General features: G+C 56.0%; 52 protein-coding genes and 1 tRNA gene (2 of these 53 running past the window's edge). 31 read left to right on the top strand and 22 right to left on the bottom strand.

Features of this window, described 5'->3' with window-relative positions:
- From hemW to AUC45_RS02125, 3 genes are all read left to right on the top strand, one after another.
- A protein-coding gene (gene hemW / locus AUC45_RS02135) for a radical SAM family heme chaperone HemW (protein ID WP_067598928.1) crosses the window boundary here: on the top strand, window positions 1-860 show its 3' portion. It extends 292 nt beyond the left edge of the window; only the last 860 of its 1,152 coding nucleotides appear in the window; its start codon lies off the left edge, out of view; its stop codon occupies window positions 858-860.
- Window positions 857-1,768 (top strand): tyrosine recombinase XerC, encoded by a 912-nt coding sequence (locus AUC45_RS02130; RefSeq protein WP_067597472.1) that lies wholly within the window; start codon window positions 857-859, stop codon window positions 1,766-1,768. Before hemW ends, AUC45_RS02130 begins: the two co-directional genes overlap by 4 nt.
- Before the next feature lie 175 nt (window positions 1,769-1,943).
- Window positions 1,944-2,231: a GIY-YIG nuclease family protein gene (locus AUC45_RS02125; protein WP_067597469.1), complete on the top strand. Its 288-nt coding sequence runs from the start codon at window positions 1,944-1,946 to the stop codon at window positions 2,229-2,231.
- A 491-nt stretch (window positions 2,232-2,722) separates the two neighbouring features.
- Here AUC45_RS02125 and gshB read toward each other — a convergent pair whose 3' ends face one another.
- The 3 genes from gshB to rsmI all read right to left on the bottom strand — a co-directional run bounded on the left by gshB (window position 2,723) and on the right by rsmI (window position 4,992).
- Entirely contained in the window at window positions 2,723-3,673 is a 951-nt protein-coding gene (gene gshB, locus AUC45_RS02115) for a glutathione synthase (protein ID WP_067597463.1), read from the bottom strand.
- Window positions 3,674-3,787: 114 nt separating this feature from the next.
- Complete coding sequence (locus AUC45_RS02110) at window positions 3,788-4,147, bottom strand: YraN family protein (protein WP_067597460.1); 360 nt, start codon at window positions 4,145-4,147, stop codon at window positions 3,788-3,790.
- The gene (rsmI, locus tag AUC45_RS02105; protein WP_067598925.1) at window positions 4,144-4,992 is read right to left on the bottom strand and encodes a 16S rRNA (cytidine(1402)-2'-O)-methyltransferase; all 849 of its coding nucleotides are present in this window, start codon (window positions 4,990-4,992) and stop codon (window positions 4,144-4,146) included. Before rsmI ends, AUC45_RS02110 begins: the two co-directional genes overlap by 4 nt.
- 64 nt (window positions 4,993-5,056) lie before the next feature.
- On the opposite strand from rsmI, the gene AUC45_RS02100 reads away from it, so the two are divergent.
- The 6 genes from AUC45_RS02100 to AUC45_RS02075 all read left to right on the top strand — a co-directional run bounded on the left by AUC45_RS02100 (window position 5,057) and on the right by AUC45_RS02075 (window position 11,514).
- Window positions 5,057-6,256, top strand: coding sequence for a penicillin-binding protein activator (locus AUC45_RS02100; protein ID WP_067598922.1), 1,200 nt, complete (start codon window positions 5,057-5,059; stop codon window positions 6,254-6,256).
- 78 nt (window positions 6,257-6,334) lie between these two features.
- A complete protein-coding gene (gene parE, locus AUC45_RS02095) occupies window positions 6,335-8,323 on the top strand; it encodes a DNA topoisomerase IV subunit B (RefSeq protein ID WP_067597457.1) in 1,989 nt (662 codons plus the stop codon).
- Window positions 8,320-8,853: a hypothetical protein gene (locus AUC45_RS02090; protein WP_067597454.1), complete on the top strand. Its 534-nt coding sequence runs from the start codon at window positions 8,320-8,322 to the stop codon at window positions 8,851-8,853. The genes parE and AUC45_RS02090 overlap by 4 nt, the downstream gene beginning before the upstream one ends.
- Window positions 8,850-9,215, top strand: coding sequence for a hypothetical protein (locus AUC45_RS02085; RefSeq protein ID WP_067597451.1), 366 nt, complete (start codon window positions 8,850-8,852; stop codon window positions 9,213-9,215). The genes AUC45_RS02090 and AUC45_RS02085 overlap by 4 nt, the downstream gene beginning before the upstream one ends.
- A gap of 25 nt (window positions 9,216-9,240) precedes the next feature.
- On the top strand, window positions 9,241-10,575 hold the full coding sequence (locus AUC45_RS02080) for a serine hydrolase (RefSeq protein WP_067597448.1): 1,335 nt from the start codon (window positions 9,241-9,243) through the stop codon (window positions 10,573-10,575).
- Window positions 10,576-10,659: 84 nt separating this feature from the next.
- Window positions 10,660-11,514: a MoxR family ATPase gene (locus tag AUC45_RS02075; RefSeq protein WP_067597446.1), complete on the top strand. Its 855-nt coding sequence runs from the start codon at window positions 10,660-10,662 to the stop codon at window positions 11,512-11,514.
- A gap of 6 nt (window positions 11,515-11,520) precedes the next feature.
- Here the strand turns inward: AUC45_RS02075 and AUC45_RS02070 are convergent, their stop codons facing one another.
- Window positions 11,521-12,942 carry a methyl-accepting chemotaxis protein gene (locus AUC45_RS02070; RefSeq protein WP_067597443.1) on the bottom strand — a complete coding sequence of 474 codons (1,422 nt, stop codon included), beginning with the start codon at window positions 12,940-12,942 and terminating at the stop codon, window positions 11,521-11,523.
- A gap of 122 nt (window positions 12,943-13,064) precedes the next feature.
- On the opposite strand from AUC45_RS02070, the gene AUC45_RS02065 reads away from it, so the two are divergent.
- The gene (locus tag AUC45_RS02065) at window positions 13,065-14,249 is read left to right on the top strand and encodes a VWA domain-containing protein (RefSeq protein WP_067598919.1); all 1,185 of its coding nucleotides are present in this window, start codon (window positions 13,065-13,067) and stop codon (window positions 14,247-14,249) included.
- 24 nt (window positions 14,250-14,273) lie between these two features.
- Here AUC45_RS02065 and AUC45_RS02060 read toward each other — a convergent pair whose 3' ends face one another.
- Together AUC45_RS02060 and AUC45_RS02055 are read right to left on the bottom strand one after the other, a co-directional pair.
- Window positions 14,274-14,744 (bottom strand): nuclear transport factor 2 family protein, encoded by a 471-nt coding sequence (locus AUC45_RS02060; RefSeq protein WP_067597439.1) that lies wholly within the window; start codon window positions 14,742-14,744, stop codon window positions 14,274-14,276.
- A gap of 23 nt (window positions 14,745-14,767) precedes the next feature.
- Window positions 14,768-15,970 (bottom strand): exo-beta-N-acetylmuramidase NamZ domain-containing protein, encoded by a 1,203-nt coding sequence (locus tag AUC45_RS02055; protein ID WP_067598916.1) that lies wholly within the window; start codon window positions 15,968-15,970, stop codon window positions 14,768-14,770.
- 92 nt (window positions 15,971-16,062) lie between these two features.
- Between AUC45_RS02055 and AUC45_RS02050 the strand changes: the two genes are divergently transcribed.
- Window positions 16,063-16,554 carry a TspO/MBR family protein gene (locus tag AUC45_RS02050; RefSeq protein WP_067597436.1) on the top strand — a complete coding sequence of 164 codons (492 nt, stop codon included), beginning with the start codon at window positions 16,063-16,065 and terminating at the stop codon, window positions 16,552-16,554.
- Here the strand turns inward: AUC45_RS02050 and AUC45_RS02045 are convergent.
- Window positions 16,551-17,066, bottom strand: coding sequence for a hypothetical protein (locus AUC45_RS02045; RefSeq protein ID WP_067597433.1), 516 nt, complete (start codon window positions 17,064-17,066; stop codon window positions 16,551-16,553). The two genes, AUC45_RS02050 and AUC45_RS02045, sit on opposite strands and share 4 nt — an antisense overlap.
- Before the next feature lie 78 nt (window positions 17,067-17,144).
- Between AUC45_RS02045 and tyrS the strand changes: the two genes are divergently transcribed.
- From tyrS to cysK, 4 genes are all read left to right on the top strand, one after another.
- The gene (tyrS, locus tag AUC45_RS02040; RefSeq protein WP_067597430.1) at window positions 17,145-18,377 is read left to right on the top strand and encodes a tyrosine--tRNA ligase; all 1,233 of its coding nucleotides are present in this window, start codon (window positions 17,145-17,147) and stop codon (window positions 18,375-18,377) included.
- A 127-nt stretch (window positions 18,378-18,504) separates the two neighbouring features.
- Entirely contained in the window at window positions 18,505-18,843 is a 339-nt protein-coding gene (locus AUC45_RS15825) for a PilZ domain-containing protein (RefSeq protein ID WP_067597427.1), read from the top strand.
- A gap of 134 nt (window positions 18,844-18,977) precedes the next feature.
- The gene (locus tag AUC45_RS02030) at window positions 18,978-20,195 is read left to right on the top strand and encodes an MFS transporter (RefSeq protein ID WP_233998527.1); all 1,218 of its coding nucleotides are present in this window, start codon (window positions 18,978-18,980) and stop codon (window positions 20,193-20,195) included.
- Between the two features lies 1 nt (window position 20,196).
- Window positions 20,197-21,117: a cysteine synthase A gene (gene cysK, locus AUC45_RS02025; protein WP_067597420.1), complete on the top strand. Its 921-nt coding sequence runs from the start codon at window positions 20,197-20,199 to the stop codon at window positions 21,115-21,117.
- Window positions 21,118-21,173: 56 nt separating this feature from the next.
- Here cysK and AUC45_RS02020 read toward each other — a convergent pair whose 3' ends face one another.
- The 5 genes from AUC45_RS02020 to AUC45_RS02000 all read right to left on the bottom strand — a co-directional run bounded on the left by AUC45_RS02020 (window position 21,174) and on the right by AUC45_RS02000 (window position 27,617).
- The gene (locus AUC45_RS02020) at window positions 21,174-23,438 is read right to left on the bottom strand and encodes a penicillin acylase family protein (RefSeq protein ID WP_067597417.1); all 2,265 of its coding nucleotides are present in this window, start codon (window positions 23,436-23,438) and stop codon (window positions 21,174-21,176) included.
- 286 nt (window positions 23,439-23,724) lie between these two features.
- Window positions 23,725-25,530: an acyl-CoA dehydrogenase C-terminal domain-containing protein gene (locus tag AUC45_RS02015; protein WP_067597414.1), complete on the bottom strand. Its 1,806-nt coding sequence runs from the start codon at window positions 25,528-25,530 to the stop codon at window positions 23,725-23,727.
- A gap of 53 nt (window positions 25,531-25,583) precedes the next feature.
- Window positions 25,584-26,051, bottom strand: coding sequence for a MerR family DNA-binding transcriptional regulator (locus tag AUC45_RS02010; RefSeq protein WP_067597411.1), 468 nt, complete (start codon window positions 26,049-26,051; stop codon window positions 25,584-25,586).
- 31 nt (window positions 26,052-26,082) lie between these two features.
- Window positions 26,083-26,484: a phosphoribosyl-AMP cyclohydrolase gene (gene hisI / locus AUC45_RS02005; protein ID WP_067597408.1), complete on the bottom strand. Its 402-nt coding sequence runs from the start codon at window positions 26,482-26,484 to the stop codon at window positions 26,083-26,085.
- Window positions 26,485-26,930: 446 nt separating this feature from the next.
- Complete coding sequence (locus AUC45_RS02000; RefSeq protein WP_067597405.1) at window positions 26,931-27,617, bottom strand: ComF family protein; 687 nt, start codon at window positions 27,615-27,617, stop codon at window positions 26,931-26,933.
- Between the two features lie 56 nt (window positions 27,618-27,673).
- Here AUC45_RS02000 and AUC45_RS01995 point away from each other — a divergent pair, with 56 nt between their 5' ends.
- Window positions 27,674-28,429 (top strand): hypothetical protein, encoded by a 756-nt coding sequence (locus AUC45_RS01995; RefSeq protein WP_067597402.1) that lies wholly within the window; start codon window positions 27,674-27,676, stop codon window positions 28,427-28,429.
- A gap of 17 nt (window positions 28,430-28,446) precedes the next feature.
- Here the strand turns inward: AUC45_RS01995 and ppdK are convergent, their stop codons facing one another.
- From ppdK to AUC45_RS01980, 3 genes are all read right to left on the bottom strand, one after another.
- Window positions 28,447-31,119: a pyruvate, phosphate dikinase gene (ppdK, locus tag AUC45_RS01990; protein ID WP_067597399.1), complete on the bottom strand. Its 2,673-nt coding sequence runs from the start codon at window positions 31,117-31,119 to the stop codon at window positions 28,447-28,449.
- A gap of 126 nt (window positions 31,120-31,245) precedes the next feature.
- Entirely contained in the window at window positions 31,246-33,327 is a 2,082-nt protein-coding gene (gene glyS / locus AUC45_RS01985; RefSeq protein ID WP_067597396.1) for a glycine--tRNA ligase subunit beta, read from the bottom strand.
- On the bottom strand, window positions 33,327-34,256 hold the full coding sequence (locus AUC45_RS01980) for a glycine--tRNA ligase subunit alpha (protein ID WP_067597393.1): 930 nt from the start codon (window positions 34,254-34,256) through the stop codon (window positions 33,327-33,329). The genes glyS and AUC45_RS01980 overlap by 1 nt, the downstream gene beginning before the upstream one ends.
- A 161-nt stretch (window positions 34,257-34,417) precedes the next feature.
- Between AUC45_RS01980 and AUC45_RS01975 the strand changes: the two genes are divergently transcribed.
- The 9 genes from AUC45_RS01975 (at window position 34,418) to AUC45_RS01945 (ending at window position 43,027) form a co-directional block, all read left to right on the top strand.
- Entirely contained in the window at window positions 34,418-35,356 is a 939-nt protein-coding gene (locus tag AUC45_RS01975) for a TraB/GumN family protein (RefSeq protein ID WP_067597391.1), read from the top strand.
- 18 nt (window positions 35,357-35,374) lie between these two features.
- Window positions 35,375-36,274: a TraB/GumN family protein gene (locus AUC45_RS01970; RefSeq protein ID WP_067597388.1), complete on the top strand. Its 900-nt coding sequence runs from the start codon at window positions 35,375-35,377 to the stop codon at window positions 36,272-36,274.
- A gap of 145 nt (window positions 36,275-36,419) precedes the next feature.
- Window positions 36,420-37,106: a 50S ribosomal protein L25/general stress protein Ctc gene (locus tag AUC45_RS01965; RefSeq protein WP_067597386.1), complete on the top strand. Its 687-nt coding sequence runs from the start codon at window positions 36,420-36,422 to the stop codon at window positions 37,104-37,106.
- Window positions 37,107-37,194: 88 nt separating this feature from the next.
- Window positions 37,195-37,764, top strand: coding sequence for an aminoacyl-tRNA hydrolase (gene pth / locus AUC45_RS01960; RefSeq protein ID WP_067597383.1), 570 nt, complete (start codon window positions 37,195-37,197; stop codon window positions 37,762-37,764).
- Between the two features lie 206 nt (window positions 37,765-37,970).
- Window positions 37,971-38,114 (top strand): hypothetical protein, encoded by a 144-nt coding sequence (locus AUC45_RS15660; protein ID WP_156423715.1) that lies wholly within the window; start codon window positions 37,971-37,973, stop codon window positions 38,112-38,114.
- 156 nt (window positions 38,115-38,270) lie between these two features.
- Window positions 38,271-38,393, top strand: coding sequence for a hypothetical protein (locus AUC45_RS16070; RefSeq protein ID WP_255356277.1), 123 nt, complete (start codon window positions 38,271-38,273; stop codon window positions 38,391-38,393).
- Window positions 38,394-38,624: 231 nt separating this feature from the next.
- The gene (gene ychF / locus AUC45_RS01955; protein WP_067597380.1) at window positions 38,625-39,725 is read left to right on the top strand and encodes a redox-regulated ATPase YchF; all 1,101 of its coding nucleotides are present in this window, start codon (window positions 38,625-38,627) and stop codon (window positions 39,723-39,725) included.
- 267 nt (window positions 39,726-39,992) lie between these two features.
- Entirely contained in the window at window positions 39,993-42,392 is a 2,400-nt protein-coding gene (locus AUC45_RS01950) for a PAS domain-containing protein (protein WP_067597377.1), read from the top strand.
- Between the two features lie 107 nt (window positions 42,393-42,499).
- On the top strand, window positions 42,500-43,027 hold the full coding sequence (locus tag AUC45_RS01945) for a response regulator (protein ID WP_082700915.1): 528 nt from the start codon (window positions 42,500-42,502) through the stop codon (window positions 43,025-43,027).
- A gap of 12 nt (window positions 43,028-43,039) precedes the next feature.
- Here AUC45_RS01945 and mutL read toward each other — a convergent pair whose 3' ends face one another.
- Window positions 43,040-44,887, bottom strand: a complete 1,848-nt coding sequence (gene mutL / locus AUC45_RS01940; protein WP_067597372.1) for a DNA mismatch repair endonuclease MutL — start codon at window positions 44,885-44,887, stop codon at window positions 43,040-43,042.
- A 189-nt stretch (window positions 44,888-45,076) separates the two neighbouring features.
- Between mutL and AUC45_RS01935 the strand changes: the two genes are divergently transcribed.
- From AUC45_RS01935 to AUC45_RS01910, 6 genes are all read left to right on the top strand, one after another.
- Window positions 45,077-46,120 carry a rod shape-determining protein gene (locus AUC45_RS01935; protein ID WP_067597369.1) on the top strand — a complete coding sequence of 348 codons (1,044 nt, stop codon included), beginning with the start codon at window positions 45,077-45,079 and terminating at the stop codon, window positions 46,118-46,120.
- A 64-nt stretch (window positions 46,121-46,184) separates the two neighbouring features.
- Complete coding sequence (mreC, locus tag AUC45_RS01930; RefSeq protein ID WP_082700914.1) at window positions 46,185-47,144, top strand: rod shape-determining protein MreC; 960 nt, start codon at window positions 46,185-46,187, stop codon at window positions 47,142-47,144.
- Between the two features lie 35 nt (window positions 47,145-47,179).
- Window positions 47,180-47,698: a rod shape-determining protein MreD gene (mreD, locus tag AUC45_RS01925; RefSeq protein ID WP_233998498.1), complete on the top strand. Its 519-nt coding sequence runs from the start codon at window positions 47,180-47,182 to the stop codon at window positions 47,696-47,698.
- Window positions 47,695-49,869 (top strand): penicillin-binding protein 2, encoded by a 2,175-nt coding sequence (gene mrdA / locus AUC45_RS01920; protein WP_233998497.1) that lies wholly within the window; start codon window positions 47,695-47,697, stop codon window positions 49,867-49,869. Before mreD ends, mrdA begins: the two co-directional genes overlap by 4 nt.
- Window positions 49,866-50,990: a rod shape-determining protein RodA gene (gene rodA, locus AUC45_RS01915; RefSeq protein WP_067597363.1), complete on the top strand. Its 1,125-nt coding sequence runs from the start codon at window positions 49,866-49,868 to the stop codon at window positions 50,988-50,990. The genes mrdA and rodA overlap by 4 nt, the downstream gene beginning before the upstream one ends.
- A 95-nt stretch (window positions 50,991-51,085) precedes the next feature.
- Window positions 51,086-51,161, top strand: a tRNA-Lys gene (locus AUC45_RS01910).
- Between the two features lie 147 nt (window positions 51,162-51,308).
- On the opposite strand, the gene AUC45_RS01905 is transcribed toward AUC45_RS01910, so the two are convergent.
- The 6 genes from AUC45_RS01905 to AUC45_RS01880 form a co-directional block, all read right to left on the bottom strand.
- Window positions 51,309-52,793, bottom strand: a complete 1,485-nt coding sequence (locus AUC45_RS01905) for a DASS family sodium-coupled anion symporter (RefSeq protein WP_067597360.1) — start codon at window positions 52,791-52,793, stop codon at window positions 51,309-51,311.
- A gap of 211 nt (window positions 52,794-53,004) precedes the next feature.
- Window positions 53,005-54,240, bottom strand: coding sequence for a kynureninase (kynU, locus tag AUC45_RS01900; protein ID WP_067597357.1), 1,236 nt, complete (start codon window positions 54,238-54,240; stop codon window positions 53,005-53,007).
- Window positions 54,237-54,875: an arylformamidase gene (kynB, locus tag AUC45_RS01895; RefSeq protein WP_067597354.1), complete on the bottom strand. Its 639-nt coding sequence runs from the start codon at window positions 54,873-54,875 to the stop codon at window positions 54,237-54,239. Before kynB ends, kynU begins: the two co-directional genes overlap by 4 nt.
- Complete coding sequence (locus AUC45_RS01890; RefSeq protein ID WP_233998496.1) at window positions 54,872-55,792, bottom strand: tryptophan 2,3-dioxygenase; 921 nt, start codon at window positions 55,790-55,792, stop codon at window positions 54,872-54,874. Before AUC45_RS01890 ends, kynB begins: the two co-directional genes overlap by 4 nt.
- Complete coding sequence (gene phhA, locus AUC45_RS01885; RefSeq protein WP_067597351.1) at window positions 55,789-56,658, bottom strand: phenylalanine 4-monooxygenase; 870 nt, start codon at window positions 56,656-56,658, stop codon at window positions 55,789-55,791. Before phhA ends, AUC45_RS01890 begins: the two co-directional genes overlap by 4 nt.
- 75 nt (window positions 56,659-56,733) lie before the next feature.
- On the bottom strand, window positions 56,734-57,671 hold the 3' portion of the coding sequence (locus AUC45_RS01880) for an L-serine ammonia-lyase (protein WP_067597348.1). Its footprint extends 442 nt past the window's final position; only the last 938 of its 1,380 coding nucleotides appear in the window; its start codon lies off the right edge, out of view; the stop codon is at window positions 56,734-56,736.

Raw genomic sequence — 57,671 nt, 5'->3', positions numbered from 1 at the left:
CCTCAGTGGAAGCCGCCAGTTTTGCATCTCTAAGCGGTGCTGGGATTAATCGCGTGTCGTTGGGGGTGCAGTCACTGGATGACGCGACACTGCAATGGCTCGGGCGATTGCATGGCTCGGATGAGGCTTTGGCTGCGCTTGATACCGCTCAGCAGAACTTTGGCAGGGTCAGCTTTGACCTAATCTACGCCCTTCCCGATCAAACACCGGCAGAGTGGCGGGATGAGCTCGCCCGCGCGCTGCGCTTTGGCACGGGCCATCTTTCGCTCTATCAACTCACGATCGAGCCTTCGACCCGGTTCGAAACCGATGTTCGGCGAGGTGTTTTTACGCCTCTTGATCCCGACCTGGCGGCGGATTTGTTCGCAGTGACGCAAGAACTGACCGCGGCGGCGGGTCTCCCTGCTTATGAAACCAGCAATCACGCGCGGCCCGGAGAGGAAAGCCGCCACAACCTCACCTATTGGCGATATCAGGATTATTCGGGCATCGGACCCGGAGCGCATGGCAGACGCGGCGGCGCTGCGACCGTGCGGCACAAGAAGCCGGAAAACTATCTTCGCGCCGTCTCTGAGCGCGGTCATGGCATCAATGAACAGCGACATCTTGACCCGCGCGAGCAGGCGTCTGAAGCTCTTTTGATGGGTTTGCGCCTCGCCGAAGGGATTGATCTTGGTGCGATGGCATCGCGGTTTGGATTGACGAAATCCCAGCTGATCAATCCTGCGAAGGCTGACCATTACGAAAGCCTCGGCCTTGTCTGGCACGAGGGCGATCGTATGGGTGTGACGCAAGACGGCAGCCCACTTCTTGATGGCTTGCTTGGCGAGCTTGTCGCAAACGAGCTGGTGACTTCGTGAGCGTGCCGGAAATACTCGAAGTCTGGCAGCATCACTTGACCCATTCGCTGCGCCGTTCCCCACACACCGTGCGAGCCTACGCCAATGCCGCGCGCAATCTGATTGCGCATTGCGGATCCGAGAGCCTGCAGGACGTCGCCAGGGTCGAATCGTCACAATTGCGCGGGTTTCTGGCCTCCCGCCGCGCAGGTGGTCTCGCCAATTCCAGCGCTGCGCGCGAGCTTTCTGCCGTCAAAGCCTTTATTGCTTTTGCCCGTGCAGAGACTGGCGATCCTGACCCTTCTGCTCCACGAATGCGAGGGCCGCGCCTCAAGAAAGGCCTCCCCCGCCCCGTCACCCCTGATGAGGCAGTGAATCTGGCAGAACTGGTCGAGGGGTCTGCCTGCGAAGACTGGATCGGCGCACGCGACCGGGCCGTGCTGCTACTCATGTACGGATCAGGGTTGCGGATTGCGGAGACGCTGTCGCTGCTTGGCCGAGATGCGCCTTTGGGAGAGACACTTTCGGTTACTGGTAAGGGCGGCAAACAGCGCATTGTCCCCGTCTTGCCGGTGACACGACAAGCGGTGGCTGATTATGTCGAAGCATGCCCCCTACCCCTCGATCCTGACGAGGCCTTGTTCCGGGGCGCAAAAGGCGGCCCCTTGTCGCCCGGAATGGTTCAAAAAGCGATGGCGCGCGCAAGGGTTGCTTTGGGCCTCCCCGATACCGCCACGCCGCATGCTCTGCGTCATTCATTCGCAACGCATTTGCTGGGAGCAGGCGCGGACTTGCGGAGCCTTCAGGAATTGCTCGGCCACGCTTCGCTCGGCTCGACCCAAATTTACACCAAGGTCGATGCCGCGAGCATGTTGGAGACCTATCGCGATGCGCATCCGCGGGCTTGCAAGCGCGCGAAGAAGGTATGAATTCAGGTGCAAATCGGTCCTCGATTCTGTTCGTAAAATCAGCGCTTTCAAGCACCCTTAAGGCCGCGTTCTAGGGTGACAAAACAGCAGCGATAACTCACGCCTCTCCAACTTTTAACCGTCGTCATCCCAGCGAAAGCTGGGATCGCGATCAACAAAGTGCTTACCCTATCACATGGGCGGGTGGGTCTACATCATGAGCAATCGCGTGCGCGGAGTGCTTTACATTGGTGTAACTGCCGATCTGCCTGCTCGTATGATGCAGCACCGAAACGGCAAAGGTTCGAAATTCTGTCGGCGCTATGGTCTCGACTGGCTTGTCTATGTCGAAGAGTGCAGCACAATCGATGCAGCCATCGCTCGTGAGAAGGCCATGAAGGCTTGGAAGCGACAATGGAAAATTGAGCTAATTGAAGCTCGAAATCCTAGTTGGGATGATTTGTTTGGGCGGATCTTAGGCTGAGAGCGATCCCAGCTTTCGCTGGGATGACGATTTGACGAACCCATTGCATCATTGCGAATGTAGCGAAGCAATCCAGAGCGTTGAGCGCCTTTAATCTCAATTGCCGAGTCGCTTTGCTCTTCGCAATGACGAAATTTGTGGCCTATTTCTTAGCAGCGTCCGTCAGCGACACGTTTTGAAAGCTCATTCAAACTCCCTCAAGTCTTGGCTTATTGTACGCTTTCTTTTCCTAACCACATACTCAATTGCAGGAATTATAGCGAAGGGATAATAAGCGATAAAAATAAAAAACAAGCCGTGACCTTCGCCGACAAAAAAATTGACTGAAATTATGTAATACCACTCAATAATTCCGTAGTCGAGAAAGCTAGAAAAAGTTGATGATAGAATTAGGCTCGGCAAAAAAATAAAAAGATAGACTATGTACCTCATGGAATATGGCCTCCGAGCAGCCCCTCAATTCGTAGGATATTCTAGAAAAGTAGGATATTCTAGAAAATACGCCCCTCAATAGCGTCCCAGATCATTCCGGCGACATCGCTTCCGTCAAACTCCGAAATCGCCACAATGCCTGTTGGCGATGTGACGTTGATTTCGGTCAGCCATTTGCCGCCGATTACATCGATGCCGACGAAGGTCAGGCCAAGTCGCTTGAGTTCTGGCCCCATGGCGTCACAGATTTCTTGTTCGCGCTCAGTCAGACCTGTCGCCTCGGCGCTGCCGCCCATCGCGAGATTGCTGCGAAACTCGCCTTCGCCCGGAATGCGGTTGATGGCTCCAGCGACCTCGCCATCGACCAGCACGATGCGTTTGTCGCCTGTCGCCACTTCGGGAAGGAAGGGTTGCAGCATGTGCGGTTCGGGCCAGGTCTGATTGAACACTTCGAATAAAGCGGTGAGGTTTTCGCCGTTTTCAGGGATGCGGAATATTGCTTTTCCGCCATTGCCATGGATCGGCTTCATCACAATCGCACCGTGCTCATCCATAAATCGGCGCGCTTCTTCGGCAGAGCGGGTGACGAGCGTTGGCGGCATGAATTGCCGGTAATTCAACACCATCACCTTTTCAGGCGCATTGCGAACATTGGCAGGGTCGTTGACCACCAGCGTCTCACCCTGAATACGCTCAAGCAGGTGCGTCGCGGTGATATAGCCCATATGGAAGGGCGGATCCTGCCGCATCAGGATGACGTCGATATCCTTGCCAAGATCGAGCCTTTGCCGGTCACCCATTGTCACATGATCGCCTTCAACGCGCTGCACTGTCACGGGCGCGCAATCGGCAAAAAGCCTGTCATTTGCATCCAGCGTCAGGCTTTCGACATGATACTCATACAGCGTATGCCCACGCTCCTGTGCAGCCAGCATAAGCGCGAAAGAGCTGTCGCCCTTGATATTGATATTCTCGATAGGGTCCATCTGGACCGCGACTTTCAGGCTCAATTTTCAACTCCCGCTCATGCTGAGCTTGTCGAAGCATTGTACTTCTATTTCTCGTGCTGGCTTAAAAGGAAATGCAGCCCTTCGACAAGCTCAGGGCCAACGGATGTATTTTGATCAGGGCATCCAGGCGTTGGGGATGTGGCGTGGGCGTGCTCCGGGTGCAAGCAGAAGCACGTCGATTGTCAAATCATCCGTTGTCTCGGCATAATCATAGGCAACCAGCTCCACAGCGGCCGCAACCCGAGCCAGACGCCGCTCGTCAATCGCATCGGTAAGGTCTGCGGAACGCTTGCGCCATTTAACTTCGAAAAAGCCGCAAATGCCGGGTTTTTTGGCGATGAGATCAATCTCGCCAAGCTTGGTCTTGACCCTCTGAGCGATCACCTGCCAGCCCTGCTGCATCAGCCATTGCGCGGCCTCAGCTTCGGCGTCGCGGCCTTTCTGATCAGCGATTACGCGCTTGGGATCACTCACGATTTGAGCTCCACAGCACGCGCGTAAAGCGTTTGACGGTCGATCCCTGTACTTTTGGCGACTTTGGCGGCAGCCTTGCTCGGGCTCAGATCAGCGAGAGCCTCGCGCAAGAGAGCGTCCGGATCATGCCTTGCGTCTTCTTCCACTGGAGGCCCTACCAACAGCACAATCTCGCCTTTGGGAGGATGCGCGGTGTAGTAATCTGATAGTTCGCTCGCGGAGCCTGAGCGGCATTCTTCATGCAGTTTCGTCAATTCGCGCGCTACGGCCACCTGGCGTTTGGGCCAGAGCGAGGCAATCATCTCAAGGCTGCGCGTCAGGCGGGGGCCGGTTTCATAAAAGATAAGAGTGCCCGCGATGCCCGCGAGTTCGGACAGCATATCGCCTTTCGCCTTGTCCTTTACAGGAAGGAACCCAGCAAAAACAAAGCGATCAGTGGGAAGGCCTGATATTGTCAGCCCTGCAATCGCGGCTGAGACGCCGGGGATTGTCGTCACCGGGATCCCAGCGGCGCGAGCCTCGCTTACGAGCCGATAGCCCGGATCGGATATCAGCGGGGTGCCCGCATCGCTCACCAGCGCTATCGCTTCGTTTGACGCACGCTCCAACAAACGATCCCGCTGATCTTCGGATGCATGGTCATCATATCGGAGCATCCTTGTATCGATGCCCAGATGCGCCAAAAGCTTGCCCGTAACGCGCGTATCTTCGCACGCAATTGCATCGCAGCGCCGCAGCACATCGACAGCACGCATCGTTATATCGCCTAGATTGCCAATTGGCGTGGCGACAATATAAAGCCCGCGGCCAAGTGGTTCGTTAAATGCTGATTCAGGCCTTGTGATGCTGTTTGATTGGGTCACAAGGGGTCATTGAACCAGCGCAGAGGGGTCGGCAAGAATGAAAGATATGGATTTTCGCATTTCAGCGGCGGCATCGTCGCGCTCCGGCTTTGGCCGAGCGGCTCGAAATGCTCTGGCCGCCGCGATTGGCGCGGTGGTTCTGGCTGGTTGTTCGGTGATCCCGAAAACGCAGACCGATGCGCCCCCCCCGGTTGCAAGCCCCACCGCTCAGCCGACCACGGGCTTGCCCACCGATGATACGCGGCACCGGGTGGCCTTGCTGCTTCCAACATCGGGAAACACGGGTGCTGTTGGACAATCGCTTGCCAATGCAACGACAATGGCGCTGCTCGATACCAATGCGAACAATCTGCGCATAACGACTTATGATACATCAACCGGCGCTGCTGCCGCAGCGCGACAGGCGATTGCAGATGGCAACAAGCTGATCCTTGGCCCGTTGCTTGCGGACAATGTGCCTGCGGTTCAGGCGGCTGCTCGTCCTGCCCGCGTTCCCGCAATCGCATTCTCAAACGATGCGAGCGTCGCGAGTGCGGATGTGCTCGTAATGGGCCATATTCCCGAACAATCGATCCGGCGTACAGTCCGTTATGCGCGGTCGAATGGTTCCAACCGCTTTTCCGCACTGCTGCCGGATGGTGATTACGGTCAGAAGTCGTTCAGTGCTCTTCAGAACGCGCTTCGCGACTATGGCGGCCAGCTGATTTCGAGCGAAACATATGCGCGCGGCAACACCTCAATTGTCAGCGCGGCGCAGCGCCTACGGTCAAGCGGTGGATACGACACCGTCTTGATCGCCGATGGCGCAAGGCTTGCGACACAGGCGGCAGGTCAATTGCGCAGCGACGGCGCATCAGGTGTGAGGCTGCTCGGCACGGAATTGTGGAGCGGTGAGGCCTCGCTTGCTCAGTCGAGCAATGTGAACGGTGCTCTCTTTTCTGCCGTGTCCGACGGTCGCTTCCGCCGCTTCGCCGATAGCTATAAACAACGGTTTGGCAACAAGCCATATCGGATCGCGACGCTTGGCTATGATGCAGTTCTGCTGACATTGCGTGTCGCACGCGATTGGCGTGTGGGCGATCCTTTCCCCAAATCGCAGCTGTATGATCGCGGTGGTTTCCTTGGCGTTGATGGCGCTTTCCGCTTCAATCGACAGGGTATTGCGGAACGGGCGCTCGAAGTGCGCGAAATCCGTTCTGGCGAGATCGTTCAGGTTGATGCTGCGCCGCAAAGCTTTGGCAGCTGACGCGCAGGCTTCGAGCAATTGCGCATAAGGTGTTGGCCTCTCTTGTGAGGGGGACAGCGTACTGCCTATATCAAGCCCATGTCCGAAGATTTGTTTGATGGCACGCCTGCGTCCAGCGGCGATTATGATTCCTCCTCAATCGAAGTCCTTGAGGGCCTCGAACCTGTGCGCCGCCGGCCCGGCATGTATATTGGTGGAACCGATGACCGCGCGCTGCATCACTTGGCAGCAGAAGTCCTCGATAACGCAATGGATGAGGCGGTTGCCGGCCACGCGTCCCGCATTGAGGTACGGTTGGAGGAAGGCAATCGCCTTTCCATATCGGATAACGGTCGCGGCATCCCCGTAGATGAGCACCCAAAGTTTCCGGGCAAATCCACGCTTGAAGTGATCCTTTCAACTTTGCACTCGGGCGGCAAGTTCTCAGGCAAGGCTTACGCGACAAGCGGCGGCCTCCACGGCGTAGGCGTCAGCGTTGTGAACGCGCTTTCCTCGCACACCAGAGTAGAGGTCGCGCGTGACAAGCAGCTTTATGCGCAAGAATTCTCGAAGGGGCAGACGCTTGGACCGATTGAGACTGTCGGTTCAGCACCCAATCGGCGTGGCACAACAGTGGCATTTACACCCGATACCGAGATTTTCGGCGATCGAGCATTCAAGCCGCATCGCCTATTCAAACTGGCGCGCTCCAAAGCATACCTGTTCGCTGGTGTCGAAATCCGTTGGAAGTGCGCTGAGAGCCTTGCATCAGAGGATGTCCCTGCCGAGGCTGTGTTCAAATTTCCAGGTGGGCTTGCAGATCACTTGGCTGAACAAATCGGCGGGCGCGAATGCGTCACCGCGCAGGCCTTCACTGGCAATCAGGATTTCCCGGAGACGGACGGATCTTCTCAAGGTCGCGTCGAATGGGCGATTGCCTGGCCGCTTTTCTCTGATGGATCGACCAGTTGGTATTGTAACACCGTCCCCACCCCCGATGGCGGCACGCATGAACAGGGCCTTCGCGGGGCCCTGACCAAAGGCCTGCGCGCATTTGGCGAGCTTACCGGCACGAAAAAGGCCAAAGACATCACAGCCGATGATGTGATGACAGGATGCGAGGTTATGCTGAGCGTCTTTATCCGTGATCCGCAATTCCAGTCGCAAACCAAGGATCGCCTGACATCGCCCGAGGCCGCACGCCTTGTCGAAAACGCAGTGCGCGATCACTTCGATCACTTCCTCACCGACAATATGGACCGAGGAAATGCGCTGCTTGGCGAAGTAATGGAGCGCATGGATGAGCGCCTGCGCCGCAAGCAAGAGCGCGAGATCAAGCGCAAGACTGTGACCAACGCCAAGAAGCTGCGCCTGCCCGGTAAGCTGACCGATTGTTCGGGCGAAGGCGACGCCGAAACAGAGCTATTCATCGTCGAGGGCGATTCAGCAGGCGGCAGCGCGAAACAGGCGCGCAATCGCAAGACGCAGGCAATCCTGCCGATACGAGGCAAGATACTGAATGTTGCGAGTGCAACCGCCGACAAAATTCGCGCCAATTCGGAAATCGCGGATCTTGCACTCGCGCTTGGGTGTGGGACGCGAAAGGAATGCGATGCAGAAAACCTTCGCTATGACCGCGTGATCATCATGACCGATGCCGATGTCGATGGCGCGCATATCGCGACGTTATTGATGACGTTCTTTTTCCAAGAAATGCCTGATCTTGTGCGCAAAGGGCACTTGTTCCTCGCTCAGCCCCCGCTCTACCGCCTGACCGCCGGTAAAGAGAGCCGCTATGCTCGCGATGATGCGCATCGGGCTGAGCTGGAAGCGACCGTGTTCAAAGGCAAGAAGGTTGAAGTGGGTCGGTTTAAGGGTCTTGGTGAAATGAACCCGCAGCAGCTACGCGAAACGACGATGAACCCGGATACACGTTCGCTCATTCGCATCACTCTGCCCGCTGAATTTGAAGACCGTGCAAGTGTCAAAGTGCTGGTCGATCAATTGATGGGTCGAAATCCAGAGCACCGCTTCAACTTCATCCAGAACCACGCAAGCGATGTGGACCGCGAGATGATCGACGCATGATCCTTGCGCGACTTGCTCTCCTAGCTGCCTTTCTCACTGCGCCCGCTTTGGCTGAGGAGGAGCACGAAGCCTATCCGTTCGAACGGTTTGAAGGCAGCTGGACACTCAAGGATGATCGCTTCGAGCAAATTTGGGACGGAGCGACGCTCCAGACGCTGTCAATTCCAGGGCACCGCACTGACTGCGCACGCGTAAACACTGGTATGACTATACTGTGTCAGGAGGATGCAGTGGATTTCAAGGGCCATATCCTTTGGGCATTGGACCAAAATAGTGGAACCGTCGCGCACCTATCGCATTTTGGCACATCGAGACTTGGCGATGGTACTGGCAGCCTCGATGACAAAGGCAATCTAACGCTGAGCATTCGGTTTTCTGATGAGCCTGAGGGGACATATCGCGTTTACAGACATGTCTGGTTGTCAGATGATGCGTATGTGATGTTCTCGACCCAGTATGACAGCAGGGGGCAAGCCACCGGCAATTGGTATGGCGGCACATTTGTGAGGATAGAAGACAACGCCAAATGAGCGAACGCAAATTTCCCAACCCCCGCGAAGAGGATATCATGGCGGGTAATCGGCGTTTATCACGGCCAGACAGTTCGCTCCCCGATTGGGAAATGCCCGACACCGCCTATCGCCCAGTTCCAATAGTCTGGTTCACAGGTGCCTTCTTTCTGCATTTCATCGTATCAAGCGCCTTCTTGATGATCCTGCTTGCCCAAGCCGCGTGGGTGCCGATTGTGCTTGCGGCATTGGCAGGCGGAGCAGTCTTCAAATGGACATGGGATCGGGGAATGAGCGGCGCAGGGGCTGGGTGGAAGGTTGCCACGATTATCATGCTTGGCGTCAATATGCTTTACGTTATCGCGGTTTCGTTATCGGTGTGATGCTGCCGCCAAACAGATTTTTGTGATGCGCAATTCTGCTTGTCTGTTTGCCGCTATAGCGCTCGCACTCGGGTGGGCTTTCACGCCTATCCAGGCACAGGAGCATACGCCAGATGCCAGCGAAAGCGCGGAGTTTTCCTCGCTTGAGGATCGCGCCGAGCAAGTCATCGATCTGATCAACGCCAAAATTGAACCCGAGGAGGTTTTCTCGGACGGGTTTCTAGCAGCAATATCGCCCGAACAGATCAAGGGGTTCGCTAAAGGACTCGTCACGCAATATGGAGCCGCGCTCGAAGTAGAGCGGCTGGAACCCAGAATCGGCACACGAGCCGCTTACGAAGTGCGATTTGAACGCGGTATTGCCAAAGGCGGGATCGCGATTGATCCTGCAGCAGACTATGCGGTGAGTGAGCTGCTCTTCACCACGGTTGAGCCCATTATTGCCGATGGCGACAGCATCGAAAAAGTGAAGGCCGATCTGGCCGCCCTTCCCGGCACAGTCAGCGCTTATTTCGGTCCGATGAATGGCGATACGCCTGCACTGTCACTGAATGCAGATACGCCTTTGGGGCTTGGTTCGACATTCAAACTCTATGTCCTCGCTGCGCTTGGCAAGGAAGTCGCTGATGGAGCGCGTAATTGGGATGATATCGTCTCGCTATCCGTCAAAAGCTATCCCAGCGGCATGATGCAGGATTTCCCCCAAGGATCGCCAGCGACACTGTATACCTACGCCAGCCTGATGATGTCGATCAGCGATAACACCGCGACCGATCAGCTCATCAATCTGTTGGGGCGGGAGAGAGTCTACAAGATAATGCTCGTTACTGACCATTCCAATCCGGAACTGAGCGCGCCACTCTTGACGACGCGCGAGCTTTTCCTGCTCAAAGGCGGTGTTAAGGCCCGGCTCGAGACTTATGCTGAGGGCACCCTCGAAGAACGTCTCGCCATTCTCGAGACGATCGAGACAGCTCCGCCCAGCCAGGCGGAGATCCTCGCGGCTTTTTCAGGAAACCCTGTCCGCATCGATGTAGAATGGCTGTCGAGCGCGAATGACCTCATCCGTCTGTTTAAATACATGCGCCAGACAGCTGATCCGCAAACCTTCGACATAATGGGCATCAACAAAGGCATTGGCGAGGAATACCTCACCGGTTGGACTTATGTTGGGCATAAAGGCGGATCAGAGCCGGGCGTGCGCAACCTTACATGGCTTCTCACCGATGAAAACAGCATAGACCATGTTCTGACCCTCGGCTGGAACAATCCGGATGCCGACATCAGCACACAGCAATTGCTCGGATTTGCTCAACGCATTTTGATCTTGGCACAACAGATGGCCCCTGCACCTCGCTAAACAACCAGTCCCCGCGCACTCCCCCTTGCGCGTGCGCACTCAGACCCTTATCGCCGCACAAATTTCAGTCTCATAGGAAAACTCATGGTCGATACCCGTTTCGAAGGCACCAGCAATTACATCGCGACAGAAGATCTGAAAGTTGCCGTTAATGCCGCCGTGACTTTGCGCCGTCCGCTTTTGGTCAAGGGCGAGCCGGGTACAGGTAAGACAGTCCTTGCACATGAGATTTCGCAGGCCATCGACGCGCCGCTGATTGAATGGAACATCAAGTCGACCACCAAGGCCCAGCAGGGCCTCTATGAGTATGATGCTGTTGCGCGTCTACGCGATGGCCAACTGGGTGATGAGCGTGTCCACGACATTCGTAACTACATCAAGCAGGGCAAATTGTGGGAAGCATTCACATCGGAGAAGCTCCCCGTTCTCCTGATCGATGAGATCGACAAGGCCGATATCGAATTTCCGAACGATTTGCTCCAAGAGCTCGATCGGATGAGCTTCGATGTTTACGAAACACAGGAGCGCATCGAGGCGAAGGAACGCCCGATCGTGGTGATCACTTCAAACAACGAAAAAGAATTGCCAGACGCATTCTTGCGCCGCTGTTTCTTCCACTACATCAAGTTTCCCGACCGCGAGACGATGCAGTCGATCATTGATGTGCACTTCCCCGACATCCAGAAGACGCTTGTCAAGAAAGCGATGGATATCTTTTACGAGCTGCGCGACGTGCCAGGCCTCAAGAAAAAGCCTTCAACCAGCGAGCTGCTCGACTGGCTAAAGCTGCTTCTCAACGAGGAGATGCCGCTCGAAATCCTGCAGGATGCAAACCCCAACAGCGCAATCCCACCGCTGCATGGTGCATTGCTTAAAAACGAGCAGGACGTGATGATGTTCGAACGCCTCGCCTTTATGGCGCGGCGCAATCCGACTTGATCGGCATTAATTGAACATGTGTTCAAATCCGCCGAACATATAAGCGAATTTGAAGTCTCCCCATCGACGGCCGTTGATCACGATGGGAACATAGACGTTGCGCACAATCACATAATTTTGGCCATCAGCTTCCTGGCGGAAGACTGACATCCGATAAGGCGCGTTGCTTTGGGCAGCAGCTTTGTCCGCCAAGTCCATGACCATGCGCCCATTTCTGCAGAACCGCGTATCGTGGACCAAATCTCCTGTCGGCGCTTCTGAAAAGCGATCGATATGTGTTGGCATATGGCCATTGGTGTCAGCGCAAACAGCGGCGACACAGTCATCGACTTCTGACACGATGCGGTTCAGGATAGGTTTCCAATGATTGTCTGCGAAAGGCGTCATGCGCGTGGTGAAGCGTTCTGGATTAGAGCCTTCAATGCGTTGGTAATTTTGATCGAAGACGGCATCGGATGTGATTGTGCCTTTTGAAAGGCTGTCTTCCGTAACCCCGATCAGCTCTTTGACGGTTTCCAGCGCATGATCGACCATGATGCTGTCGCGCGGTGAAAGTCCCGCTTGCACCAATTGATCAAACATATCGTTCGCGGTCATTTCAAGTTCTTTGGTGCGATCATTGGCGGTATAGAGTTGTGCTTCGTTGGTTTTTGCGACCTTATCGAAGCTGCTCAGCACATCCTGCACCGAATGGACGTGGCCGCTGATGGTGCTCGTCGACCGAGCAATAACGTCGTTCTGCTTGTCGACCTCTTCAACGAGCTCTCCGACATTGAGAATTGTGGACTCAATCTTCGTTACAGATTCCTTCGCTTCATCGCTCGCAGTGGAACCCGCTTCGATTTTGCCGATGACCTCGCTCGCCTCATCACCCAGCGTGCTGACAGTCTGGGCGATTTCTTCAGTCGCTCTGCGCGTATCATTGGCGAGGCTTTTGACTTCGCTCGCTACGACGGCAAAAGTTCGTCCTGCCTCGCCTGCCCGCATCGCTTCGATGGTGGCATTAAGAGCGAGGATATTGGTCGTCTCAGCAATATCATCGATGTCTTGCGCGCTGCGGCGGACCTGCTCCATAGCGGCGGAAAAGCTCGTGACGTGCTGTCCAAGAGTGTCTACCAGATTGAGCAGAGAATTGATCTTGCCGAGCGAAGACTGGATTAACGCCGTGCCTTCCCCCAACCGCTCGATCGCTCTTTCAGACAGAAGCCGCGCTTCATCGCTCGCTTCAGCGACTTTGGACTGGTCAGCCTCAAGCGCAGCCACAGTTCCGCGCAGCGAATCGTGCTGATCTCTTAGCGATTCCGATGATTGGATTACCGCCTCGACAATTCCGGCGATATCGGTGCAGCCAACAGTCACCGCCCCGCAGCTTTCCGGCATATTCTCCAATGCCTTGGAATTGGTTTTGTCGATGTCGGTTAGCTTCATGATTTGATTGACCCTTGTTGATAGCGCGGGCCTATCCAAACTTGGTTAGCGAAGGTTTAAGGGATTTTGCGCATTCGCCTTTGGGCTGGTCAGCCGGGCAGATGCGCGCTAGTCCGGCGCTCATGTTTTTCAACTTTACAGAAGAATTGCGGGCCGCCGGAATTGGCGCGAGTTTCAAAGAGCATCTGACACTGCTCGAAGCGCTTGATCGCGATGTGATCGACCAGACACCAGAGGCGTTTTACTACCTCTCCCGCGCGACATTCGTGAAGGATGAGGGGCTGCTCGATCGGTTCGATCAGGTGTTCCACAAGGTCTTTAAAGGGATCATGTCCGATTATGGGCAGAACCCGGTTGATATCCCCGAAGACTGGCTGAAAGCGGTCGCGGAAAAATTTCTCTCGGAAGAGGAAATGGCTGAGATCGAGAAGCTGGGCGATTGGGATGAGATCATGGAGACGCTGAAAAAGCGGCTCGAGGAACAGGAAAAGCGCCACCAGGGCGGCAACAAATGGATTGGCACCGGCGGCACGTCGCCGTTTGGCAATTCAGGCTACAATCCCGAAGGCGTCCGTATTGGCGGGGAAAGCCGCCACAAGCGCGCAATCAAGGTCTGGGAAAAGCGCGAGTTTAAAAACCTCGACAACACGAAGGAGTTGGGAACTCGCAATATTAAGATGGCGTTGCGGCGGCTCAGGCGCTTTGCGCGCGAGGGTAATCCCGATCAGCTTGATATCGATGCAACGATTGAAGGCACAGCGAAACAAGGCTGGCTTGATATCCATATGCGCCCGGAACGCCGCAATGCTGTGAAATTGCTCCTGTTCCTCGATGTGGGCGGTTCTATGGACCCATTCATCAAGCTGGTCGAAGAGCTTTTCAGCGCCGCGACAGCGGAATTTAAAAACCTAGAATTCTTCTACTTTCACAATTGCCTTTATGAAGGCGTGTGGAAGGACAACAAACGCCGCTGGCAGGAACGCACCAAGACATGGGATGTGCTCCATAAATATGGCCACGATTACAAAGTGGTGTTTGTCGGCGATGCCGCAATGAGCCCTTATGAAATCACCCATGCAGGCGGAAGCGTCGAGCACATGAACGAGGAAGCCGGCGTCACCTGGATGAAGCGGGTGACAGACACCTACCCCGCGACCGTTTGGCTAAACCCCGTCCCCGAAAAGCAATGGGGCTATTCGCAATCGACCAAGATGATGAAGGAGCTGGTCAATGATCGGATGTACCCACTGACGCTCGACGGGCTTGACGACGCGATGCGGGAGTTGAGCCGCAAGCAGGGGCACTAGAATAGATCGAGCCACACTGCCGCGCTAAGGCAAAGGCTGAATCACTTCCTTAAGTGTCACCCAGCCATGCGGCGCTTTATCTGACTTGACCAATACGATCATGGCTCTTCCGCGCGCGATGCCGCCGTCTGAGCCATCAAGGGGTTTCCATCCGATCGAAAAGCGCGTGATCGAAATTGCGGTGTCTCCGCAGATGGTGAGCGCTTCGCGGTAATTGTCATCGCCCTCGCCGAATTCGAGCGAGACGGACGACAGTGTGTTCGCAAGGTCCGCCTTGAGCGCCTTCTTGCCTTCGAAAAACCGATCGGGCCCAAGTGATTTAATTACATTGTCGTGATGAAACAGAGCGATACGGTCGATATCTCCTGCTTTGAAAGCCTCTCGCACTTCGCGGTTTGTTGCTTCGATTTTGGCGAGCTCTGGTGTTTCGCTGCCCGGCACGCATGTCGCAGAAGATAGCTCTGCCAAGAAAACCAATCCGATCCCGATACTCATAGTTTCCTCCCGATATGTGACCGCTAGTAAAGCAGGTGGTGCCTCACCGCCTGCACCCACGCCGCCTCATCCGCTGATGCCAGCGCGTCCAAATCCCCTGGTGCTGCGCCCACATCGTCCACCCATTCACGCAAAGATGGTCCGCCATTGATGACATCAATCGCGAGAGCATCCTCAGTGTATTCGTATGCGAAGTCCATGCCGCGCCAGATCGCATAATCGGGATAGAGACGCCGGATCACCTTGAATGCGAGCGCTTGCATGCGCCAGGGCTTGAACGCGTCATGGGAGTAGTAAGGTCCCTCTGCATGCACCATCAGGGCGTTGCAGAGTTTGCCAACATGCTTGTGAAAGGTCGGTTCAAACCAGCAATCGCGCACTGCCGCTCCGTTGCACCATTCGGGCGCAATGCGCTGCATTTCAGCCCAGACTGCGGCTGCGTCGATATCAGGAGCGCCAAAGAGAAATTCGAGAGGGCGCGTTGTTCCCCTGCCCTCTGACAGCGTGGCGCCCTCGATCATCACTGTGCCCGCATAACAGCGCGCCATGTTGAGACTGGCGGCATTCGGCGATGGATTGATCCAGATGCGGTCTGTGGGCCAACCATATCCCGGCCCGCCAGGCCGCCAGCCGTCCATTGCTATCACTCGATAATCCACGTCGAGATCAAAATGCTCAATAAACCAATGTCCCATTTCTCCCAAGGTCAGCCCGTGACGCATGGGCATGGGAGCGGCTCCAACAAAACTCTCATTGCCCGGAACCAGCATGGTGCCTTCGACCGGACGGCCAGCGGGATTAGGCCGGTCTAGCACCCAGACCGACTTTCCAGATTTGGACGCTTCTTCAATCAGATAGAGCAAGGTCGTGACAAAGGTATAAATGCGGCAGCCAAGGTCCTGAAGGTCAAATAGAAACACATCTGCGCTCGACATCATCTGCCCCGTCGGGCGGCGCACTTCGCCGTATAGCGAGAAAACTGGAATGCCGTATTTGGCATCGGTTTCATCTTCGGTTTCGACCATATTGTCCTGCTTGTCGCCCTTTAGCCCGTGCTGCGGGCCAAAGGCGCTCGTGACATTCACGCCCGCAGCGATCAAAGCATCGAGCGAATGTGTAAGATCTTCCGTCACGCTCGCGGGATGCGCGACGAGCGCCACTCGTTTCCCCTTCAATTCACCAAGCAATTGCGGGTCTGCCAGGAGGCGGTCGATTCCAAATTTCACTGATGACATCATGGAAAGCGACGTGGAACACACTTTATCCAAAGGCAAGCTTTGCGTTGGAACCTGTTCGCTCGCCAATCGCTTAACTTGATATGGACTACACTGCCCTGACCTTTGCGCTGCTCTATGGAATTGGGCTTAACGCTGCCGGAGGCCTGCTAACCGATCTGAGCGATTGGTATCATTCGCTTGAAAAACCGTGGTTTCAGCCGCCCGGTTGGGCGTTTGCACCAGCATGGACGATTATCCTCGGGCTTGCAGGTTGGGCGCTCTATATCGGGCTCACCGAAGCTGCCAATGCTGGGCAGTACAATGCGGTCGCGATTGCTTTTGGCATCAATGCGGTGCTGCATTTTCTGTGGTCGCCACTGTTCTTCAAGTTTCAGCGACCCGATTGGTCATTTATCGAAAACTTTGCGCTCATCGCCTCATGTGCAGCACTGATTTACATGCTCGCCCCAATATCTGAGTTCGCCGCTTGGCTTATCGCGCCATACTTGGCGTGGACGTGCTTTGCGCAGGCGATCAATTACGGTGTGGTGAAGCTAAATGGGCCGTTTGGCAAAGACGCTGCCGAGGCTTAACGCTCGACAATCATCTGGCGGCACGCTTCGGAATGGAATTCCGGCTTACCAGGACCAAATGCGAGTGCCCAATACTGCATTCCGCCATCAGCATGTTCGACGATCGCATTGAGCGCGACCTGCGCTGGAGAAGGCAATTCGGCAGTGATGCTGGCTTTCAAAATTAGCTCGTCATCCGAATCTGAACAGGACACCGAGATTGCATCCACCGGCGCATTGCGCATCCCTTCGCGAAAGCTGCCGAAATTGTAAGCGGCCCAGCGTGTTGACGGGGACAAATTGAATTCTCGGTAGTCAGCACCGCCCACAGGCTGCCAGAAAATCTCAAAGCAGGTGGTTTTCCAAAGATCATCCATCCGCTCTGCCGGCGCGTGCGCTGGAACCTTGATGCCCGCGATCCGGCCATCAAGGCGAAACTCCGCCTCGCAACCATTCGTCGTGGGAGTAAGTGCGGCAGTTACAGCCCTTATCGGGCCAAGATCACATGTGTGATGAAGCATGAGGGGTTGCATGGCGCCCCTATCGCGAATGCGGATCAGATCGGCAAGTCACTTCCCCCACGCTCGCCTCGCTGTTAAGCGCGTCGCCCTATGACACAGGCTTACGAATCCGATCTGCTCCGTTTGCTCGATGAACGCGGCTACATCCATCAAATAACCGATCCTGGCGCTCTTGATGAGCTTGCCGCGAAGCAGATCGTGCCGGGATATATCGGCTTTGATGCGACTGCTCCCAGTCTCCATGTTGGCAGTCTGGTGCAGATCATGATGCTGCGCCGGCTTCAGCAAACAGGGCATAAGCCGATTGTCGTGATGGGCGGCGGTACTACGAAGATTGGCGATCCTTCGGGCAAGGATGAAAGCCGCCAAATGCTGACCCCTGAGATTATTGATCAGAATATCGCCAGCATCCGCACGGTGTTCGAAAAACTGCTCACATTTGGCGATGGCCCAACCGACGCCATTATGGTGAACAATGACGAGTGGCTTTCCCAACTCGGCTATGTCGATCTGCTGCGAGATGTTGGCCCGCATTTCACGATCAATCGGATGCTCACCTTCGATTCCGTGCGCCTAAGGCTGGATCGAGAGCAGCCGCTGACTTTTCTCGAATTCAATTACATGATTCTTCAGGCCTACGATTTCGTCGAGCTTGCGCGGCGCTATGATTGCAGACTGCAGATGGGCGGCAGTGATCAGTGGGGAAACATCGTAAACGGGATGGAGCTCGGGCGCCGGCTAGAGGGTCGTGATTTGTTTGGCCTGACAACGCCGCTTCTCACCACCGCAGATGGTGGCAAGATGGGCAAAACGGCTGCGGGCGCTGTTTGGCTCAATGAAGACGCTCTGCCAGCTTACGATTTCTGGCAGTACTGGCGCAACACCGATGATCGGGATGTTGGACGGTTCTTGCGACTGTTTACCGATATACCGCTTGATGAGATTGCAAGACTGGAAGCGCTGGAAGGTGCCGAGATTAACGAAGCCAAGACAGTGCTCGCCAACGCGGTAACTGCTATGGTGCGCGGGGATGACGCTGCCAAAGCTGCAGAAGCAACCGCGCTTGAAACATTTGCTGGCAGCGGCGCGGGAGAAGACCTGCCTACGATCAGTGTTGGCCCTGAAGGGAAGCGTATCGGTCTTGTTTTGACAGAGATTGGCTTCACATCTTCAAATGGTGAGGCCAAGCGCAAGCTGGCCGAAGGCGCGGTGAAACTGGACGGAAAAACAGTGATTGATGCCGGCCTCCTGGTGACCGTGGCTGGCGATGAACCGATCCGCATTAGCCTTGGTAAAAAGAAACACGGGCTCGTTATCCAATAGTTTCAATCATCAAAGCCCGCGGTCAATTGCGGTGACCGCAATCAAAAGTGTCCCAGCGACTTTACCAAATATCAGCCTTTTGCATGCATTTGTCAGTTCAAGAACTTATTACGGAGGTAGGGGCGCTGTGTCTGCCGGAGCTAATTTGAACATCACGGACCTGCGCCGGGCGGCCCGCCATCCGGTCGATTTTCCTGTAATTGTGGAGCACCATACGCATGGCGATTTGAGCCTGCATGTGTGCAACATGTCTGCGCATGGCTTTATGGTCGATGATGCGCACACACTTAATCGCGGTGATCGTATCATTATTCGCCTGCCTATTGTTGGCCGGATCGAAGCCTATGTGATGTGGACGAAGGACGAGCGCGCGGGATTTCAATTTGAGCGCATCATCCGCCTCGATGATTTCATGACCATAGTGGACGCACTGCAGCCTAATCCGCGCCTCAAGCGCCGCCGCTAAACCTCGCGACGAACTTCATCATCAGCTTGGCAGAGCGCTAGCTGAATGCCATGGGGCCGTGAGTGAGTACGCGAGCCCCAACCCATCCGATCCAGGTTCACAATTTTCGTGCCTACCTGACGTCGCGTTTTGCGATGACGTTGGGCCAATATGCGATGATCCTTATCATCGGATGGCAGGTTTACAATCTGTCGCGCGAAGCGGGAATGTCGATTGCAGAGGCATCAGGTCAACTGGCTCTGATTGGCTTGCTGCAATTCTTGCCGCTGTTCGTACTGACGCCATTTACGGGACTTGCGGCGGACAGGTTTGATCGGAGAAGCATCGGTTCGCTCACCATTGTTCTCCAATTCAGCTGTGCGGGCGTTCTATGGTGGTTCACTGCGGCTGAGACAATGACGCTGCCAGTTCTTTACGCGGTCGCCGTTGTGCTGGGAATTGCGCGCGGCTTTGCTGGCCCTGCTCTATCGGCCCTTGCTCCCAACCTTGTGCCCAAGAGCTTGCTTCCCACCGCCATCGCCTTGTCGACTGTCGGGTGGCAGGTCGGCTCAATCCTTGGCGCGGCCATGGGAGGGTATCTCTATTCGATTACTCCATCGCTCACTTACAGTGTTTCAGCAGGGTTGTTCGCCGTTGGGTTCATAGCTCTCAGTCTTGTGGGCAAAGTCCCGCAGCCTGCCTTGCGCAAAGACCAGCGACCGATCGGGCAGATTGTTGACGGCATGCGCTATGTCGGCCGCAACAAGATGGTTCTGGGTGCAATCACGCTTGATTTATTTGCAGTTTTCCTCGCCGGTGCCAACGCACTGCTGCCGGTATTTGCGCGTGACATATTGCAAGTCGGCTCCACCGGCCTTGCACAACTGGCAATGGCGCCAGGCATCGGGGCGAGCCTTATCGCCGCCTACTTCTCTTTCCGACCACTTCGCACCAATGTCGGCCCCAAAATGCTGGGCGCGGTGTTCGTCTTTGGCCTTGCGACCATTGTCTTCGCGTTTTCCAAGATAATGCTGCTGAGCCTAGCCATGCTGTTCATCATAGGCGCAGCCGATATGTTCAGCGTCTACGTGCGCCAATCATTGATCCAGCTGCACACCCCGGATGAAAAACGCGGCCGTGTCTCGTCGGTCTCCATGATGACAATCAGTGCTTCAAACGAAGGCGGCGATGCATTTTCTGGCGCACTTGCCTTTGCGATTGGTCCGGTTGCAGCCCTCGTTGCTGGAGGTGTCGGCGCTATTGTAACCGTATTGATGTGGAGCCGAATATTCCCCGTATTGAGGACAACGAAAACCTTCGATCCTCCGCCAGACCTGCTAGAAGAACGTCAAACATCACCCAAGGGAGCATGATATGAAAGCCGCCAACATACTCGAGACAATCGGCAACACTCCACATATCCGCCTGTCGCGGCTGTTCCCAAATCACGAAGTCTGGCTCAAATCAGAGCGGTCCAATCCCGGCGGATCAATCAAGGATCGCATCGCGCTTGCTATGATTGAGGATGCGGAAAGCTCCGGCAAACTCGCGCCCGGAGGCACTATTGTGGAACCCACCAGCGGCAATACGGGCATCGGCCTTGCCATGGTTGCAGCGGTGAAAGGCTACAAGCTCGTCCTCGTGATGCCAGAAAGCATGTCGATTGAGCGTCGCCGTCTGATGCTCGCATATGGCGCAACCTTTGATCTGACGCCAAAGGAAAAGGGCATGAAAGGCGCCATCGAACGCGCAACGGAGATTGTCGAGAGCACATCGGGCGCCTGGATGCCAAGCCAGTTTGAAAACGGCGCAAACCCAGCAGTCCACGCGCGCACGACCGCCAAGGAAATCCTTGAAGACTTTGCAGAAAGCCCAATCGACGTGATGATAACCGGCGTAGGCACAGGCGGACATCTGACTGGCTGCGCGGAGGAACTCAAAAAGCATTGGAGCGATTTCAAGGCCTATGCCGTTGAACCCGAAGCATCGCCCGTGATCGGCGGCGGCGAACCCGGCCCCCATCCGATCCAAGGCATTGGTGCAGGCTTTATCCCTGACAACCTCCATACCAACGCGATTGACGGTGCGGTCGCGGTAAATGCCGACGATGCAAAGGAAATGGCTCGCAGGGCCGCGGCTGAAGAAGGCATGCTGATCGGTATCTCATCTGGAGCAACACTGGCTGCGATTGCGAAAAAGCTTCCTGATTTGGACGCTGGTGCGCGGATCATCGGCTTCAACTACGACACCGGAGAGCGATATCTTTCGGTGCCAGACTTCCTGCCGGTTGAGTAAACACTTAGCCTTGTAGTGTTATTCGCTCCTACGCGAAGATGACGATCAGATTCGTATCATTCCGTTAGCCTAATTGGCTCCCCAATTCGCGCAGCTGCAATCTCGTCATCACTGAATGGTAGTCGGTGCCAATTCTGTTCTGCATAGGCCCGCGTCTGGTCGGCATAGTGCGGCGATGCGGGATTGGTGGATTGCGAATAGCTGAGGATTGCTTCGGCGATTGGGCCATCTTCATCAAAGCTCACGATCTGGATGTAGCTTGATCCATGAACTGGGGTCAGACCGCCTTCAATCGGGCGTGATCGTTGCATGTTGAGCACGCCAGCGGTTCCCGGTCCTCCGTGGATGGCGATGCGATCATCGCCTGCAAGACGCACTTGAACTTCGCCCCACGGCGCGTCGAGAGCGATGCTTGCGGCCTTTATCTCCTCTGCTGCCTCCTTCAGCGCGTCCGAGATCCCCAAGAAGTTACCCTGCCCTTTAACATAGCCGCTAGGCGTATTGAGTGGGTCTTCAGGATCAAACGGCACTTCCCAAAGATCGGAGCGGTTACGGACCTTGTTCCAGAACTTCACGAACAGATAAGCACCGCGGCTATCAGCCTCAAACTGGCGATCCCATTGAGCGAGCGCAGAGCAAGCATCTGCAACGCGGGCAAAGCTCGTGCACATGCCCAAGGCATCATCAACGACCATGTCAGCTGCCAGGCTCTTATTGCCAAACGTTAGCGCCTTGGCGCGTTCATGATCCATATTAGCTTCCGCAAGGCTATTTTCGGTTTCCTTGAAATTGGACCGTGTGCGAAGACTGAGTGCCTTGCGGTACTCTCCCAAGATTGGTGACAATTCGCGGTATGGCTCGCCTGCATGGCTCAGCCAGTAACTGTCATTGGAATTGGTCACATAATCGCGGCGCGTGCGCGATGCTTGGCTCTCGGCGGGCAACAGGCCTGGATAAGGCGCGGTTGTCTCGCGTGTTTTCCAATCGCAGTCTTTTCGCGATCCATCGAGCAGTGTCACTTGGCTAGCCACCATCGCTGTAAATGGTGTCGAGCAGACCTGTATTAGTTCCTTGGTCACATTAGGAACGACAGTGATGTCAGCATGGAGCGCATTGCCCTCACGGTCCGCTGCGATTGTGTTCACCCATGGGATGCCGAGTGTGTCGCTTACGGCATCCTCAATTTCGCCCACATTTCTCGCGCGGCCTATTCCAAGCCAAGCATCAAGCGCGCGTTGATTGCCCGAATTGGCATCGCGCAAGGCGAAGGCGAGCTGTTTAGACCATTCAACACCGCTTCCCGGCAAGGTGATGACGGGGCCGAACTGAGTGGAATAGAGCGTGCGAGTGATTGGCTCCGCGCCATCGGGCACAGGCACGCTGATTGTGCGCGCTTCCATTTTTACCGGCTCGCCATCGACCATGTAGGTGGTTGGATCGGTGGGCGACAATTGCAGTGCATAGACGGTGAAGTGCCGGGCCGCAGTGACTGTGTGCGTCCACGCAATATCCTTGTTAAAGCCGAGCGTTGGAATTGGAGTGCCCGCGATGCCGACGCCCATCACATCGTACCCGTCCGGCCCGCGTACGTGCATTTGCCAGAACCGTGACGGCCCTTCCCATGGGAAATGGGGATTGCCGATGATGAGGCCTCTTCCATCTGCCGTTGCTTCGCTGCCAAAGGCCCAACCATTGCTGCCAAACGTCGGCTCATCCTTGGCTGGGAACGTTAGATCAAGCGCTGCTTGCGGTTCTCCTGGAGGCGCGGCGTTTGCGATCCCGCCTGCAAGAGCGAGAGAGCTGGCAAGCAGCATCTGCTTTTCGTTAAGCCGCAGCACATCGTCATACGTGAGAGGTTTTACCCAGGCTTTGCCGCGGCATTCTTCAGGAAGGCCATCTTCGCCAGCATCTCGCAGGAAGCGGTTGTATCCAGCGATATACCCTTCAAAAAGCTGACGAGTTTCGCTGCTTTGGTTTTGCGCATTTTCTCGCAGAACCTTCAAGTCCATTTGGCTGCGATAGAAGACATCGGACGAGACATTGTCCATCTCGCGGAAGCCTAGGACATTCTTGCCCTCGGGGCCGAAATGGAGCGATCGCGTTCCTGCGACGGTCGCGAATTCTTCAGCCAGCATGCAGATATTGTCCTCCGCATACGCATATGCGACGCCGTACCCGACGCTCCGCCAGTTATCCGCCTCGATATGGGCGATGCCATAGGTCGTGCGGGTGATGGTGGCGTCGTATTCTTGTGCGGTGACGGTGGTGGGTGCGGTAAAGCCGACCGCGGCTGCTGTCAGGCTGAACGTCCAAGCGCGCATGTATTCTCCTCTCGCCCCGTGGGTCTTCTGAGGCGACGCTAGGAGAGGCTCCGGATTTACACAAGCCAGCCGACGGCAGTGGACGCAGACGATTTTCCTACATCTTGGATGAGTGCTAGTTTCGCCGCGGGGTTATCTACGCAGAATTTGCAATGTGGCAGGATGGAGAAAGCGCTTTAGCCTCCTTCCCGAATGTACTTAGTCGACGAATCAGACATGAAGGCAAAGAAAAAGCCCGGCAGGCGAAAACCTGCCGAGCTTTATGAGAGACTGTTCTGGATTGCTTTTATGCAGCGGTGGCAAATGCCTCTTCAGGAAGAGCCATCATGTTGTCGCTACCCGCTTCAAGCTTGCGACGAAGCGCACCGGCGTCCGGCAAGTACCGCTCAGTGTAGTATGCAGCGGTCGTCAGCTTTGCCTCGTAATAAGCGGCATCTTCTGGCGAAGCTTCGAGAGCAGCCTTGGCCACTTTCGCCATCTTGAGCCACATAAAGCCAAGGGTCACAATGCCCATGATGTGCATGTAATGGTGCGCACCGGCGCCGAGGTGGTTCGGGTTGGCCATCGCGTTCTGCATAAACCAGCCGGTTGCTGCTTTCTGCTCGCCAAGCGCCTTTTCCACCTTCTCGGCCATTTCAGACAGACCCTCTATTTGCTTCGCGGAGGAGATTTCTTCCTCAACCGCGGCAAAGTAAGCCTGAACCGCGCGGCCGCCATTGGAAGCCAGCTTACGTCCGCAAAGGTCCATAGCCTGAACGCCATTGGTGCCTTCGTAGATCATCGCAATCCGGCTATCGCGCACGAATTGCTCCATGCCCCATTCCTTGACGTAGCCATGCCCGCCATAGACCTGCTGCATGTTGTTCGCGATGTCATAGCCCTTGTCAGTGCCATAACCCTTGATGACAGGCGTCATTAGACCAATCAGGTCATCAGCGAGCTGGCGCTCTTCTTCGGTTTGCGCTTTGTGGCTCAGATCCACCTGAAGCGCTCCCCAGAGGCACAGTGCACGCATGCCTTCGTTGAAGGCTTTTGCATCCATGAGCATACGGCGAACATCGGGGTGAACAAAGATAGGGTCAGCCTTTGCGTCCTTATCAGCAGGACCAGTAAGCGCCCTGCCCTGGCGACGATCCAGCGCATAGGTGACAGCGTTTTGGTATGCGACCTCAGCTTGTGCGAGACCCTGAATCCCGACACCAAGACGCGCCGCATTCATCATGACGAACATAGCGGCAAGACCTTTGTTCTCTTCGCCGATTAGCCAGCCTTTGGCACCGTCGTAGTTGAGAACGCAGGTGGAATTGCCGTGGATGCCCATCTTCTTCTCAATCGAGCCACACGAAACACCATTGCGCTCACCCGGTTCACCATTTTCATCGAGAATGAATTTGGGGACGACGAAAAGCGAGATGCCTTTCGAGCTGTCCGGCGCGCCCGGTGTTTTCGCAAGAACAAGGTGGATAATGTTGCTGGTAAGGTCATGTTCACCTGCAGAAATGAAGATCTTCGTGCCAGTAACCGCATAAGAACCATCCGCCTGTGGCTCCGCTTTTGTGCGAATCATGCCAAGATCGGTGCCGCAATGCGGCTCTGTCAGGTTCATCGTGCCAGACCACTCACCAGAGATCATCTTGGGCAGATACATCTCTTTCTGCTCTTGGCTACCGGCCGCTGCTAGAGCTGCTGCAGCGCCGCCGGTCAGGCCTGGATACATGGCGAATGCCTGGTTGGCAGTGCCCATGTACTCTTCAAAAGCGAAGCCCATGACGTGTGGAAGGCCCTGCCCGCCGAACTCTTCAGCGCCGGTCAAAGTGGTCCAGCCACCTTCCACCATTTGCTCGTATGCCTCTTTGAAGCCGTCGGGGGTCGTGACGCTACCGTCTTCGTGGCGCGTGCAACCTTGCTCGTCACCAACTTGGTTGAGTGGTGCCAAAACCTCAGAACAGAATTTGCCAGCCTCGCTGATGACTGCATCAATCATGTCAGGCGTCGCATTCTCGAAACCCGGCAGATTGCCGTAGCTTGCAAGGTCAAGCATTTCATTGATTATGAAACGCGTGTCGCGTGTTGGAGCGGTATAAGTTGGCATCACAAGATCCCTTCGTGAGTTGGTTGTTCTGTTAGTTCTTTACGCTGCAAGGACTAGCCCAGATCGAGCTGTTCGATCTCAGTCACAAACTGCGATAATTCTTTGATGGATGATTCAATATCGGCTCGTTGCGCTTTCAACTTCGCGATATGCGCCCTGCACTTTTCGATCGTAACGCGGCGTTGCTCTACACGGCCGTCATCGAGATCGTAGAGGTCGATCATCTCGCGGATTTCAGTGAGGCTGAATCCTACATTCTTGGCGCGCATGATCCATGCGAGCCGCGCACGGTCACGTTTTGAATACACTCTCGTAAGTCCAACACGAGCGGGACTAATTAGCCCTTCATCCTCATAAAAGCGCAATGCGCGAGCGGTGCATCCAAATTCGCCGGTCAGGTCGGAGATTGAAAACTGCTCACGTTCTTGCGCGTCTGGCGTATCAAGGTGAGCTCGGTTCTGGCGTTGTTCGTCCTGCGTAGACGGATCGCCAGCGTTCGATTGGAGAGATGCAGTAGCCATGCAGCCTCTCTACCTTCCCTTTACGTGAGCGTCAAGTCTTTACCTTCACGAGAGTTGGGGTGCCTTCATCCGAGGAATTGACTTGGCGATAGAAGCAAGAAGGTCTGCCCGTATGGCAAGTTGGACCAGCGGGTTCTGCAAAGATGACGAGCGCATCTTGATCGCAATCGACTCGAATCTCGACAACTTTGAGCACATTCCCAGAGGTCTCGCCCTTCTTCCACAGACGGGCTCTGGATCGCGACCAGAAGTGAACTTCGCCGGTTTCGAGCGTTAACCGCAATGAGGCATCGTTCATGAAAGCGACGACCAGAACTTCCTTGGTTTTTGTGTCGATCACGACGGCTGTTAAGAGACCCTGCGCGTCAAACATTGGCAGAAAGGCGCTTCCTTCTTCGCGCGCTTCCTTCGTGATTTCATTGCTTTGTGTCATTCTCGAGCCTTCTCGACTGTCGACAGTTTTTGCGATCTCATGCGTCTTCCTTAATCTCTTTCCAATTTGCGTCCAGTGGAGTTCAGCGTGCGACAATTTGTTGCACGATCACCACACAGGCGATCCAAAATCGGACAGGCTGGATATTTGACCTTTCGATTACAGCGCTTGTTTGGAACAACATGGGGCATCACCGAACAACGACCAGTTGGTCAGGTTCAGGGGGTGACCAGACAGCAGCTGACAGCGGGGTGTTAGCGCGTTTGGTTGAACGATGAGAGATAGGGTCCTGATGGCGAAGTTAGGGGGTCGCCATCTTAGCTTTCGAAGCGGATCCATTTTATTTCGTCACGTGGCGCCCGGGGCCTTCTAGGCCTCGGGCGTTGTGTTTTCTCGGGTGCCTGATCTGCGAATTAGGTTCTTCAATCGCGCAACGCCAAGCTCACTCAGTCCACAACACGCGCGAAGCACACGAGCTGTACAGAACGCGCGCCGCCCGATTTGAGCGCCGCAATGCATGCATCGCTTGTGGCGCCACTCGTAAGCACATCGTCAACAAGCAGGATGCGACGATCTTGAAGTCTTGTAGCGCGTGATTTCCTGATTGCGATTGATCCATTCAAAGCTGCACGACGCTCTTTTTTGCCAAGCCCTCCCAAGGACGGCGTTCGTTTCGTGCGGACGAGGCCATCGACAAGCAATTCTCCGCGATGACGGTTCGATAGGTCACGGGCCAACAAGGCCGCCTGATTGTATCCGCGCTGCCAGAGCCGTGTCCGGTGCAAAGGCACGGGAACAATCAGCGGCGAATGATCACCATTTGCGAGAGGCAGCTTCGACGCCATCATCTGCCCAAGGAGTTTGGCGAGCGATGTCTTGCCGCCATGCTTGAAATTCAAGATGAGCTTACGCGAGATGTCATTATAGAGCGTCGCCGCGATCACGCTCTTTTCGCCGATAGACTCTCCGTTTTCCGCGATATCATGACCTTCCGGTGAGACTATCCCACTCCAGCAATTGAGGCACAAACCGCCTTGGCTGGCGACTGCTTCTCCACAGGCGGGGCATCGCGGCGGATATACGAGATCGACCAGCGGCTGCAGTCCTTCGACAATTTTTGTCCCAACGCCCATGGTTTTGGCGACTGCATGGCTTGCACATCCCAAGCAAGCGCGGCAGGGCCTGCGTCATGCCATCCGCAACGGTTCCCCATATCTTCGATCAGAGTACCCGTTTGCTTCGTTATCGTCGCGCAAAAGCCCTTCGTCAGCGAGGGGGATCGGCCAATTGGCTTGACGGGGATATGATCGAGGACTTTCTTGATCGCATTGATTTCATGAACCTTTCTGCGGGCAGCGCGCGCACGCTTGGGCATGTTTCCGCCAGCCTCAATACCGAATTGAGCAAGCGCGGTTTCGATGTCGTTTCAACCGATCTCGGAGCCTTCGACGAGGAACAAATCTGGCCCATCCAACCCGCCGATTACATTTTCGCAATGCGCACCTTGAGCACTTTGAACGATGTTCCCGGGGCGCTCCTCCATATTCGTCACGCTCTTAGCGAAGGCGGCATCATGTTCGCTCAAATCCTCGGCGCTGGTAGCCTTCCGACCCTTCGCGAAATCATGCTGGCGGCCGACGGTGACAGGCCTGCTGCACGTATCCATCCTCAAATCGACAATCAGGCGGCATCCGCGCTCCTCGCACGCGCCGGTTTCAGCAAACAGGTGGTCGATAGTAGGACACTCACGGTTCGATTCTCCAGCTTCGAAAGAATGGTTGCAGATCTGCGAGAACAGGCACTAACCGGCATCCTGGCAGACAGGCCGCCGCCTCTCTCGCGACGCGGGCTTGAACGGGCACGCGAAGCCTTCGAGACCCGGCGGGATGCCGATGGCAAGGTGGCAGAAAGGTTTGAGATCCTTGCCCTTACCGGATGGCGGTAGGAAAGCCCTTACCGCACTCAATCCGCCGCCAAAGCCGCCTGTGCTGCTGCCAGTCTCGCAATAGGTACGCGGTAAGGTGATGCGCTGACATAATCGAGGTTCACTTCTTCGCAGAACGCAATGCTTGCCGGATCTCCGCCATGCTCTCCGCAAATTCCGAGCTTGATATCAGGTCGTGTGACGCGTCCGCTTTCCGCAGCCATGTCGACCAACTGCCCTACTCCTTCGACATCGAGGCTCACAAAAGGATCGCGGGCGAAAATGCCTTTATCGACATAGGGCGCCAAGAATTTGGCGGAATCATCGCGGGATACGCCCAGCGTGGTTTGTGTAAGATCGTTCGTGCCGAAGCTGAAGAACTCGCCTTCTTCCGCGATTTCACCTGCCATGAGGGCGGCGCGCGGCAATTCGATCATGGTGCCGACGAGATAGGCGACTTCTGTACCTTGCTCTTCGAACACGGTTTTGGCCACGCGATCGACAAGAGCGCGAAGGATTGCCAGCTCCTTTCGAGTTGCGACCAGCGGGATCATAATCTCCGGTAGAGGAGCCTCCCCGCTTGATTTCTGCACCGCGCAAGCGGCTTCGAAAATCGCACGGGCCTGCATTTCGTAGATTTCTGGGAAAGTGATTCCCAATCGGCATCCACGATGGCCAAGCATTGGGTTGAACTCATGGAGCTCATCCGCGCGGCGTTTCAGGTGATCGACACCCAAGCCAGTCGCGTCAGCGAGATCTTCAAAGTCTTCATCATTGTGGGGAAGGAATTCATGCAGCGGTGGGTCCAAGAGACGGATCGTGCACGGAAGACCTGCCATCACTTCAAATATCGCTGCGAAATCTCCGCGCTGTTCAGGCAGTAACTGATCGAGCGCTGATAGCCGGGTCTTTTCATCTTCTGCCAGAATCATCTGCCGCACCGCTCGAATACGGCGGGCGTCGAAAAACATATGCTCGGTCCGGCAAAGACCAATACCCTCTGCACCGAATTGACGCGCCATCCGGCAGTCGTCAGGAGTTTCGGCGTTGGTGCGAACGCGCATTCGGCGCAGCGCATCAGCCCATTCCATCAGGGTCCCGAAATCACCAGCGAGCTCCGGATCGACTGTCGGGACAATACCCAGCATCACCTGACCATTCGCCCCATCGAGCGTAATCTCGTCGCCCTCTTTCAGCTCCTGCGAGCCGATGCGCAGCGTGCGTCCGGCGCGGTCGATTGAAACGCCGCTTGCGCCAGAAACGCAAGGCCGTCCCATCCCGCGCGCAACAACCGCCGCGTGCGACGTCATGCCTCCGCGTGCTGTGAGGATTCCCTGCGCAGCATGCATGCCGTGAATGTCCTCTGGGCTGGTTTCGACCCTCACCAGGATGACCTTGTCCCCTCGCGACGCAAACACTTCGGCAGTATCGGCATCGAGCACAATCTTACCGGAGGCAGCGCCCGGAGATGCTGGAAGGCCGGTGGTGAGAACGCTACGCTCTGCATCAGGATCAAGCGTGGGGTGGAGCAGCTGATCGAGCGCCATTGGATCGACCCGCGCAACCGCTTCTTCCTTGGTGATGAGTCCCTCGCCCACCATCTCCACCGCCATTTTCAGCGCCGCTTTCGCCGTCCGCTTGCCCGAACGGGTTTGCAGCATCCACAATTTGCCGCGTTCCACTGTGAATTCGATATCCTGCATATCGCGGTAGTGGTTTTCGAGTAGGTCAAATACTCGGGCTAATTCGCCGTAGGCATCGGGCATTGCCTCTTCCATGGAGAGCGGTTTTGCCCCTGCGTTTTCCCGCGCAACCTTGGTCAGGTACTGCGGCGTGCGGATGCCGGCCACCACGTCTTCGCCCTGCGCATTGATGAGGTATTCGCCATAATACGCGCGCTCCCCTGTCGCAGGATCGCGTGTGAAGGCTACGCCGGTGGCGCTTGTCTCGCCCATATTGCCGAACACCATGGCCTGCACATTGACGGCTGTGCCCCAATCGGCGGGGATATCGTTCAAGCGGCGGTACACTTTCGCGCGGTCGCTATCCCAGCTGTCAAACACCGCCCGGATAGCTCCCCAAAGCTGTTCGTTCACATCCTGCGGAAAAGGCTTGCCCCATTCCTGCTCTACGATGGATTTGAATTCGCCAACCAGCGTCTTCCAGTCATCGGCCGACAATTCGGTGTCGGCGTAGAAGCCATTGTCTTCCTTCGCGATTTCGAGCGCTTCTTCGAACAGGCCGTGGTCAAGGCCAAGCACCACGTCCGAATACATCTGGATAAAGCGGCGATAACTGTCCCAAGCGAACCTCTCATCACCCGACGTTGTCGCGAGCCCTTCGACCGTTGCGTCATTCAGGCCAAGGTTCAGCACGGTATCCATCATGCCCGGCATCGACACCCGAGCGCCCGAGCGAACCGAAACCAGTAGCGGATCGGCGCTGTCTCCGAATGACTTGCCCACCGCGCTTTCGATATGCGTCAGCGCCTTGGCGACGTCACTTCGTAAACCATCTGAAAAGTCAGCACCTTCCTGCAGATAGCGCACGCATTCTTCGGTCGTGATGGTAAAGCCGGGAGGTACAGGCAGCCCGATGCTCGCCATTTCGGCAAGGTTTGCGCCTTTGCCGCCAGTTACCTCTTTGTCCTTTTGCCGGGTATCATCGTGGCTGGCGCTTCCGCCGAATGGGTAGACCGTTTTTTCGGACATTTTATTTCCTACTAAGGTGACAAAGGTGACACCCTGTCACCTACAACTCACGACCTCAAGCTATTGTTGTTATTATATTTTACATGGAATTTCTTGGGGTGACGGACAGGGGATCAGAGGCCTTTTTCACCCTTCTATCCGGCTAAAATCAGCAACTTGGTGCACCGCATCGCGGAATCGCGCGAGCAAGGCAAGACGTGCAGCGCGCTTGTCCGCGTCTGGGTCATTCACGATCACATTGTCAAAGAACGCATCAATCGGCGCGCGCAAAGTGGCGAGAGCCGCCATGGCTGCTTCGAAGTCTTCCGCTTCTACGGCAGACGCAGCTTTCGGAGCCGCTGCATCGAGCGCATCGATCAACGCCTTTTCGCTCGGTTCCGGAGTGTAGGAAAGGTCTTTACCAGACGGGTATTCCCCACCCTGCCACTCCTCTTTTTTGAGAATGTTGGCCGCGCGTTTGTAGCCTGCGAGGAGATTCGACCCATCGTCGGTTTCGAGAAAGGCTGCAAGCGACCTTGCGCGCGCCTCCACCCGGTCAATTCGCAAATCGGGACCGCTGGCCCAAGTCTGGGAGGCAGCTACAAAATCGTATCTGACACCCTGATCGCGCAATTGAACCGCCAGACGATCGTGCAGAAACTCAGCGAGTTTTTCGGCCAAGGCAGTGTTTGGTTGACTGTCCCAGGCGTGTACTACTTCATCCAAGGACAACTTCAGCGAGTTTTCTTGGATGAGGCGAATGTATCCCAGCGCGGCTCGCCGAAGTGCAAAAGGGTCTTTTGAGCCGGTTGGCAGGATATCAATTTTGAAGAAACTCAACAGATTATCGAGCTTATCCGCCAGACTGACAGCGACCGTTGTGGGAGCTGTGGGCACGTCATCACCCTGCCCTACAGGTTTGTAGTGGTCGCGGATTGCATCGGATACTTCCGTCGGTAGTCCTTCCTTCTGCGCGTAATACCCGCCCATGAGCCCCTGTAGTTCGGGAAACTCGCCAACCATTTCTGTAACAAGATCAGCCTTGCTGAGCTCAGCCGCTCGCCTTGTCAGATTATGATCGCCGTTCGGTGCCTTCGCATCAAATACGAGCCAACTTGCCAGCTTAGCCACCCGGTCGACCTTGTCGGCCACTGTACCCAGCTTCTCATGAAACGTAATCCGCTCCAGCCCCTCAGCATGGCTGGCGAGGGTGTTCTTCTGATCAAGCTCCCAGAAAAAGCGCGCGTCGGCGAGCCTCGCGGCGAGGACCTTGCGGTTTCCATCGACCACCACGGCAGGGTCTTCTGCGGCGATGTTGGCGGTGCAGATAAAGGCGTTGGCAAGGCGCGTTGTGCCATTGGGCGTGCGTTCTTCGCACACGAAATATTTCTGGTTTACTCGTGCGGTGAGCTGGATCACCTCGGGCGGCACATCCAAGAACGCTTCGTCAAATCGGCCCAGCAGCGGCACGGGCCATTCGGTGAGGCCTGCGTTTTCAACGACAAGTCCTTCGTCCTCTACGACGGTAACGCCCGCAGCTTTCGCGGCTTTGCGAGCGCCTTCGCGGATAATACCCGAGCGCTCTTCGTGATCTACGATGACGCAAGCTTCACGCAGTATATCAGCGTAATCATCCGCGCCCGCGATCTCGATCTCGCCTGTGGAGTGGAAACGGTGGCCGATGGTCACGCGCCCACTGGCGAGGCCATCGGTGACGCATGGCACGAGTTCGCCATCGAGCAGCGCGACAATGCCTGACAAAGGCCGCACCCAGCGCGTGCTTTCACTGCTGATCGACGCATCGCCCCAGCGCATGGATTTAGGCCAAGAGAAATCGCGAATAATCACCGGGATCGCTGCGGCGAGCAGATCGGCAACCGCTTGTCCGGGCTTCTCAATCACGGCAAAATACGTCGCCCGGCCTTTTACGTCACGCGTTTGCAACTGTCCGCGCGTCACACCATTCTTGCGGCAGAATCCGTCCACTGCCTGATCCGGGGCACCAATAGGAGGGCCTTTGGCTTCTTCGCGCACTGCCTCGGTCTCGGTCGGAAGATCGCGCGCAATCAGTGCCAACCGTCGCGGGGTGGACCAGATGGTAAGATCGCCCACCGCAACACCTGCCGCATCCATTTCGCGGCGGAACAGCTTTTCAAGCTCTCCGCGCGCGCCTTTTTGCATGCGCGCAGGGATTTCTTCAGAGCGCAATTCGAGCAGGAAATCCGCCATCAGACGAGGCTCCATTCCGGATATTGCTCCGCCCATTGAGGCGCCATTTGCTTGGCATATGTCTCACACGACGACCGCGCGAGATCGCGCACCCGGCCCATATAGCTCGCGCGTTCCTGTACGCTGATTACGCCGCGAGCTTGCAATAGGTTGAAGATGTGGCTCGCTTCGACTGCTTGTTCATAGGCAGCGATAGGAACTTCATTTTCCAAGGCATTCCGGCATTCAGCCTCTGCCTTGGTGAAAAGTTCGAACAGGCCATCGGTGTCAGCAACCTCGAAATTCCATTTCGACATCTGGCGTTCGTTCTCAAGGAAAACTTCGCCATAGCTCACGCCGCGATCGTTGAAGGCGAGATCGTAGACATTGTCGACGTTCTGAACGTACATTGCGAGCCGTTCGAGCCCGTAAGTCAGCTCACCCGCGACAGGTTTGCAATCAAAGCCGCCCATTTGCTGGAAATAGGTGAATTGGGTGACTTCCATCCCATCACACCACACTTCCCAGCCAAGGCCCCAAGCGCCAAGCGTGGGCGATTCCCAGTCATCTTCGACAAAGCGGATATCGTGGCGCAGCGGATCAATTCCGATGGCTTTCAGGCTGCCGAGATAAAGCTCCTGTATGTCCGCCGGAGAAGGCTTCAGGATGACCTGATACTGATAATAATGCTGCAAACGATTGGGGTTCTCACCATAGCGGCCATCGGTTGGCCTGCGACATGGCTGAACGAATGCCGCGTTCCATGGCTCGGGGCCCAATGCGCGCAGGGTAGTCGCGGTGTGAAAAGTACCTGCCCCCATGCGCATGTCATAGGGTTGAAGGATCACACAGCCCTGTGCCGCCCAAAAATCGTGAAGCGTCAGGATCAAATCCTGAAAAGACGCCTTCGGATTGCGCGTCTGAGGTTTGAAATCAGGCTCTAAACTCATGGGAGGGCGCTTTGGCGGATGCCCGGAAAGCCGTCAATGCCGCAGTGCAGCATGGCTGTGCGTTGGCGCGGCGCGAAGGCGTGCAAAAATCAGTTGTTCATGCGCTTTTCAATTTGACCTTGGCACGGCTGCATCTATTTTGATCCGCAAGGAGATTTTTGATGAAATTGCGTTCAATCCTCACTGCCACTGCTACCAGCTTTGCCCTTCTCTCAGCCAGCCCCGCCCTTGCCGATCACCACGCTGAGCCAGAGGCCGCTGAAACGGTTGAAGCGCCCGAGGCGGCAGTCGAAGCGGTCACGCCAGCTATGTGGCAGGTCGCCGATGAGGATACGACCATCTATATCCTGGGCACCGTGCACATGCTTCCAAGCGATGTCGAATGGTACGCGGGTGACATCAAGGAAGCGCTCGACAGCGCCGATACTCTCGTGACCGAGATTGACATGACGCCAGAGAAAATGGCGGCTGCAGGCGCGTTGATGGGCGAATTGGGCACTCTCCCCGAAGGTGAAACGCTTCGCGGCCTGATGAGCGATGAGCAGCGCGCAACTTACGAAGCGGGTTTGGCAAAGCTCAACATTCCGGCTGCCGCATTCGATACGATGGAGCCTTGGTTTGCATCGCTCGCGATGACACAGATTGTCGCGCAGGCATCGGGTTTTACACCTGAAAAGGGTGTCGAGATGGTGCTCGAAGATAAGGTGGGCCCCGATGTGGGTCGTGCGGCGTTGGAGACGTTGGAGAGCCAGCTTGCAGCGTTCGACGAAATGCCGATCGAAGCGCAGCTCGCATTTCTGATCGAGAGCACCGAAGACCCGCTTGAGGGCATCGAGCTACTCAACAAGCTCGTCTCCCTTTGGGCGGATGGAAAGGTCGACGAGCTCGCCGACCTAATGAATGACAGCTTTGAAGCAAACCCGATCCTTGCTGAGCGTCTTCTCTACAATCGCAACTCAGCATGGGCTGGTTGGATTGAAGAGCGCCTTGATACGCCTGGCACCGTCTTGATCGCTGCGGGCGCGCTGCACTTTGCGGGCGAAAAGAGCGTTCAGGATTACCTCGAAGAGCGCGGGATTGAGACCGAGCGTCTTCAATAACCGACCCAAGCGGGCACAATGGGGAAATTGGGAAAACTACGCGCTGGATTAGCAATCGGGCTGTTCTCGCTCATCCTCAGCGCATGCGGTGATAGCCCGGATACGCCAGCAGACGCGCCAGAACCCAACCCGCTCGTATTCGAGATCACAAACGCGGATGGCGAGATCGAAGGTTGGATGCTCGGCACCATCCATGCTCTCCCCAAAGACACTGATTGGCGCACGTCGACGATCGATAACGTCATAGTTGATGCCGATGTGCTAATGGTCGAGGTGGCCAATCTGAACGATCGGCAAGCGGTTGCTGAAGTGCTCGCGAGGCTTTCGCGCTCAGAAAACCTTCCCAAGCTGTGGGAAAGAGTGGGCCGCGAGCATCGCCCTGCCCTCGACGATTTGCTCGAAGAGTCGGCTTTTTCCATGGATGATTTCGACAAAATCGAAACCTGGGCGGCGGCGCTGATGCTTTCTCAAGTCGGCGCGCAAGGAGACCCGACATACGGTGTAGATCAGGTGGTGATTTCGGATTTTTCCGACCGCGAGATTGTTGAATTTGAAGGCGCTGAAAAGCAGCTCGGGATATTCGACGCCTTGCCGATCGCCGATCAACGCGATCTCTTGGAAGGCGTTATCTCTGAGACAAAAACGGCAGAGGATGAGCGCGCGCGGCTTCGCAATGCATGGCTTACGGGCGATGTCACCGTGCTTGAGGAGGCAACCACCACCGGCATCATGGCGGATGCCGAGTTACGCGACGCACTACTTATCGAACGCAACGAAGAATGGACTGATATTCTAACCTCCGCCCTCGATGAGGAAGATAGACCGTTGGTGGCAGTAGGGGCTGCCCATCTGGTCGGTCCTGATGGAATGCCTGCCATGCTGGAGAAACGCGGTTATCGGGTAGAACGCGTCCGCTGATCTCGCTTCGCGCGCGCAGCACCGAAGAAGAGCTTGCGTTTTTGCCCATCCCCGCTATGTGCGCCGCTTCCCAGCTGCTGGTCATCCCTGGAGGCGGCGCGCTGGAAGACAATACTGTACACAATGCATTCGAAAGGCATGAACTATGAGCGACGCTCTTACTCTGCCCGCCGAAGCGCGCGAACGGGCTGGCAAGGGAGCCTCCCGTGCACTTCGCCGCGAAGGTCGGGTCCCCGCTGTTATTTATGGCGGCAAGGAAGAACCAACGACTATCCACGTCGAGGCCAAGGAGCTGATCAAGCAGCTCAACACCGGCCACTTCATGAACTCGATCGTCCAGATTGAACTGGGCGGCGACAAGGTTCGCACTCTGCCAAAAGATGTGGCTCTGCACCCGGTCACTGACCGTCCAACGCATGTCGATTTTCTTCGCCTGTCGAAAGACGCCAAGGTCGAAGTTCAGATCCCCGTTATCTTCCTCAACGAAGACGCATCGCCCGGTCTGAAAAAAGGCGGCGTTCTCAACGTGGTCCGTCACGAGCTTGATCTTATCTGCGCCGCAGACAAGATCCCGACCGAGATTGAGATTGACGTGACCGGCAAGGAAGTGGGCGATTCGATCCACATTTCCGAAGTCAGCCTGCCCGATGGCAGCGAAAGCGCGATCACTGATCGTGACTACACCATCGCAACCCTCGTTGCTCCGTCCGCTCTCAAGAAGAGCGAAGAAGAAGGCGCAGAAGACGAGGACGTCGATGCAGATGCAGTTCCAGCAACAGAACAAGGCGAAGATGCCGACGCTGCGGAGGAACAGGACGACAAGAGCGAATAAGCTCTTCTTTCAACGCAATCACCAAGGCACCGGGCTTCGAAAGAGGTCCGGTGTTTTGTTTTTGAAGGCGGAACGCTAGAGGCCCTGCATGCGAATTTGGGTTGGCCTTGGAAATCCCGGACCGCGCTATGCGCTTCACCGGCACAATATCGGATTTATGGCACTAGATGTCCTTGCCGAAATGCATGGGTTTGGCCCGGTGCAAAAGAAATTTCAGGGCTGGGTCCAAGAAGGGCGTATCGGCAATTCCAAAATCCTGCTCCTAAAGCCTGCCACATTTATGAACGAAAGCGGCCGCAGCGTTGGCGAGGCTATGCGGTTCTACAAGCTTGAGATGGATGCGCTTACCGTCTTTCACGATGAGCTTGATCTTGCCCCGTTCAAGGTGAAGGTCAAACAGGGCGGCGGGACAGCAGGCCACAACGGCCTGCGCTCGATTGACAAGCATCTTGGCTCAGATTTCCAGCGGGTACGGATCGGTATCGGGCATCCGGGCCACAAGGACCGAGTGACGGGCCATGTGCTCGGCAATTACGCAAAGGATGAACAGGACGATCTCGCCACCATGCTGGGCGCAATCGGTGCCGAGGCAGAATGGCTCGCCAATGGCGATCCGGCCCGTTTTATGAGCGATATTGCACTACGGCAGCAAGGCTGAATTGAGCCTGCCAAACGGCTGACCCGCGTTAACCATAATCGCCTTATGGTTAATCGCCATAACCACTCTCAAAAACCTGATCCGAAGCGGTACACCCCCGGTTTCCTGCGGGACTCAGGCCATATCGCCGCTTATCTACAATGCCCAACTGACCGAAACCATTATCCAGTTTCGACAAGACTTTTGAGACAGGGGTGTTCGTTAACATGAGCCGGCAATTCATTCTTCCAGCGATCTTCACCGTCATGGTCATCGGGATGACGATTTTCCCGGACCGCAGCGAAGTATTCGGTGCTCAAGATGATGCGTCCGACGAGATTACGACGCTTGCTTCGGCTGATCCTCGCTGACTGTTTCCGCTCTGGTCGCGGGTAAACTGCCCCAGAAAGATACAGAGCAAAACGCTACAGGGCTTCCGAGTGGCGGCGACACGCCGATGAAGCTAACAAAGATTAATTCGTCGGCTTGGCTGACCGTCCGGGGGGACAATGCGTAAGGAATATCTGATGCCAGCAATTCTGACGGTTTTCGCAGCCGCGCTTGCTGCGATGCCTGTCCGCGCAGCTGATATTCCTGCCGAAGCTGAAAATGCTGAAACCGCCAAGAGCGGCGAAAGAGGGTTTTACTGAGCAACTTTGCGCAGTTGTTGCCTAAGGGGCGTGTCTCGCTTTAGTGGTCGCGAGGCGCGCCCTTTTTTTGTTGCTTGCGCCCAAGCCCGTCCCTTTCCTTCCCGATCACCCGCAAACCTTGACCTTTTGCGCTCAACTCTCAATGGAGCGGGTTCGTAGAGTTGGGCGTCTGTCTAGCTGATAGCTGGCGCCCCATACATCAACACCGAACACCAGTTTAAGGATAAAGCCATGGGCTTTCGCTGCGGAATTGTGGGTTTGCCCAATGTCGGCAAATCAACGCTGTTTAACGCGCTCACCGAAACGCAGGCGGCGCAAGCAGCCAATTACCCCTTCTGCACGATTGAACCGAATGTCGGGCAGGTTGCCGTTCCCGATGACAGGCTCGACAAGATTGCGGGGATTGCGAAAAGCGCGAAGGTCATCGCAACGCAGCTTGGTTTTGTCGATATTGCCGGTCTCGTTCAGGGGGCGAGCCAGGGCGAAGGCTTGGGCAACCAGTTTCTTGGCAATATCCGCGAAGTTGACGCGATTGTGCACGTTTTGCGCTGCTTTGAAGACGATGACATCCAGCATGTCGCCAACAAAGTCGATCCGCTTGCCGATGCTGAAGTGGTAGAAACCGAGCTGATGCTGGCTGATCTCGAAAGCCTCGAGAAAAGGGTTCCCAACGCGCAAAAGCGCGCGACCGGAGGCGACAAGGAAGCGAAAATCCTTGCAAGCGTTCTGGGCCAGGCGCTCGACCTTTTGAAGGACGGCAAGCCCGCGCGCCTAACCGAGCCGAAAGATGATGAGGAAGCGCGCATGTTTGCGCAGGCCCAATTGCTGACAGCGAAGCCTGTTCTTTACGTCTGCAATGTCGCTGAAGAAGATGCTGCAGAGGGCAATGAATTATCAGCGAAAGTTTTTGCAAAGGCCGAAGCTGAGGGCGCGCAGGCAGTCGTGGTATCGGCTGCAATCGAAGCTGAGCTTGTCGCGATGCCGCTCGAAGATCGTGCGGAGTATCTAGTCGAACTGGGCCTGAAAGAAAGCGGCCTCACTCGCGTGATCCGTGCAGGTTACGAGCTCTTGGGCTTGCAGACGTTCTTCACCGCGGGACCCAAGGAATCGCGCGCATGGACTTTTCCCAAGGGCGCGAAAGCTCCGCAGGCAGCGGGCGAGATTCATACCGATTTCGAACGCGGCTTTATCCGGGCCGAGACGATTGCTTATGACGACTATGTCGAACTCGGCGGCGAAGGCCCTGCGCGTGAGGCGGGCAAACTACGGCAAGAAGGCAAGGAATATCTGGTGCAGGACGGCGATGTCATGCTGTTCAAATTCAATGTCTGAAATGCCTGTCGCTGTAATCAGTGCAACTTTGCCGGAAGTATAAGCGACCCAAGAAAGCACCCAAATTTTGAGATATCCTCGGTTTTGAAACGCAAGTTCGACAGCTTTACGCTGGCGTCAGATGAATTTCATCCTTAACAATCGCCAATAAATCTGTCAGCGCGGTCTCTACTTTGTAGCGAATACTCAGAAAACTGAGATTTCGCTACGCGCAGTTACGTATGCATCGTACAAATTCGATGCGTTCTTTGCAGCGGAGTGGGTCGATTGAGCAAAGATGCAAGCGCTGGGGAAACATCGCATCCCGATTTTGCGGCAATAACCGAGGCGATGACAGTTGAGGACGCGCGAGATTTTCTCGAACTGATCCTCGAGAACATCCCTGATGTCGTGTTCGTGAAGGACCAGGAATTCCGCCACATCAAAGGCAATCCAGCCTTTTTTGATGTCTTCCCGAACAAATCACGCGCTGAAATACTCGGCACCACTGGGGCTGAAGATATCGCTCCTGATGAGGTAGAAGTCTATCTTGCCGCAGACCGCGAAGCATTCGCAAAGGGCAAGTCCGAGGCCGTTGAGCACATCACGGTCGCCGGTCAGAGCACACGCACCTTTCAATCCAAGAAAATCCGGTTTGAAAACGCAAACGGCACGCCGTTTATCCTTGGCATTGCGCATGATGTGACAGCGTCGCGGGCAGCCGAAGAAAAACTGAAATCTGCCCTGCAGTTCCAGAGCCTGGTGCTCGATCACATTCCCGATGCGGTTTTCGTTAAGGACGAAGAGTTTCGCATTGTTGAAGCGAACGAAAACTTTTTGAAATTCTATCCCGAAGATCAGCGCGCATCGGTGATCGGCACAACGACCCTCGAACAATACGAAGATAACGAGCGCGACGAATTTCTCGAACAAGACCGCAAGGCATTGGAAACCGGCTTTTCCGAAACGGAAGAGAGCATTCAATTCCCCTCTGGCGAGCGGCGCATCTTGTTCACCAAGAAAGCTCGATTCGAAGACGAAGCAGGTGCGCGCTTTGTGCTCGGCATCGGCAGAGACATCACTGAACTGGTCGAGACGCGCAAGGCCAACGAGGTCTCCATCGCGTTGCTCAACACCGTGTTCGATACTGTTTCCGGCGCGATCATCGGATTGAATGATCAGCGCCAGGTGTTGATGATCAATAATGCGGGGCGTCAGATGATTTCTGGCGGGAAGAAGGATCCCCCTTTCGACTGGCCGGAAGAGATCACCTTTCTTGACCCTGCAGATATGCAGCCGCTTGAATCCTCACACGATCCCATTGCTCGGGCCTTGGTAGGACAAAAGATCGGCGGCGAGGTTCACCTAATGACGACTGCTTCATCGAGCGACAGCCGCTATGTCCGGGTCACATCGTCATTGGTACGCAGTGATGCATCACCGCTTAAAACGGTCGTGGTGCTTGATGACGTTTCAGAGGCCGAACGCAATCGTCAGCATATTGAGCGCCAATCGCGGCTTGATGCCTTGGGTCAGCTCACGGGCGGCATTGCACATGACTTCAACAATCTGCTCAACACCATGCAGTACGCGCTCGAACTCATCCGCCGAGAGGAACTGAGCGACCGCGGAAAGCGATCGACTGAGGCAGCGCTTAAGTCGATCACCAGAGGATCTGAACTGACAAGCAGGCTTTTGGCTTTTGCCAAGAAACAGCCCGCGCGGGCCTCCGCCCACAAAGTGAGCGATATCTATTCGGAGCTGAAGGAACTGGTCGAACCCGCATTGGAAGCTTCAATCGAGATCGTGTTTGCCGAACCTGAACCTGAAGAAATGGTGTTCTGCGATTCCGGCCAGCTGCAAAATGCGCTGCTCAACCTCATCCTCAACAGCCGCGATGCGATCATGCAGCACAACAAAGGCAATTTGATCCGGATAGATTCGCGCACACTCGAAGAACTGCCCGTTGATTTGGTTGGTACGCTCGACCAGGTGCCGTTGATCCCCACCGATGAAGACGGTTTGGAAGAACGGCCTGACCGGGTTCAGCGATTTGTCGAGATTGCCGTGTCAGACAATGGGCCGGGTATGACCAAGGAAGTCGCGTCTCGAGCACTCGATCCGTTCTTTACGACCAAGGGCGTCAATTCGGGCACGGGCCTCGGCCTCTCGATGGTGTACGGATTTGTACAGCAATCGAGTGGAGATTTGCGCATCTACACCGAAGAAGGCGAAGGAACATCGATCAAGCTTTACCTCCCTCGTGGCTCCAAAGAGACCGGCAAGGAAGAGCCGTTGCCAACCGCTCCCCTCACCTATGGCAATGGTGAAACGATCCTTGTCGCAGAAGACGAAGAGTTTCTGCTCGACCAGCTCAGCGAAGTGCTGAAAGAGCTGAACTACAAGGTGATTGAGACGTCCTCCGGGCAAGAAGCGCTGGAACTGCTTCAAGACGGCGCGAAACCTGATCTCATTCTTACCGATGTTGTGATGCCCGGCGGAATTGGCGGATTTGAACTGGCCCGCCAGGCGCGCGAAATCCTACCTGAAATCCCAATCCTCTACATGTCGGGATATACGGGCTTCACCGATGAGGAAATGGGCGAAGTGATCGCGCCGCTTTTGCCGAAGCCATCGGGGCCAGGTATTACATCTTACCAGATTAGAAGAGTGCTCGATCAAGCTTGATCGCCACAATAACGCGATCGACATCAGCCAGCACGACTAGTGGTTTTCCCGTATTAAGACGCGATCATCAGCGCCGTGATCATAACAGAAGCATTTCGTTTCGAGTGATGCCTGACAGGATTTCGGAATCCAGTCCCAAGGTCTCACGTATCGAGCATTGGAATAAGGTCATGGAGCAGCTATCGAGAGAGCGCAGTTTTGGCGATTGGGATCAAACACGGGGTAAGCCGGAGCACATGGCAAAGGACAAAACGCCAGTAATTATGATTCTGGAGGATGATCCGGATTTCGGTCCTCTTCTTCAGATGTCTTTGGAAGATGCGGGCTATCGTGTCTCGTTGCACACTGATGCAACAAGCGCTCTTGAATTCATTGACGACAATGACGTTGATCTCGTCATTTCTGATCTACTCATCAAGCAGGATGGCAAGTTTGTGCAGGATGGCGGGATCAAGCTGATTTCAGCGCTCAAGCAAGTGCGCCATCATCCGGCCCCCGTGATCGCTATCAGCGGCTCATTCGTGCAGGATCAATACCACGCAATCTCGACCGCGATGACAGTGGGTGCAGACAGAACGCTCGCAAAGCCAGTGGGCCCTGACGAACTGATCGATTTGATCAAAACCTACCTGTGAGTGGTCTCTAGGTCAGTGACGACCGAACAGCTTTTCAACGTCGTCCGTGCTGAGTTTGACCCAGGTGGGGCGGCCGTGATTGCACTGGCCCGATCGTGGAGTTGCCTCCATTTCGCGCAGCAGTGCGTTCATCTCTGCCACCGATAGCACCCGCCCTGCCCTTACCGATCCGTGGCACGCCATGGTGGCAAGGACATATTCCAGCTTTTCTGCAAGCAGCAGCGATCCGCTATCAGCCTGGCTGCCATGCTTGGCGATATCATCCGCAAGATCACGCAAAAGCTTGCCTGTATCCGCTTTGGCAATCGCAGCGGGCACTGCGCGCACCAGCATTGCGCAAGGACCAAACCGTTCGATGCTGAGGCCGTAGCGGGAAAGCCCCTCGGCAGCATTCTCCAGGCGGTCACAATCCACCTCGTCCATTTCTACGACATCGGGGACGAGCAAAGCCTGAGACCGTTGTGCCGCCTCCCCTGCCCCGGCATTTTTTAGCCGTTCAAGGACAAGCCGCTCATGCGCCGCGTGCTGATCGACTAACACAAGGCCATCGGCGCTTTCTGCAACGATGTAGGTTTTGGCGACTTGCCCGCGCGCAATGCCAAGCGGGTATGCGCTCGCATCTTGTGGCAGTGGCGCGGCCTCTTCTGCGCGGCCTTGCGGCAACGCAGTGTCGCGACTTGCCGGCCAATCGACGCGTGGTTCGGCTACGCGCTGTTCGGGTGTTGACCAGTCGCGGCCTTCGAAGATTGATCGCAAGGCCGGCGCTTGCTCTTCACGAGCAGGTTCCTGCTGCCAGCGTTCCATTGCTGCGCGATCTGGGCCTTGAGCGGATCGCCTGTCACCGGTGTCGAGCGCGCGCCTCAGTCCTGAAACGATAAACCCGCGCACACCGCTAGCATCGCGAAAACGCACTTCTGTTTTCGCCGGATGCACGTTCACGTCCACATCTTGCGGAGGGATTTCGAGAAACAGCGCGAGCACTGCATGGCGATCGCGCGCGAGCATATCCGAATAGGCTCCTCGAACCGCGCCGGTAAGCAGCTTATCTTTGACCGGACGCCCATTGACGAACAGGTATTGGTGATCGGCAACGCCGCGATTGTATGTGGGCAGCCCTGCAATGCCCGTAAGACGCATGGTGCCGCCCGGCGCTTCGCGCTCCAGATCGATGAGCACGGAATTGTCTTTCAATTCGCGCGCCACAATTTGCGCGACGCGTGATGGCAAATCCTCGTTGCTTTGCGTGATGAGGCTCTTGCGCACCTTCCCATCGGTTTCGTTGGTCAGCGTAAAGGCGATATCGGGCCGTGCCATGGCGAGGCGACGCACGCAGTCGAGGCTCGCAATGTATTCGCTGCGCGCGGTGCGTAAAAATTTGCGGCGAACGGGCACTTTGGCGAAAAGGTTTTCGACCCTCACCCGCGTTCCGGGGGGAAGCGCCACTGGCTCTTCGCTTACCGTTTCGCCATGATCGACAACTCGCCGCCAGCCAGTGTCGGCATCATGCGGGCGGCTTTCGATCGTGACTTCGGCAACGCTTGCGATTGACGGCAATGCCTCTCCTCGAAAACCGAGCGAGGTGACCATCTCAATCGCTTCGTCTGGCAGTTTGGAGGTTGCATGGCGCTCCAACGCCAAAGCGATATCCTCCGCATCCATTCCGCAACCATTGTCGGTAACTTCGAGCGATACCAAACCGCCATCTTTCAGGGCAATAGCGATTCGTGTCGATCCTGCATCAATCGCGTTCTCGACGAGCTCTTTCAAAGCCGCAGCAGGCCGTTCCACCACTTCCCCAGCCGCGATCCTGTTCACGAGACCAGGCGGAAGACGGCGAATTTGAGGCGTAAAACGGGTCATTGACCGCAGCCTAGCTGCACACAGCCGGAGATTCGAGGCCTACGGGGTAAAACTTGGCCGAACTTCAACAAAAATTTTGGCCTTTTCGTTAGGGATTCGCTACGCGCCGATCACGATGAATTTTTCGGGCCGAAAAGTTTGCGGGGGGTCTGCAAACAGGGGCTCGACAGCCTTTGGAATGCATACAAGATGAGCTTTTTCTCGAACCTGTTCAAATTCGGATCGCAAAACATGGCAATCGATCTGGGAACGGCAAATACGTTGGTCTACGTGCAGGACCAAGGGATCATTCTTAACGAACCATCCGTCGTTGCGATTGAGACGATTAGCGGGATCAAGCGGGTCAAGGCTGTTGGCGATGATGCCAAGATGATGATGGGTAAAACACCTGACACCATCGAAGCGATCCGCCCGTTGCGCGATGGCGTGATTGCTGACATCGAAATCGCGGAGGAGATGATCAAGCACTTCATCCGCAAGGTGCACGGCAAGCGCAATCTATTCCGTTATCCTGAAATCGTGATCTGTGTGCCATCAGGTTCAACATCGGTTGAGAAGCGCGCGATCCGTGATGCAGCCTCTAATGCAGGCGCGTCTGAAGTGCACCTTATCCTTGAGCCCATGGCAGCGGCCATTGGTGCTGACATGCCCGTGACCGAGCCCGTGGGTTCGATGGTCGTCGACATCGGCGGCGGCACGACCGAGGTTGCCGTGCTGTCATTGCGCGGTCTTGCCTACACCACATCGGTCCGCACCGGCGGAGACAAGATGGACGAGGCCATCGTCTCTTACGTTCGGCGACATCACAACTTGCTGATTGGTGACGCCACGGCTGAACGCATCAAGAAGGACTACGGCATCGCCGTCATTCCTGAAGATGGTGCGGGCGAAAGTATCACCCTCAAAGGCCGCGACCTTGTGAACGGTGTACCAAAAGAAATCACCATCAATCAGGCGCATGTCGCAGAGGCCTTGTCTGAACCGATTGGCGCGATTGTCGAAGGTGTGCGCATCGCACTTGAAAACACGGCGCCAGAACTGGCTGCTGATATTGTCGATCAGGGTATCGTTTTGACTGGTGGCGGCGCGTTGATCCGCCGTCTTGATGAGCATCTGCGCGAGGAAACGGGATTGCCCGTCTCGATCGCCGAAGACCCGCTGACCTGCGTTGCAATCGGCACAGGCCGTGCGATGGAAGATCCGATTTATCGCGGGGTCTTGATGACTGCCTGATCGCTTAAGGTCGCAATAAGAGGACCGGTGCTAAATGCCCGGATAGGAAGGATACAGGCAAGCCATGGCGTCGCCATCATCGCGCCGGACGGGCTTTTCCAAGAAGGCGCAATACTCAGTCTTTACAGGCTATGTGCTCGCTGGACTTGGCGCGCTGCTTGGCCTCGCGCTGCTGATCCTGTCGCTTTGGCAACCCTCCAGCCTTGCTCCCCTTCGCGGTGCTGCTCAGGACATGAGCGCACCAGCAGGAACCGCGACTGCGGTTGTGCGCGAGGAAACCACAAGCGTTTGGGATTACCTTTCCGGATACTTCGAAGCCGCTGACCAGAACGCGGCCTTACGCGAAGAAGTAGAGCTGGCCCGCGTCAAACTGGCCGAAGCAGAAGCTCTCGAACAGGAGAATGAGCGCCTAAAGGAACTGGTCGCGCTCGCGGATAGCGAGATTGAGCCGATTGCCATCACCCGCTTGATCGGATCGAGCGCGTCAAGCAGCCGACGTTTCGCAGTGATCAGCGCAGGCCGCATCGATGGCATCGAAGTCGGAATGCCCGTGCGCAGCCCGCGCGGGGTAGTGGGCCGTGTCCTCGAAGTTGCGCGTAATTCTTCGCGCGTTCTGCTCCTGACTGACAGCGAGAGCATTGTGCCCGTACGCCGCACATCGGATTCCACTGTCGCTTTTGCCGAAGGGCGCGGTGATGGCTTACTCCGCATTCGTCTCATCAATCTGGGCGTCAATCCCTTCAAGGAAGGCGACGTCTTTGTGACTTCAGGTGCAGGTGGATATTATCGTCCCGGTGTGGCGGTCGCCGTGATGAGTGAAGTTCTACCCGATGGCGGGCTTGCCGCATTGATCGCCAATCCCGCTGAAGCGGACTTCGTCTCGGTAGAACCGATTTATCAGCCGGAACCCGTCGCCGCGTCGCGAATTCCGCTCGAACAACCGCTTACCGATGAAGCGCTCGATGATGAGCCTCAGGTCGCGCCGCCTCCAGGGGGAACACCCGAAACGCAAGAGGCGGAATAATGGCGCGGCTTAGCCAAATGTCCCGCGCGCGGAGCATGTCCCGGCAGATCAACCGGGAACAATCGCCTTGGCGCGCGCTCACTGTCCCCTACGCCTCGATCATGCTGGCGAGCTTTTTGCCTGCAGTCTTTCTTGCAACGGTCATGCCGATTTTCCCACCATTGGGCTTTGTCATGCTGGTCGCATGGCGGGTGATGCGTCCAGGTCTGCTCCCTCTTTGGGTTGGAGTTCCCTTGGGAGCATTCGACGATCTGTTCAGTGGACAGCCATTCGGAAGTGCTATTCTGCTATGGTCGCTCACAATGATTGCGCTTGAAATAATCGAAAGCCGTATCCCATGGCGCGGGTTTTGGCAGGATTGGTTTGCCGCCAGCCTTGCCATTATCGTTTATGTTTTGTCCGCAATTGTAGTATCCGGTGCAGACCTAACCCCGTTCCTCATGTTCGCAGCAGTGCCTCAGATCCTGTTCTCAGTGTTGTTCTATCCTGTGCTAGCCCGCATGGTGGCGCGGCTTGATCGGTTCCGATTGGCACGCTCCCGGAGGGTCGGGTGAAGAATTGGCTGACATGGCGCAGTGGACAGCCAAAGCGCCGAACGACGCAGATAATCAACGCTTCCACGCTCAAGAACACATTTGACAGGCGCGCTGTTGTTCTCGGCGGATTGCAGGGCGGGATCGCTGTGCTGCTCGCAGGGCGGATGGGATATCTCGCGATTGCTGAGAATGAGAAATACCGGCTCGAATCTGAAAGCAACCGGGTCAATCTGACCCTGATCCCGCCGCGCCGCGGATGGATTCTTGATCGCAATGGCTCCCCCCTCGCCTCCAACCGCGCCGATTTCCGTGTCGATATCATTCCAGAGCGGCTCGATGATCCTGAAGGAACGATCAATCAGATCGGCGAGTTACTACAGCTTGAACCGACCCGAATTGCCGATCTCAAACGCGAAGTGAGCGAGAAAAGCGGTTATCAACCGATTGAGGTTGCAAGCGGTCTAAATTTTGATGAGTTCGCAGCTCTCAGCGTTCGATTGCCTGATCTTCAAGGCGTCATCCCGCAGCGCGGCTTTTCCAGATACTACCCAACCGCATCCTCCGTCGCGCACCTAATCGGATATGTCGGCCCAGCGGATGCCGAGCAATACGCCGAGGAAGATCGAAACCCTCTGCTTCTGACGCCGGGATACAAGATCGGCAAAGATGGTCTTGAGCGTCTGTTTGAGGAGGATTTGCGCGGGAAACCGGGTGGGCGCCGGGTGGAAGTCACAGCATCGGGCCGCGTGGTGCGCGATCTTGAGACCCGCGAAGACACGCCCGGCGATCCGGTGACGCTTACTATTGATGGCCCGCTGCAGGATTATGCCGCGCGCCGCATTGGCCTGGAAAGCGGCTCGGTTGTCGTCATGGATTGCGCCACGGGCGATCTTCTCTGCATGGCATCCATGCCAAGCTTTGATCCCAATAGCTTTTCCGATGGTATCGGCAGCATCGAATACGCAATGCTTCGCGAAGATGAGCGTGTGCCCTTGCGCAACAAGGTTCTGCAGGGCCTCTATCCGCCCGGATCAACCATCAAACCAATGCATTGCATGGCTTTCCTTCAAGCGGGAGTGAAACCGACAGACACGGTGGTTTGCGGCGGCGGTCGGCAGATCGGAAATCGCTTTTTCCGCTGCCACTCAAGCCACGGCGTTGTCGATATGGACAAGGCCATCGCGCAAAGCTGCGACAGTTATTTCTATCATTTCGCCCAGCAAATCGGCTTTGAGAAAGTTGCCGATATGGCGAAGCTGATGGGCATGGGGCAACAATACCCCCTCCCCGTGGCGAGCCAGTTTTACGGCACCGTTCCCGATCCCACCTGGAAGGTGAACAAGTTTGGTGAGCCGTGGCGGCCGCATGACACCGTGAACGCCTCGATCGGTCAGGGGTATTACCTCGCCAGTCCATTACAATTGGGCGTCCTTGCAGCTAGGCTTGCAACGGGCAAAGTCGTCAATCCGAGACTGCTGCTCGATGGCAAAGCTCCTGAAATGCCGAGCTACAATTTCAACGAAGACGATATGGGCTATATCCGTCAGGCGATGAGCAATGTAGTGAACGGCGCAGGAACCGCTCGCCGGGCGCAATTGCCGATTGAAGGGATCAAGCTCGCCGGGAAAACGGGCACTGCCCAGGTCGTTTCCTTGAGCGTGTCGGATGGTCGCAGTGGCCCATGGAAGTACCGTGACCACGGTCTCTTTGTGTTTTTCGCTCCATTCGAAAATCCGCGCTATGCAGGCGCGGTCGTCATTGAGCATGGCGGTGGGTCAGGCTCAGCATATCCAATTGCACGCGATGTGATGACATTCATGTTCGATCCTGAGCGCGGACTGGAACAATTGCGCTCGCTTGAAAAGCAATGGGGCGGCACGGCGCAGCAAAGGCTTGAGCGGCGATATGCAGCTTATGCTGCCGAGCGCGGGGAAAGCGTGACGCGCCCACCTTCGCGCGATGAGGAAATCTTTGATCGGGTTGAGGCAGAAGCCCGCCTCGCTGCCGCCCAATCGGAGGAGATTGCCGGTGACGCGATTGTTCCGCGCGAAGATCAGGCGGCGTCGGGCTCACCGCCTCCTGCGGCCGCGATAACTGGGCAGGCGCCTGAAACAAGCGCAAACGCCTCCGCGCCGCAAACACCGCAGACTGCACCGCCGCAGGTCGCCGCTGAAAGTCAGACGCCATGAACAGCGTCATACCCTATCCAATCGCGCGACAGCCATGGGGAATGCTCATTCCCCTCTTTGCGCTTGTCGGTTTCGGGGCATTGGTACTTTACTCGGCAGCCGGCGGGTCGATGCAGCCATTCGCCGCATCTCACCTGACACGGTTCAGTGTTTTCCTTTTTCTTGCAGGGTTTATCTCAATTTTCCCGCGCGCATTGGTGCGATTCCTGACCTATCCGGCCTATGTGTTCGTATTCATCTTATTGGTCGCTGTTGAAATTATCGGACAAGTTGGCGGCGGCAGCCAGCGCTGGCTTGATCTCGGATTTATGGTTCTGCAGCCATCGGAGTTGATGAAGCCCGTTATTGTGGTGACGCTCGCGCATTTCTACTCATCGCTCCCCGTTGGCATGATCACAAGCTGGAGAGCGTTGCTCATTCCGGGCGTGCTTATCGCTTTGCCGGTACTGTTCGTTCTGCTTCAGCCAGATCTCGGCACCTCGCTCGCTATCGTGTTTGGCGGGGCAGTTGTGATGCTGCTTGCCGGACTGCCATTGAAGTGGTTCATTGGCGCTGGGCTTGGCGGGGCAGCTCTTGCGCCACTTATCTTCTATTTTGGTCTTCAGGAATACCAACAGCGCCGCGTGCTGACGATGTTCGATCCTGAGGCTGACCCGTTGGGCGCTGGCTATCACATCACGCAATCCAAGATCGCCATCGGATCGGGCGGCATTTTCGGCAAGGGCTTTAACGAAGGTTCGCAAAGCCACCTCCAATACCTGCCCGAACCGCATACCGATTTTGTGTTCGCCACCATGGCCGAGGAATGGGGTCTCATCGGCGGCATCTTCGTTATCGGGGTGTTCACAATCATCTTGCGCTGGGGCCTTAAGGTCGCCCGCGAATCCCAGGATCGCTTCGGCAGTCTTTTGGCCGCGGGCATGAGCGCGACGATCTTTTTCTATATCGCGATCAATCTATTGATGGTGATGGGCTTCGCGCCCGTTGTGGGCATTCCCCTGCCCTTTATGAGCCATGGCGGATCATCCATGCTAACCAACATGATCTGCATTGGCGCGCTGATGATGGTCAACCGATGGAACCAGGATGCGCCGCGAGGCGGTATCAGCAGCATGTCCTGAAGTGTGGGTTAAGCAGGTCCAATCACGCAAATTCAGCTTGCACCCGCCAAATTCATCGCTATTTCGCGCTCTCCAACGCTGCAGAGGTGGCACGTGGACGCATAGCTCAGTTGGTAGAGCAGCTGACTCTTAATCAGCGGGTCCTAGGTTCGAACCCTAGTGCGTCCACCAATATCTGAATTTCAGTTCTAGATATCATCGTCCACGCCCTTGCGTTGGGTGTAGCACGGCGTTCTCATTGCTCCGTTCTTGGCATAGAAATCCCGAATGTGCGCTCCTGCACTGCCCCCATCCTCGTGCCAAGCAACGGTCTATCCTTCAATTCTGCGGCAGCATTGGAATGAGCACCGATGCGGCAAGGGTAATGGCCAAGATGGCGAGCAAATTGAGTGCAAAACCGACGCGCGCCATTTGCGGGATAGAGACTGCACCGCTGGCATAGGCAACGGCATTGGGTCCGGTCGCCATGGGCAGCATGAACGCACAACTCGCCGCAGCGGCAACGGGCATAGCGAGGACCAGCGGATCAACCCCGCCCGCAACCGCAACGGCCCCCACTACCGGCATGAGTGCCGATGCGGTGGCGACGTTGCTTGTGACTTCTGTCGCCATGATCACAAAGGTCACAAAAATGCCGATCATCAGCGTCACGTGGAGCGCTGTCACGCCCGCAAGTTGGGCGCCAATCCACGAAGATAGACCCGTTCCTGAAATTGCACCAGCAAGGCTTAGCCCGCCACCAAAAAGCAGCAGCACACCCCACGGTATCTGTTGAGCATCCTGCCAGTCTAACAGAGCGCCCTTTTGCTCTGCGTCACCAGAAGGGATCACAAAGAACAGGATGGCCCCGGCAATCGCAATGACGTGATCAGTCATCCCGGCGAGCGGCGCGAAACCGCCCATCTCGATCTCATTCAGCGGACGCCGGAAAAGCCAAGCCAGAGCGACGAAAGCAAAACCAATAGCAACCCGTTTCTCAGCCAGCGATATGCTCCCGAGGCGCTTTCTAGCTTCGGAAATAGCGTGCGCAGCCCCGCTGCCAGTGCCTCCCCCTTGACCTTTGATCTGCCAAGCGAGAACCAACCAAGCCAACGGTAATAGGAGGATGACTATCGGTATCCCGAAGGCCATCCAGTCGGCAAAGCCAATGGTGCGGCCGAATTCCTCTTCGAGATATCCAATGATGATGAGGTTTGTCGGCGTTCCAATTGGGGTGCCGATCCCGCCGATTGAGCAGCCATAAGCAATGGCGAGCAGCATCGCGACCCGCAGCGCCAAACCCTCGCCCATGCGAGACGCAACAGAGAGCGCAATCGGGGTCAGCATGATCGCGGTTGCTGTATTGGAAATCCACATGCTCAATACAGCGGATGCAGCCAGAAATCCGCCGATAGTGGCCGCTGGATGAGATCCCGCCTTTGCGACGATGGCAAGGGCGATGCGTGCGTGAAGGTTCCACTTTTCTATCGACTTGGCGATGATGAAACCGCCCATGAGCAACAGCACGATCGGGCTTGCGTACGCAATCGCGGCCTCGCTGATTGGCGCTATCCCTGTGACTGGAAGAACCACAAGCGGGAGCAGGCTCGTAACAGGGATCGGCACCGCTTCTGTCACCCACCAGATCAGCATGACGAGGAAGAGCGACACCGTCATCCAGCCAGGCGGTTCCAATCCATCTGGTGCAGGAAAGAGTTGCAGCCCAAAGGCGAGGATAGCACCGACAGCAATCCAAAGAGGTTTATAGGCGTTAGATCCGCTCTGCGCTGCACCTCTGTCAAATGATGTCGGCTTGCTTGCCATAGATTCCCGCCCTTTAACCAAGGCGCGCGAACCTAGCATCGCTGGCGAGTATCACCAGACACTCTGCAAGGTTTCTCTCACCGAATATGATTGCTGACAGATTGGGTTCTATTCCGTATTACGGAAAAGACTGACGGGGCCGTGTCGAACGGCCGGCCAGCGACGCAGAACCTGTAATTGGCGACGTTCTCACGGGCCTCGAAATCAGCGCTTATGTGACCGCTGCTCGTTCTCGGTATTCGGGCTTATCCCATTCGCGGTTTATGCAAATGGAGCGCAGTCTTTCGACCGCTTCCTCGATTTCCGCATAGCTTAGATAGAGCGGCGTTATGCCAAACCGCATCACGTCAGGTGCCCTGAAATCCCCGATCACGTCGCGTGCTTTTAGCGCCTGTATCATCTCATAAGCATTGGGATGAGCGAAGGCGACGTGGCTTCCGCGCTCGGAGCTGTTTCTTGGGCATATGAGCTCGAAACCAAATTCGCCGCAGCGCTCTTCGACTAGCTCAATGAAAAGCTCTGACAGGCCGATCGATTTTGCACGGATGTCTGTCATGTCAGCCTCGAGCATCAGATCGACGCCGCTTTCGAGTGCGCTCATCCCCAGAACTGGTGGAGTTCCGCACTGGAACCGATCGATGCCAGGGGCGGGATCAAATTTAATCTCAAAATCAAAGGGACGCGCATGCCCAAACCACCCTGATAGGACGGGCTGCGCATGGTGATGGCGTTTGGCGGCAAAAAGGAAGGCGGGCGCGCCGGGGCCTCCGTTGAGGAACTTGTATCCGCATCCGATTGCAAAGTCCGCTTCTGCCGCATTCAGATCGACCGGAATGGCCCCTGTGCTGTGGCTGAGATCCCAAACCACCAGTACCCCTGCATCGTGCGCTTTTTGTGTGACCGCTTTCATGTCGCGAAGGGCGGCTGTCTTGTAATGCACCTGCGTTAGAAGCAGAACCGACACGTCCTCGTCGAGTGCGTCCAGCACTGCATCCGGATCGACTTCGCGGGTCTCGATCTCACCTCCGCTGAACCGTTCGAGCCCTTGCATTATGTAGTTGTCGGTAGGGAAGTTGGTTGTTTCAGACAGCAGGACGCGGCGTCCCTGCTGCAAGTAATGAGCCGCGGTCAACGCTTTGAAAATATTGATCGACGTGCTTTCACCGGCGATCACTTCGCCGGGCTGTGCGCCGATGATCTTCGCGATCTTGTCGCCAATTCGGGTGGGGGCATTGACCCAGTCTGCGCCAATCCATGACGTGATGAGACCCTCGCCCCATTCTTCACTCACGGAATGCTTCATCTGCTCAATCGCGCGTTTTGGCAGCGCGCCAAGTGAGTTTCCATCAAGGTAGATCAGACCTTCACGCAGTGCGAACTCATCGCGAAAATGGCGCAAGGGATCTTCTGCATCGAGCATCGCGACCCTGTTTAGCGGAGCGTTCATTCGGCGATCTCCCGCAGGATGGCTCGCACCGGACTTGCATCGGCCCCCTCAATCGCGAGCGGCAATGCTATCAACTCGTAGGTTCCTTCCGGCACATCATCCAGCACCAACCCTTCCAGAATGCGCATGTCGCCCCTCAGAACTTCGTGATGGGCGTCCATTGTCTTTGAGTTTTGGGGATCGAGTGACGGGGTGTCCGTGCCGATCAACACTGAACCATTTTCGCGAAGTCTTGCTACAACCTCCGGAGAGATGGCTTTGAAGTTTTCTTCCCACACATCATGGGGAAAGCTCTCGTATGTTCGAAAGAGCACGCGCGACGCGCTGCCAATGGCTTCCCAGTCGCAGTCCGCCTCCTCAATTTGGGACCCTGCACGCCGAACATCCGCGACCACGCAAGGGCCGATATACGCATCAAGCGGGCTGTCCGCGCTCGCGGCGCCATCATCGCTGTAATGCAAAGGCGCATCGGCATGCGTTCCTGAATGCAGCGGCAGCGAAATTGCACCGATGTTTACCGGACAATTAGGCCCGATCGAAGCATGTCGAGAGACCACCAGATCAGGCTCACCCGGCCACAAGGGAGTACGCGCGCTGAGCCGCTGCGATATGTCCCAGATGCGCGGCTGTCTCATATTGGGCAGCCATCCTCATCATCGGACGCATAATTCCCACCTTCCTTGGGTGCGGACATACGTGTGCGCATTGACCAGAGCTCAGGGAAGAATGGCAGATCCAGCGCTTTGACCAAATATGAAACGCCCGACGAGCCGCCCGTTCCCGGCTTATGCCCGATCACCCGCGAAACGGTTTTCATATGTTTGAAGCGCCACTCCTGAAAATAGTATTCAATCGCCGTCACTTTTTCAGCGAGCGTATAAAGTGGCCAGTGCTCTTGCGGATTGGTGTAAATCTGGAGCCACACATCTTCGATCCGATCATCGGCAACATATCGCTGCGAAAAATCGCGTTCCAACTTGTCCGCGGGGATGTTGAAGCCGCTGCGCGATAGCACCCGCAGCAGCTCATCATAGAACGATGGCGCGACCAGCGCTGCTTCCAACTTTTCGCGCTTCTGCTCGTTATCATTGTGGATTTTGACAAGATCTGCGCGTTTTAGGCCAAGGCAAAATTCAAGCTCGCGGTATTGGTGCGATTGAAAGCCGGAGGCTTTGCGCAAAAACCCTCGAAAGGTCAGGAAATCGTGCGGGCTGAGTGTTGCGAGCACTTCCCAGGAATGGATCATATGGCGTAAAATTGTTGCCATGCGATCGAGCGTTTTTTCTGCCTCGTTAAGCTCATCAGCACGCACGTGTTCCATTGCGACGTTGGCCTCATGGATCATCAGCTTGATCCACAATTCCATCGTCTGATGCATAATGATGAACAGCATTTCATCGGGTTTGTCGGAAACGGGAACCTGACTGTTTAGCAATTGCTCGGTTTGCAGATGCCGCGCGTAAGACAGCCCGCGATCCCATGTGATGGTTTCGCCATCAATGTCAGCTTCGAACGTCTCGACACCATCAACAATGGTACGCTTGATTGTCACGCCGATTGGTCCTCTGGCAGGGCCGGTTTTAGCTGTGCCAGATATGGCTTGTCTGACGGGTCCCCCGCACCGATTCGGATCAGCGGAAGATCACGGACATTATCGTACACTTGCCGGAGACTGGTCGTTTCCATCTCCTCAAGCAGTGCATCAAAACTATCGATAACAAAATAGGTCGGTTGAAAAGTGTCGAACGGCCACTGCGTGCGCATCAGCCGCGGCAGATCAAAGCGCAATCGCCGTGGCTTGTCGCTCGTCAACGCGTGGACGGTTTCCGCATGGCTGGAAAGTAGCCCGGCGCCGTAAGCACGCAATTCCTCTCCCTCTCGAACCAAGCCAAATTCAACGGTGTGCAGATAGAGGCGGCCCAACCAATCCGACATGCCTATCCTCTCAGCGCGAAGCCCGGCGCGGCCATACGCGACCATGAATTCTGCAAATGTGGGATCGGCGAACATGGGGAGGTGGCCGTAGACATCGTGAAACATGTCCGGTTCGTCATTATAATCCTTTGCGCCTCCGCTGCGCAGGAAGTTGGCGACCGGAAAGCGGCGCTCCGAAAGCATTTTGAAGAACGGCTCATTGGGAATGACGCCTGCTACCGGTACGACTTCCCAGCCGGTCACATCCCGAAATTGAGGGTTGAACGTGTTGAAGTTCGGAATGCCCCCATTGTCGAGGCCGACCTTGCCGATCCCATCTAGGAAAGCCTGCGACGCAAGACCTTGCAATGCCTGCGTCTGAGAGGAAACCATTTCCGCCCAGCGCTCATGATCCGCATCGCTGAACCTTTGCCAATCCTGCGACACCGTCCAATCGTCAGCATTTCCTGACTTGCGCGCTTCATGGACATGCAGCGTGTCCATTGTCATCTCTCCTGAATTGCAAACCGCTTTAAGATAGGGATCGATAAGCAAACCGCCATTGGCAGCGCTTGTTTCCTAGCAGGCGACCACGTTTACGGCCAATCCACCGAGACTGGTTTCCTTGTACTTGTTCGACATATCGATGCCCGTCTGACGCATCGTCTCAATTACCTGATCGAGTGAAACACGAGGTTCCGAACCTGCGTGCAGCGCCAATCGAGCTGCATTGACGGCCTTCACAGCAGCCAGGGCATTGCGTTCGATACAAGGGATCTGAACGAGGCCGCCCACGGGATCGCATGTGAGGCCCAAATTGTGCTCCATGCCAATCTCAGCTGCTGTGGTGACGTGCATGGGCTCGCCACCCCATATCGCCGCAAGCCCGCCTGCTGCCATCGAACATGCAACGCCAACTTCGCCCTGGCACCCCATTTCCGCACCCGAAATCGACGCGCGTTGTTTGTAAAGAAGGCCGATGCCTGCAGCCGTCAGCAAAAAGTCCCGAGCCTTGGAAGTTTCGAGAACGCCATCATTGTAGCAATAATACCGGATAACGGCCGGAATGATGCCCGCAGCGCCGTTGGTGGGCGCAGTTACTACACGATGGCCCGATGCGTTCTCTTCATTCACTGCCATTGCGAAGAGATTGAGCCAGTCCATCAGGGTTTCGGCCTCATTCGGGCGCTCTCGGCTGCGCAGCTTTTCATATATCCCGCGTGCACGCCGTTTAACTCTGAGCGAGCCTGGCAACTCCCCTTCCCGCGCAAGCCCGGCATGGATGCAATTCATCATTTCAGTAGCGATCCGATCGAGGCCTTCCTCCGTCTCGGACTCTTTGCGAAAAGCCGCCTCATTGGTCCTAACAATTTGTGCAATGGAAAGCTGCTCAGCCTCGCAAATAGCAAGCAATTCAGCTGCTGATGCAAATGGGAAGCGGACATTGCGCCCAGCCGATATCAAGTCATCATCTGGCGCGTTGCTCAGCACCGCTGCGCTCGCGAAGAAACCGCCGC

Source organism: Erythrobacter sp. YT30 (assembly GCF_001542875.1).
Taxonomy (GTDB): Bacteria; Pseudomonadota; Alphaproteobacteria; order Sphingomonadales; family Sphingomonadaceae; genus Erythrobacter.
The sequence above is the reverse complement of the archived record's forward strand: the minus strand, read 5'-3'. Positions and strand labels throughout refer to the sequence as shown.

What these genes read in the sequence shown, in the direction of transcription:
- AUC45_RS02125 (WP_067597469.1), top strand. Translation starts at nt 1,944, where the DNA reads ATGGGCGGGTGGGTCTACATCATGAGCAATCGCGTGCGCGGAGTGCTT.
- AUC45_RS02100 (WP_067598922.1), top strand. Translation starts at nt 5,057, where the DNA reads ATGGATTTTCGCATTTCAGCGGCGGCATCGTCGCGCTCCGGCTTTGGC.
- parE (WP_067597457.1), top strand. Translation starts at nt 6,335, where the DNA reads ATGTCCGAAGATTTGTTTGATGGCACGCCTGCGTCCAGCGGCGATTAT.
- AUC45_RS02090 (WP_067597454.1), top strand. Translation starts at nt 8,320, where the DNA reads ATGATCCTTGCGCGACTTGCTCTCCTAGCTGCCTTTCTCACTGCGCCC.
- AUC45_RS02085 (WP_067597451.1), top strand. Translation starts at nt 8,850, where the DNA reads ATGAGCGAACGCAAATTTCCCAACCCCCGCGAAGAGGATATCATGGCG.
- AUC45_RS02080 (WP_067597448.1), top strand. Translation starts at nt 9,241, where the DNA reads ATGCGCAATTCTGCTTGTCTGTTTGCCGCTATAGCGCTCGCACTCGGG.
- AUC45_RS02075 (WP_067597446.1), top strand. Translation starts at nt 10,660, where the DNA reads ATGGTCGATACCCGTTTCGAAGGCACCAGCAATTACATCGCGACAGAA.
- AUC45_RS02070 (WP_067597443.1), bottom strand. Translation starts at nt 12,942, where the DNA reads ATGAAGCTAACCGACATCGACAAAACCAATTCCAAGGCATTGGAGAAT.
- AUC45_RS02065 (WP_067598919.1), top strand. Translation starts at nt 13,065, where the DNA reads ATGTTTTTCAACTTTACAGAAGAATTGCGGGCCGCCGGAATTGGCGCG.
- AUC45_RS02060 (WP_067597439.1), bottom strand. Translation starts at nt 14,744, where the DNA reads ATGAGTATCGGGATCGGATTGGTTTTCTTGGCAGAGCTATCTTCTGCG.
- AUC45_RS02050 (WP_067597436.1), top strand. Translation starts at nt 16,063, where the DNA reads ATGGACTACACTGCCCTGACCTTTGCGCTGCTCTATGGAATTGGGCTT.
- AUC45_RS02045 (WP_067597433.1), bottom strand. Translation starts at nt 17,066, where the DNA reads ATGCAACCCCTCATGCTTCATCACACATGTGATCTTGGCCCGATAAGG.
- tyrS (WP_067597430.1), top strand. Translation starts at nt 17,145, where the DNA reads ATGACACAGGCTTACGAATCCGATCTGCTCCGTTTGCTCGATGAACGC.
- AUC45_RS02030 (WP_233998527.1), top strand. Translation starts at nt 18,978, where the DNA reads ATGACGTTGGGCCAATATGCGATGATCCTTATCATCGGATGGCAGGTT.
- cysK (WP_067597420.1), top strand. Translation starts at nt 20,197, where the DNA reads ATGAAAGCCGCCAACATACTCGAGACAATCGGCAACACTCCACATATC.
- AUC45_RS02020 (WP_067597417.1), bottom strand. Translation starts at nt 23,438, where the DNA reads ATGCGCGCTTGGACGTTCAGCCTGACAGCAGCCGCGGTCGGCTTTACC.
- AUC45_RS02015 (WP_067597414.1), bottom strand. Translation starts at nt 25,530, where the DNA reads ATGCCAACTTATACCGCTCCAACACGCGACACGCGTTTCATAATCAAT.
- AUC45_RS02010 (WP_067597411.1), bottom strand. Translation starts at nt 26,051, where the DNA reads ATGGCTACTGCATCTCTCCAATCGAACGCTGGCGATCCGTCTACGCAG.
- hisI (WP_067597408.1), bottom strand. Translation starts at nt 26,484, where the DNA reads ATGACACAAAGCAATGAAATCACGAAGGAAGCGCGCGAAGAAGGAAGC.
- AUC45_RS02000 (WP_067597405.1), bottom strand. Translation starts at nt 27,617, where the DNA reads ATGGGCGTTGGGACAAAAATTGTCGAAGGACTGCAGCCGCTGGTCGAT.
- AUC45_RS01995 (WP_067597402.1), top strand. Translation starts at nt 27,674, where the DNA reads ATGCCATCCGCAACGGTTCCCCATATCTTCGATCAGAGTACCCGTTTG.
- ppdK (WP_067597399.1), bottom strand. Translation starts at nt 31,119, where the DNA reads ATGTCCGAAAAAACGGTCTACCCATTCGGCGGAAGCGCCAGCCACGAT.
- glyS (WP_067597396.1), bottom strand. Translation starts at nt 33,327, where the DNA reads ATGGCGGATTTCCTGCTCGAATTGCGCTCTGAAGAAATCCCTGCGCGC.
- AUC45_RS01980 (WP_067597393.1), bottom strand. Translation starts at nt 34,256, where the DNA reads ATGAGTTTAGAGCCTGATTTCAAACCTCAGACGCGCAATCCGAAGGCG.
- AUC45_RS01975 (WP_067597391.1), top strand. Translation starts at nt 34,418, where the DNA reads ATGAAATTGCGTTCAATCCTCACTGCCACTGCTACCAGCTTTGCCCTT.
- AUC45_RS01970 (WP_067597388.1), top strand. Translation starts at nt 35,375, where the DNA reads ATGGGGAAATTGGGAAAACTACGCGCTGGATTAGCAATCGGGCTGTTC.
- AUC45_RS01965 (WP_067597386.1), top strand. Translation starts at nt 36,420, where the DNA reads ATGAGCGACGCTCTTACTCTGCCCGCCGAAGCGCGCGAACGGGCTGGC.
- pth (WP_067597383.1), top strand. Translation starts at nt 37,195, where the DNA reads ATGCGAATTTGGGTTGGCCTTGGAAATCCCGGACCGCGCTATGCGCTT.
- AUC45_RS15660 (WP_156423715.1), top strand. Translation starts at nt 37,971, where the DNA reads ATGAGCCGGCAATTCATTCTTCCAGCGATCTTCACCGTCATGGTCATC.
- AUC45_RS16070 (WP_255356277.1), top strand. Translation starts at nt 38,271, where the DNA reads ATGCCAGCAATTCTGACGGTTTTCGCAGCCGCGCTTGCTGCGATGCCT.
- ychF (WP_067597380.1), top strand. Translation starts at nt 38,625, where the DNA reads ATGGGCTTTCGCTGCGGAATTGTGGGTTTGCCCAATGTCGGCAAATCA.
- AUC45_RS01945 (WP_082700915.1), top strand. Translation starts at nt 42,500, where the DNA reads ATGCCTGACAGGATTTCGGAATCCAGTCCCAAGGTCTCACGTATCGAG.
- mutL (WP_067597372.1), bottom strand. Translation starts at nt 44,887, where the DNA reads ATGACCCGTTTTACGCCTCAAATTCGCCGTCTTCCGCCTGGTCTCGTG.
- AUC45_RS01935 (WP_067597369.1), top strand. Translation starts at nt 45,077, where the DNA reads ATGAGCTTTTTCTCGAACCTGTTCAAATTCGGATCGCAAAACATGGCA.
- mreC (WP_082700914.1), top strand. Translation starts at nt 46,185, where the DNA reads ATGGCGTCGCCATCATCGCGCCGGACGGGCTTTTCCAAGAAGGCGCAA.
- mreD (WP_233998498.1), top strand. Translation starts at nt 47,180, where the DNA reads ATGTCCCGGCAGATCAACCGGGAACAATCGCCTTGGCGCGCGCTCACT.
- rodA (WP_067597363.1), top strand. Translation starts at nt 49,866, where the DNA reads ATGAACAGCGTCATACCCTATCCAATCGCGCGACAGCCATGGGGAATG.
- AUC45_RS01905 (WP_067597360.1), bottom strand. Translation starts at nt 52,793, where the DNA reads ATGGCAAGCAAGCCGACATCATTTGACAGAGGTGCAGCGCAGAGCGGA.
- kynU (WP_067597357.1), bottom strand. Translation starts at nt 54,240, where the DNA reads ATGAACGCTCCGCTAAACAGGGTCGCGATGCTCGATGCAGAAGATCCC.
- kynB (WP_067597354.1), bottom strand. Translation starts at nt 54,875, where the DNA reads ATGAGACAGCCGCGCATCTGGGACATATCGCAGCGGCTCAGCGCGCGT.
- phhA (WP_067597351.1), bottom strand. Translation starts at nt 56,658, where the DNA reads ATGGACACGCTGCATGTCCATGAAGCGCGCAAGTCAGGAAATGCTGAC.